Raw genomic sequence first — 57,671 nt, forward strand, 5'->3', positions numbered from 1 at the left:
GTCGGGATGACGTAGGCGATGTAGAGGCCGATGACGGCGATGGAGGTCACGGCGGCGTACGCGGTGACGTTGATGAGGTAGGGCAGGCCGAGGACGAGGGCGCCGGCGGCGGCGAGCCAGACGGCGGCGACGGGCGTGCGGGTGCGGGGGCTGACCGTGTGCCAGACGCGGGAGAAGGGCAGGGCGCCGTCGCGCGAGAACGCGTAGATCATGCGGGAGTTGGCGGTCACCGAGGCCATGCCGCAGAACAGCTGGGCGCCGATGACCACCAGGAGGAGGAGTTTGCCGCTGGTGGCGCCGAGGGCGTCGAGGAGGATCTGGGCGGGCGGCGCGCCGGTCGCGGAGTCACGGGCACCGTCGTAGGACTGGATGGCGAAGGTGAAGCCGAGGAGCAGGACGAACCCGGCGATCCACGAGGTCCAGATGGAGCGGACGATGCCGCGCGGGCCCGCGGTGGACGCGTCGTGGGTCTCCTCGGTCATGTGCGCGGAGGCGTCGTACCCGGTGAAGGTGTACTGGGCCATGAGCAGCCCCAGCAGGACGACGTACGGGCCGCTGCCCCACCCGGTGTTGTTGACGAACTCGCCGAAGACGAAGGACGCCGACTGGTGGTGGTCGGGGACGAAGGCGAGCGCGCCGACGATGACGGCGACGCCGAGGACGTGCCACCACACGCTGACGCTGTTGAGGAAGGCGACGATGCGCACGCCGAAGGTGTTGAGCAGGCCGTGCAGGAGCAGGATCGCCGCGAAGAGGAGGATGGTGCGGCCGGGCGTCACCCGGAAGCCGAACTGGAGGTTCAGATACGCCCCGAGGAAGGACGCCGCGCCGAAGTCGATGCCGGCGGTGACGGCGACCTGCCCGAGGACGTTGAACCAGCCCGTGAACCACGCCCACGCGGCGGCGCTGCGCTCCGGGGCGAGCCGGTGGGCCCAGAAGTACAGGCCCGCCGACGTCGGGTACGCGGAGCAGATCTCGGCCATCGCCAGGCCGACGAAGAGGGTCATGAGGCCGACGCCGACCCAGCCCCAGGTGATGACGGCGGGCCCGCCGGTGTTCATGCCGAACAGATAGAGCGTGAGGCAGCCGGAGAGGACGGAGATGATCGTGAAGGAGACCGCGTAGTTGGAGAACGCCGACATGCGGCGGGCGAGGACCTGCGTGTAGCCGAGCTGCGCGAGCCGTTCCTCGTCGGAGCCGGGCGCCGCCCCGGCGGTGGGGGGCCGGGACGGCGGTTTCCGGTCGGTCGCTTCGTTCGCTTCACTTGTCATGCCCCCGGTGATGCCCAGGCCGGGGGCGCGGCAAGCTCCTGATCAAGCTCGGGCCGCCGCCGGTTTCACGACAGGCCGCCCGCGTAGTTCGGGTAGCCCTCCCAGAGCTGCTTGCGGGCGCCGAACGCGCCCCTGCCGTCACCCGCGTACCGCCACACCCGCCCCGACTTGTCGTACGCGAGCAGGTCGTTCTCGCCGTCGCCGGTCAGGTCGCCGATCCCGACGACCACGCGGTACGACGCGCCCCAGTTCGCGGCGATCTTCTTGCGGGCCTTGAGCGTGCCGTTCCCGGCGCCGTCGTAGCGGAACAGCGTGCCGTCCGTGCGGCGCGCGAGCACGTCCCCGACACCGTCCCCGGTGAGGTCGCCCGCGCCGACGATCTGGTCGTACGTCTTCCAGGCCGACCCGATCTTCTTGCCCGCGGCCAGCTTGCCCGCCGCCGTGCCGGCGAAGACGTACAGGTCACCGGTGCTCTTCTTGCGGGCGATCAGGTCGGGGCGCCCGTCCTTGTTCAGGTCGCCGGGCCAGGACAGATGGTCGTACGCCTTCCAGCCGGTGCCGAGCGAGATGTGCGGGGACGTCTTCGTGACCGTGCCCGTGCAGGCCCCGGCGTAGCGGGAGAGCGTGTCGGAGGCGGTGCGCACGAGGACGTCGTTGCAGCGGTCGCCGGTCAGGTCGCCGAAGGGGACGAAGCGGTAGCCGGTGGGCCAGCCCTTGGAGGACGTCTCGCTCACGCTGCCCCCGCCCTGGAACTGGGAGGCGCGCAGGGTGCCTTGCGAGGTGAAGCCGAACAGCTCGCCGCCGCCGTCACCGTCGTAGTCGCGGTACGGGGTCTTCGCGCCGGCCAGCAGGGTCGTCCCCGACTTCACGCTCCGGTAGCCCTCGCCCGCGTCCACGCTGAGCGTCCACGCGTACCGGCCGCCGAGGACGACCTTGCCGTCGTCGCCCTTGCCGTCCCAGGTGAGGGAGAGGCGCGCGCCCTCGGCGGTGCCGGAGGTGAGGGTGCGCGCGGTGCGTCCGGTGACGTCCTTGAAGACGGCCTTCCAGCGCAGCGGCAGGCGGTTGAGCTGGAAGGCGGCGCGCCAGCGGTTGGACCCCTCGGAGTCCGTCCAGGAGAGGTTGACGTACGGCTCGGACGAGGACTCCAGGCTCGTGACGGCCGAGCGCGGGACGTCCGTGGGCCGCAGATGGACGCGCTGTTGGGCATCCACGTAGGCGACCGTGCCCGTGAACCGGTCGACGTCCCAGGTGAGGTGCCGCCCGTCCGGCCTGCCCCCGGCGGGCAGCGGCGCGAGGTCGCGGGTGGTGGCCGCCGTCCCGGCGCCCCGGTGGACGTCGGTGAGCAGCAGCGTGCCCGCGGCGCGGTCGTGCCGGACGACGAAGCCGTCGCCGAGGAGCGCGTCGCCGCCGGAGGGCACGGGGACGTTCTTGCCCGCGGTGAGGTCGAGGACGCCGGCCTTGCCGGTGGGGCCGCAGTTCCAGTACAGCCAACGGCCCACGTTCTGCAGCTCCTTGGGCACGCAGCCCGAGCCGAGCTTCACATCGGCGGAGGTCTTCTTCGACTTCAGGTCGTACGCGTTGACACTGCCGGCCGTCGCCGCCGGCTTCCACACCTTGGTGCCCCACAGGGCGGCGGCCGAGCGGGCGCGCTGGTACACGACGTCGTTCACCGTGCGGTTCTCGACGTCGCCGACGTACAGCTTGCCGCGCGCGGCCGACTCGAACAGCACGTAGCGGCCCGACGCCTCCCGCACCCGCACGTCGTCGGCGCCCGCCGCCTGACCGACCGCGTAGTGCGTGTCGGCGGTGTGCGGCAGGTCCACGGCGCTGCCCGAGGAGAACGCGGTGAGCCCGTTCCCGGTGCCGAACAGGCCCCCGCAGGCCCCGGAGGAGCAGGAGTCGTACAGCCCGCCGAGGTGGAACCGCTGCGTACGCGGCCCCGGCCGGCCCTGGGCGTCCAGGCTGTACGTGGACATGGCCTGTCCGCCCCAGGGGCTGGAGGTGTCCACCACCGCGAGCCGCCCGGCGGCGAGCGCGAGCCCCTCGACGGGCGCGGGCACCGGCGGCACGCTCTCCACGACGGACCGGCCGCCGTCCGGCGCGAAGCGGTGCACGGCCCAGTCGCCGGCGCCGGTGCCGCCGGCCGCGAGGACACTGCCGTCGGGCGCAGTGGTCACCTGCTCGGAGGCGTGCGCGAGCAGTTCGGTCGCGGCGGACGTGCCGATCCGTACGGCGTACAGCTTCTGGCCGATGCCGCCGCCGGTGCCGCCGGCCTCCCTGTGGACGGAGATGATCCGGTCGCCCGCGAGCGCCATCCGTACGTTCGCCGACACCGTGCCGCCATCGGGGCCCGGCACGTCCGTCCTGGTCGGCGGGGCGTCCTCGGCGGCGCGGTCGACGGTCCAGGCGGCGGTGGAGCCCGACGACCAGCCGAGCACCTTGTCCGTGGACAGGGCGATCAGCGCGGGGGACGTGCTCAGGGAGGCGAAGAGGCGGTGGGCGGCGGCCGTGGCGTAGTCCACCGCGTACAGGCGCCGCGCCCCGTCGGCGTCCGCGACCTGGAGGACGGCACCGGCGCGGTCCTGGGCGACGACGCGGCCGAGCTTGAGCCCGGCGGGCAGGCCATCGACGCGGCGGGCGGCGGCGGTGGCGGTGGTGGTGGTGGTGGCGTCCGTGCCGGTCGCGGGGTCGGGGGCGGGGTCGCCGGGGCCGGTCGGGTCGGTCGGACCGGTCGGGTCGGTCGGACCGGTCGGGTCGGTCGGACCGGTCGGGTCGGTCGGACCGGTCGGGTCCGTCGGGGCGGGGTCGGGGGCGGGGGCGCCGTCGAGGTAGAGGTCCCCGATCGTGCCGTCCCCGGCCGCCGCCACCGTGAGCAGCGTGTCCGCGCCGAACCCGCGCGTCCAGCGCCGGCCGGCGGGCACGGCGATCGCCTTCGCGCTGCCGGACTCCAGGTCGGTCACGGTGACCAGGGCGCCGTTCTGCGCGGCCCGCAGGCCCGTGTTGTACGTGCCGGAGGACTCCGCGCGGTCGCTGCCGGTCGCCGGGTCGGTCCAGCGCAGGCCGCCCGCGCCCTCACGCTGGTGCAGATAGCCGTGGACGCCCGCGGTCAGCAGCGCCTCGGAACGCGGGACGAAGCGGGCCGGGGCGGGGAGCACCGACTCGGCGGGCGGTTCGGCGGCGCTCACGGCGGGCGCGGCCGGAAGCAGTCCGGCGGCGACGGCGAACGCGGCCCCCACCGCCCCCGCGGCAAACGTGGCGGAACGTCTGTGCACAGCCCCCATGGGCCCTCCCCGGAACGGCGCGCGGCGACGACGGCGGCGCGCTGGTACGCAACGGAGGGTGTGGGGCCCCTCGGCATGTCCATGCCCCGCGCAGGCGGAGCCTCAGGAGATTAGCAGGGCGTCCCCCCTGGTCCGAGCCCGGCCGGACACCGCCAGGACACCCGCACGACGAAGCGGGCCCTCTCCCGTGGGGAGAGGGCCCGCTTCACTCAACTGCGGTGCCTGCGGCAGCCGTTGGGTCAGCCGCCGGATCAGCCGTCGGATCAGCCGTTGCGCTTCCAGCGCGGCTTCTCGTCGCGGCGGCCGAAGGACGAACCCGAACCGGAGCCGGCGCCCCGGTGGTCGTCACGGCGGCCGTACGGGCGGTGGCCCGTGGCCGGACGGTCGTCGCGGCGGTCACGGTTGAAGGGGCGGTCGCTGCCCCGGTGGCCGCCCGCGGGACGGTCGTCGCGGCGGAACCCGCCACGGTCGTTGTCACGGCGCTCGAAGGGACGCCCGCCACGGTCGTTGTCCCGGCGGAAGCCACCCCGGTCGTTGTCACGGCGCTCGAAAGAACGCCCGCCACGGTCACCACCCCGGTCGTTGTCACGACGGTCGTCCCGGCGGAAGCCGCCACGGTCGTTGTCACGGCGCTCGAAGCCGCCCCGGTCGTTGTCGCGGCGCTCGAAGGAACGGCCACCGCGGTCGCCACCACGGTCGTTGTCACGACGGTCGTCGCGGCGGAACCCGCCACGGTCGTTGTCCCGGCGCTCGAAGGAACGCCCGCCACGGTCACCGCCACGGTCGTTGTCCCGGCGGAAGCCACCCCGGTCGTTGTCACGGCGCTCGAAAGAACGGCCGCCACGGTCACCGCGGTCGCCGTCACGGCGGTCGCGGCGCTCGTAGTTGCCCCGCTCGTCACGGCGCTGACGCGGCTCGTACGAGGACGAACGCTCGGCCCGCTCGTGCTGCTCCGGCACCTCGGCGACGACGGCGGCGGCCTCGGCGGCAGCCTCCGCGGCGGCGGCGACAGCGGCGGCCACGCCCTCCTCGTCCTCGCCGCGCTCACGGGCGGCACGGGCGGTGAGGCGGTCGGCCTCCTCGCGCAGCTCGGCGGCGCGGCGCGTGGCCCGCTCCAGCTGCTTGCTGAGCTGGGTGACCTCACGCTCGGCCTGCTGTGCCGCGTTGCCCGCGGACTCGGCCTGGACCTCGGTCATCGAGCGGGCGCCGGTGATCTCCGCGACCTCGGGGTCGAACGCGGCACCGCCCTGGATCATGTGACGGCCTGCGTCGACGCCCGCGTCCTCCATGAGCCGGAAGATCTGGCGGCGCTGGTGCGGCAGGGAGAGCGAGACGACCGTGCCGGTGCGGCCGGCACGGGCGGTGCGGCCCGCGCGGTGCAGGTAGTCCTTGTGGTCGCCGGCCGGGTCCACGTTCAGGACGAGGTCGATGCCGTCGACGTGGATGCCGCGGGCGGCGACGTCGGTGGCGACCAGGACGTTGACGTAGCCGTCCTTGAAGTCGGCCAGCGTGCGGGTACGCGCGCCCTGGGTCATGCCGCCGTGCAGCGCGTCGGCCTTCACCCCGGCGTCACGCAGCTGCTCGGCGACGCGGTCGGCGCCGAGCTGGGTGCGCACGAAGATGATCGTGCGGCCCTTGCGGGAGGCGATGGCCGCGGTGACCGGCGCCTTGTCCTTGGGCTTCACGATGAGGATGTGGTGCGACATGGTCGTCACGGCGCCCTGCGCGGCGTCCACCTCGTGCAGGACCGGGTCCTTGAGGTAGCGGTCCACGAGGGTCTTGATCTCGTTCTCCATGGTGGCGGAGAACAGCATCCGCTGGCCGCCGGCCGGGACCTGGTCGAGCAGCTCGGTGACCTCGGGCAGGAAGCCCAGGTCGGACATCTGGTCGGCCTCGTCGAGGACGGCGACCTCGACGTGCTCCAGGGAGCAGGCGCCGCGATTGATGATGTCGCGCAGCCGGCCCGGGGTGGCGACGAGGATGTCGACGCCGCGCTCCAGGGCGTAGATCTGGTTGCCCATCGACGTACCGCCGCAGACGACCTTCATCTTGAGGCCGAGCTGGTCGCCGTACGGCTGGAGGGCGTCCGCGACCTGCATGGCCAGCTCACGGGTCGGGGTGAGGATGACCGCGCGCGGCTTGTGCTTCTCCGTACGGCCACCGGACAGGCGGGCCATCGTCGGCAGGCCGAAGGAGAGGGTCTTGCCGGAGCCGGTACGGCCGCGGCCCAGGATGTCCTTGCCGGCCAGGGCGTCCGGGATGGTCGCGGCCTGGATCGGGAAGGGGGTGGTCACACCGTTCTGCGCGAGCTTGCGCACGATGCCCTCGGGCAGACCGAGGTCACCGAAGGTCTGCGTGGGCTCGTCGTCCTCGAGGATCTCTACGGCCTCGACGGTGTCGACGGCGGCATCGATGTTCTCGGCGCTCTCGGCGTTCTCGATGTTCTCGATGGTGTCGGTGTTCTCGACGAGCTCGTCGTTGGCGACGGCAGCCTGGTGTTCAGCAGAAATGGACATGCGAAATGCGAAACCTTCCGGAGTCTCGGCACGCGCCCGTCAACTCCGTGTAATTGCGCTTTCGCAAGTCGACCGCCTCAATGCGGTCCGGCCACGGCAAGGGAGAGTACGCGCCACGCGGCGCTCTCTGACGGCGCCGGGCAAATGGGATCAAACGATCTACCACCATACGCACCTGCCACCCCCCATGGCAAACCCGCTCACTGAGACGCCCCTCACACGGGCTGACCCGCGTGCGGCTGCGGCTGCGGCTGGGCCATCGTCTGCGCCGACGTCTGCTGCTCGTGCGCCGACGAGGACGGCTCCGCGACTGTCGGCGCGGGCGGGTCCGGCGTCGGCGGGTCGGGCGTCGGCACGGTCGGCGCCGGCGGGTCCGGCTGCGTGGGACGCGGGGTGCCCACCCGGGTGGACGGGGTGGGGCGCGCGGGCCCGGCGGTCGCGCCCCGGCCCGCGCTCGGCGCGCCGGAGGAGGGCGCGGCGGCGGAACCGGAGGCGGGCGCGGAGGCTTCCGGCCCCGCCGAGCCGCCCCGCTCCCGCGCCTCGCCGGAGGCCCGGGCGCCGCCGGAAGCGCCGGAGTACACCGTGCCGCCGTCGGGGTCGGCGCCGCCCCGGCCGCGGTGCGTGGCGGACGGCGACGAGGGCGCGGGCCGGTGCCCGTCGTCGGCCACGCTCATGCAGCCGGCGGCCGCGGCGACGGCCAGGGTGGCGGCGGCGAGCCGGGCCAGGCGCGGGGCACGGAGCGGGGGCGGTACGGGAAGCTGGCGCACGGGTGGGCACCTCCGGGCACGTGAGGGGGTCACCGTCCCCAACTCCCGCGCCCCGCGCGAGGACACGCGCCACACAAACCCCGCACAAACCCGCGCCCCGCCGCGCCGCACCCGACTCCCCACACGCCAGAGCGGCGCGAGCCCCTGTCCCGCGTACGCGAGAGCACTGCTCGCACGCGAGAACAGTGCTCGTATGCGAGAGCGCCGCTCCCACACGAGAGCAATGCCCGTATGCGAGAGCGCCGCTCCCACCCGAGGGCAATGCCCGTGCGTGCGAGCACCGCTCCTACGCGAGAGCACGCACCGCACACGAGCACACCGCTCACGCCCGAAAGCACGCGCCGCACGCGAGAGCAGTGCTCACGCCTGAGAGCCCGCGCCGCACACGAGAGCAGTGCTCACGCCTGAGAACACCGCTCCCACCCGAGAGCACCCGCCGTACGCAAGAGCACCGCTCACACCCAAGAGCACCCGCCGTACGCAAGAGCACCGCTCACACCCAAGAGCACCCGTCGTACGCAAGAGCAGCGCTCACGCCCAAGAGCACCCGCCGCACGCAAGAGCAGCGCTCACACCCAAGCGCACCCGCCGCGCCGACTCACCCGTACCCGAGCGCGTGCAGCCGCTCGTCGTCGATGCCGAAGTGGTGGGCGATCTCATGGACGACGGTGATCTCCGCCTCCGCGACGACCTCCTCGCGCGTCTCGCACATGCGCAGCGTCGGCCCGCGGTAGACGGTGATGCGGTCGGGCAGGACGCCCGCGTACCACTCGCCGCGGTCGGTCAGGGGCGTGCCCTCGTACAGGCCGAGCAGGTCGGGGTCGTCGGAGGGGGGCTCGTCCTCCACGAACACCGCGACGTTGTCCATCAGCCGCGTCAACTCGGGCGGAATCCGGTCGAGCGCCTCGGCGACCAGTTCCTCGAACTCCTCACGCGTCATCTCCAGCACCCCGCCATTGTCCGGTACACCGCCGCATATCCACCCGTCCACATGGGCATACGGGAGCAATGGCTCGCTCGCCCGCCGCCGCCATACGCCGGATCCCGCGCCGCATACGGGGGACGCGCGCCGCCCCTTCGGCGCTGCGCAGGCACCTCCGTTCCCGGCGCCAGGGGCCCGTCCTGGAGCTGGTGCAGCCGCCGCACCCCTATGCCCGCGCCCTCGGCATGGGCGCGGTCGTGCTGCTCGGGGCGTGGCTCGGGCTGCTGATCGTGGGCAGCGTGCGGGCGCCGGTCGGGCCGGTGGACACGAAGATGACGCTGCGGCCGTCCCTGACGGGCGGTACGAAGATCAACGTGTCGCCGCTGGGCGCCCTGGAGCTGCGCTCGCACACCGCGCCGGTCCGGCTCGACGTGGACGTGGACCGGCTCGACCCGGTCCGCTCCCAGGCCCTCGTCGACCACCCGGAGCGGCTGTCGGGCCTCCAGGACGAGGTCGCCCAGGACGTCGAGCACGGCACCGCCGACCTCGCGCTGCGCTCGTGCGTGGCGGTGGTCTCGGGGGCGACCGCGCTGGGGCTCGCGGTGTATCGGCGGCCGGGGCGCGCGCTGGCGGCCGGGGGGCTCGCGCTGACGCTGCTGGTGGCGTCGGGCGCGACCGCGTACGCCACCTGGAACCCGAAGTCGGTCCTGGAGCCGAAGTTCTCCGGACTGCTCAGCTCGGCGCCGGCGGTCGTCGGCAACGCGCGCTCGATCGTCACCGAGTTCAACGTCTACCAGCAGGAGTTGGCGCGGCTCGTCACCAACGTCACCAAGCTCTACGACGTGACGTCCACGCTGCCCACGTACCAGCCGGACCCGTCCACGATCCGCGTGCTGCACGTCTCGGACATCCACCTCAACCCGGCGTCCTGGAAGATCATCTCCTCGCTGGTGGACCAGTACAAGATCTCCGTGATCGTGGACACCGGCGACACGATGGACCACGGCTCGGCCGCCGAGAACGCCTTCCTCGACCCGGTCAAGGACCTCGGCGCGCCCTACGTGTGGATCCGCGGCAACCACGACTCCAGGGCGCAGACCCAGAAGTACCTCGCCGACCGGAAGCGGTTCCCGAACGTGCGGGTCCTCGACGACGGGCGGGCCGTGTCGGTCGCCGGGCTGCGCTTCGCCGGCACGGGCGACCCGCAGTACACGCCCGACCGGGCCACGAAGACGCTGGGCGACCCGGCGGAGCGGATGGCGGGCATGCGGCTCGCGTCCGCGCTGCGCGACCAGAAGGCGGCCGGCACCCCGGTGGACATCGCGCTCGCGCACGAGCCGGTCGCCGCGAAGGAGGTCGACGGCACGGTCCCGCTGGTCCTCGCCGGGCACATCCACCACGAGCAGACGCAGGTGCTGCCGCTCGGCACGCGGCTGCGGGTGGAGGGCTCCACGGGCGGCAGCGGGCTGCGCGCGGTCGACAACAAGAACGGCCACCCCGACCCGGTCGAGGCGTCCGTCCTCTACGTGGACCGCGAGACCAAGCGGCTCCAGGCGTGGGACGAGATCAGGCTCGGCGGGCTCGGCCTGACGACGGCCGAGGTCAGCCGCCATCTGCCGAAGGAGAACCAGCCCGGCGCGACCCGCTCCCCCAGCGCCCCGGCGAGCTCCCCGTAAACCGTTTTGGCGATACCTCCCCGCATCCCATATGCTTCTCACGTCCCCGACGCGCTGCGAAGCGCCCAGGCGGGCCGATAGCCCTCATCGTCTAGCGGCCTAGGACGCCGCCCTTTCAAGGCGGTAGCACGGGTTCGAATCCCGTTGGGGGCACGCAAGTCCGTGTGCGACACTGTTGCACACAACAGCTTGGTCCTGTGGAGCAGTTTGGAGTGCTCGCCACCCTGTCAAGGTGGAGGCCGCGGGTTCAAATCCCGTCAGGACCGCTGAAGTTCCTCGTGAACTTCGTGGCTGGGTAGCTCAGTTGGTACGAGCGATCGCCTGAAAAGCGATAGGTCGCCGGTTCGACCCCGGCCCCAGCCACCAGCCTCAGGGCCCCGTCCATCGGACGGGGCCCTGAGTCGTTTCCGGGCACCTCCCAGCGCAGGCCGGGCCCCCGCGCCCCCAGCCCCGCCGCCGCAGGCCGACCCCGCGCCGCTCAGACCGCCGCCGCGTGCAGCGGCTGCGTGCCCCGGCCGCCCGGGTGGCGGTGGCGCCAGAACCAGAAGAGGGCGCTGGAGACGAGGGCCCAGCCGGCGAGCACCAGGAACGGGAACGCGTGCTGGTGGCCCTGGAAGTAGACGGCCGTGTGCTGGGCGTTGACCGAGGCGCCCGGCGGCAGCCACTGCCCGACGCGGCCGATGACCGTGGGCAGCAGCGGCGGGGCGACCGCGCCGCCGGAGGCCGGGTTGCCGAGCAGGACGAGCAGACCCCAGGTCGGGATCATCGCCCAGCGGTGGAAGAACGTGTTGAACATCGTGAAGACCATCCCGCACGTGAACATCGTCAGCGCGAGGATCAGCCAGGACTCCACGAACGGCAGATCGACCGCCCCGAGCCACCAGTCGGCGACCGCCGCCACCGCGAAACCGCCGAGCAGCGCGTACGCGATCGTGAACGCGATCCGCTCCGCCGGGTTCAGGCCGCGCGCGTGCACGCTGAGCTGGATCGCGCCGACGAAGCCGATGATCACCGCCGCCAGCGAGATGTAGAACAGGGTCAGCCCGCGCGGGTCCCCGCTCTGCAGCGGCCGTACGTCGTGCACGGAGACGGGGATGCCGGTGGCCTTGCCGACCGCCGGGCCCGCCTCCGTGAAGACCTGGGCGACCGTGACCCCGGACGCGCCCGAGACATCGAGGTCGACGCGGGCGCCGCCGTCGCGGACGTCCAGCACCGCGTACACCTTCTGCGCGTCGATCGCCTCGCGTGCCGCCGCCCGGGTGTCGTACGCCTTCAGATCGAGCTGCGCGTCGAGCGCCTTCTCCATCGCGCCGACGAACTGCTTGCCGCGCGCCTGCTGGTACTGGCCGGTGACGGCGGTCGGGATGTGGTGGGGCGTCGGGTTGGCCATGGCGTACGTGTAGGAGGCCGCGAAGAGGGCCGCGGCCGCCGCCAGGATCAGCACCAGGACCGAGGCGGGGAAGAACGGCGACTTCTTGAAGTTCGCCCAGTGCTCGGCCCGGGTCGGGGGGCGCCCGTGCTCCCCGTGCGGCGGGTGCGGACGGGGCTGTTCCTCTTCGGGCAGATGCGACATACCTGCACGCTAAATCACACCTAAGCGCCATACATCCCGACGAGTGTCCCGCCCGCGCGCACGCGTGCCGCGACGCCGGCGCCGGGCGGTCGCGGGGCCGTGGCAAAACCGTTCGCCACGAATTTCCCCGAGGTGAGATCCTGGAGGACGTATGTCTACGCAGCCTGCCCCCGCCGCCGATCCGTTCGCCGCTGTCGCGCGACGGCTCACCGAGCTGTCCCTGCGCGACGCGCACCGCCTCGGGCGCAGGCTGGAGGGCGCCCGCAAGATCCGGAAGCCCGAGGCCCGCGCCGCCGTGATCGCCGAGATCGAGGCGGAGGCCGACAAGGTCGCCGTCCGCACCGACGCGCGCCGCGAGCGCCGCGCCGCGCTGCGGGTCACGTATCCCGAGCAGTTGCCGGTCAGCCAGAAGAAGGACGAGATCGCGGACGCGATCCGCGACCACCAGGTCGTGATCGTGGCCGGTGAGACCGGTTCCGGCAAGACCACGCAGATCCCCAAGATCTGTCTGGACCTCGGCCGGGGCGTGCGGGGCATGATCGGGCACACCCAGCCCCGCCGGATCGCGGCCCGCACGGTCGCCGAGCGCGTCGCGGACGAGCTGGGCACGCCGCTGGGCGACGCGGTGGGCTGGAAGGTCCGCTTCACCGACCAGGTGAACCAGGACGCGACGTTCGTGAAGCTGATGACGGACGGCATCCTGCTCGCGGAGATCCAGACCGACCGCGATCTGCGCGCCTACGACACGATCATCATCGACGAGGCGCACGAGCGGTCCCTGAACATCGACTTCCTGCTCGGGTATCTGGCGCAGCTCCTGCCGCGCCGCCCCGACCTCAAGGTCGTCATCACCTCCGCGACCATCGACCCCGAGCGCTTCTCGCGGCACTTCGGTGACGCGCCGATCGTCGAGGTCAGCGGCCGGACGTACCCGGTGGAGGTGCGCTACCGCCCGCTGCTCGAAGAGGACTCCGAGGACGCCGACCGCGACCAGATCACCGCGATCACGGACGCGTGCGAGGAGCTGATGGCCGAGGGGCCCGGCGACATCCTCGTGTTCCTCTCCGGCGAGCGCGAGATCCGCGACACGGCGGACGCGCTGGAGAAGAAGAAGTACCGCTCGACCGAGGTCCTGCCGCTGTACGCGCGCCTGAGCCACGCCGAGCAGCACCGCGTCTTCCAGCAGCACACGGGCCGCAGGATCGTGCTCGCCACGAACGTCGCGGAGACCTCGCTGACCGTCCCGGGCATCAAGTACGTCATCGACCCGGGCACCGCCCGCATCTCCCGCTACAGCCACCGTACGAAGGTGCAGCGGCTGCCCATCGAGCCGGTCAGCCAGGCCAGCGCCAACCAGCGCAAGGGCCGCTGCGGCCGCACCAGCGACGGCATCTGCGTACGGCTGTACTCCGAGGACGACTTCCTGTCCCGGCCGGAGTTCACGGACGCGGAGATCCTGCGGACCAACCTGGCGAGCGTCATCCTCCAGATGACGGCGGCCGGCCTCGGCGACATCGAGAAGTTCCCGTTCATCGACCCGCCGGACCACCGCAACATCCGCGACGGCGTGCAGCTGCTCCAGGAGCTGGGCGCGCTCGACCCCGGCGAGAAGGACCCGCGCAAGCGGCTCACGCAGCAGGGCCGCAAGCTCTCCCAGCTCCCCGTGGACCCGCGCCTCGCGCGCATGGTCCTGGAGGCCGACAAGAACGGCTGCGTGCGCGAGGTCATGGTGATCGCCGCCGCGCTGTCCATCCAGGACCCGCGCGAGCGCCCCTCCGACAAGCAGGCGCAGGCCGACCAGCAGCACGCCCGCTTCAAGGACGAGACCAGCGACTTCCTCGCGTTCCTCAACCTGTGGCGGTACGTACGGGAACAGCAGCGCGAGCTGGGCTCCTCCGCGTTCCGCCGGATGTGCAAGCGGGAATTCCTGAACTTCCTGCGCATCCGTGAATGGCAGGACATCTACACACAGCTCCGCACGGTCGCCAAGCAGCTCGGCATCCACCTCAACGACGAGGACGCGCCGGCCGACTCCATCCATATCTCCCTGCTGTCCGGACTGCTCTCGCACATCGGGCTCAAGGACGTGAAGGAGACCAAGGAGTCGCAGGCCAAGGACCCCAAGCAGGCCGGCCGCGACCGCGGACGTAATGAGTACGTGGGCGCGCGCAACGCCAAGTTCGCCATCTTCCCCGGCTCGGCCCTGTTCAAGAAGCCGCCGCGGTTCGTGATGTCGGCGGAGCTGGTGGAGACCAGCCGGCTGTGGGCGCGGGTCAACGCGAAGATCGAGCCGGAGTGGGTCGAGCCGCTCGCCGAGCACCTGATCAAGCGCACGTACAGCGAGCCGCACTGGGAGAAGGACCAGGCGGCCGTGATGGCGTACGAGAAGGTCACGCTGTACGGCGTCCCGCTCGTCGCCCAGCGCAAGGTGAACTACGGGCGGATCGACCCCGAGGTCTCCCGCGAGCTGTTCATCCGTAACGCGCTGGTGGAGGGCGACTGGCGCACGCACCACAAGTTCTTCGCGGACAACCGCAAGCTGCTGACCGAGGTCGAGGAGCTGGAGCACCGGGCGCGCCGCCGCGACATCGTGGTGGACGACGACACGCTCTACGACTTCTACGACCAGCGGGTGCCCGAGCACGTCGTGTCCGGCGCGCACTTCGACTCGTGGTGGAAGCACAAGAAGCGCGAGGAGCCCGAACTCCTCGACTTCGAGCGCTCCATGCTGATCCGGGAGTCGGCGGAGGCGGTCACCAAGGCCGACTACCCGGACTCCTGGCGGCAGGGGAACCTCAAGTTCCGGGTGACGTACCAGTTCGAGCCGGGCGCGGACGCCGACGGCGTGACCGTGCACATCCCGCTCCAGGTGCTCAACCAGGTCACCGACGAGGGCTTCGACTGGCAGATCCCGGGGCTGCGCGAGGACGTGGTCGTCGAGCTGATCCGCTCGCTGCCCAAGCCGATCCGGCGCAACTACGTGCCCGCACCGAACTTCGCCAAGGCGTTCCTGGAGCGGGCGGTGCCGTTGCAGGAGCCGCTGCCGGTGACGCTGGCGCGCGAGTTGCAGCAGATGGTCGGCGTGCCGGTGCGCGCGGAGGACTTCGACCTGAGCCGCGTCCTCGACCACCTGAAGATCACCTTCCGGATCGTCGACGAGCGGCGCCGCAAGCTGGCCGAGGACAAGGACCTCGAAGCGCTCAAGCTGCGGCTGCGGCCCAAGGCGCGCCAGGCCATCTCCAAGGCCGCCGCCGCCACCGCCGAGCGCTCGGGCGGCGAGTCCGTCGAGCGGTCAGGCCTGACGGACTGGACGATCGGCGCGCTCGCCAAGGTCTTCGAGACGCGCCGCGCCGGCCAGCCGGTCAAGGCGTACCCGGCGCTCGTCGACGACGGCGACACCGTGTCCGTACGCCTCTTCGACACCGAGGCGGAGCAGGCGCAGGCGATGTGGAAGGGCACGCGGCGGCTCATCCTGCGCACGATCCCGGTCAACCCGGCGAAGTTCGCGTCCGACAAGCTGACCAACGCGGCGAAGCTGGCCCTCTCCGCGAACCCGCACGGCTCGATCCAGGCCCTCTTCGAGGACTGCGCGACGGCGGCGGCCGACCAGCTCATCGCGGACTTCGGCGGCCCGGTCTGGGACGAGCAGGCGTACCGGGCGCTGTACGAGAAGGTGCGCGCGGAGATCGTCGACACCACGGTGCGCACGGTCGGGCAGGTGCAGCAGGTGCTCGCCGCGTGGCAGGCGTGCGAGCGGCGCCTGAAGTCCACGCACAGCCCGGCCCTGCTGCCCAACCTCCAGGACGTGCGGGCCCAGTTGGACGCCCTGGTGAAGCCCGGGTTCGTGACCGCGACCGGGCTGCGCAGGCTCGGCGACCTGATGCGCTACCTCGTCGCCGCCGACCGGCGCTTGCAGCAGATGCCGACCAACGTCCAGCGGGACACCACCCGGATGGCGAAGGTCCACGAGATGCAGGACGAGTACGCGTGGCTGCTGGAGCAGATGCCCCAGGGACGGCCCGTGCCGCAGGCGGTCCTGGACATCCGCTGGATGATCGAGGAGCTGCGCGTCAGCTACTTCGCGCACGCGCTCGGCACCGCCCACCCGGTCTCCGACAAGCGGATCGTGAAGGCGATCGACGCGCTGGTCCCGTGACGTACGGGCCCGCCGCGCGCGTGCGTACGGAGCCGCCGCGCGCGTGCGTACGGAGCCGCCGCGCGCGTGCGTGCGGAGCCGTCCCGTACGTGACATGTGCGTGACGGGACGGACGCGTTCGGTGAGTTCGACCGCACGGCCCGCGCTGCTGTAGAGTCCTTCTCGCAGCGCAGGAAGAACATCAGCCCGGCGCCGCAGCTCCTGGTCCTGTGGAGCAGTTTGGAGTGCTCGCCACCCTGTCAAGGTGGAGGCCGCGGGTTCAAATCCCGTCAGGACCGCAGCGAGAAGGGCCCGCACCGATCGGTGCGGGCCCTTCTGCGTGTGCGCGGCGCGTGTTCCCGTACGGGCGCGCCCTTCTGACGGGGCGTCGGGCGCCCGGCTCCGCGCCTCACGGGCCCACGGGGCGCCCGGGAGCCGTCCCGTGGCCGGGGCGGGCGCTCAGGGCGCCCTGGGCGGCCGCGAGAGCACCCCCGGGGCGCGGGAGGACGAAAGTCCCTTCAAGGCATGACCAAAGGCGGCCCGCGCGCCCCTCGTCCAGTGGGAGCCTGGAAGGGACCGGCCGGACGAAGGGCGGAGCCCCGGAGGCCGCCGGCCATGGGTACGGACGGGCCCCGAGGCGCGGCCGGCCCCATTAGCGCAAGGGTGTCACCGGCAACAAGCGCCCCGCCGTGTGACGGGTGTCACCGAACTAGTTTTGGAAACACCGTTTCTTACGCCCTTCCTACAACCGCTCAATTTAATATGTGCAATTGCACTGCCCGCGCAGGCGTCCCCCTCGTACCCCCGGGGACCCACCAATGTCCGACACGGACGCGCACGGCCGACCGCCAGGAGCCGCCGGCAGGGCCCACACGCGCACAAAAAAGATCGCGCTGGACCCGGCGGAGTCCAGCGCGATCTGACGACGCACCACGTGCTGCTGTGGAGATGACGCTTCGGTGGGACCTTCACGAGAAGGCTGTCCTGTTGGGGCAGGACCCACGTCGTGTGGAGCTATGGGGTGGGCGCGATACGGGTTGGGGGACCCGGAACGCCCGGTATTGCTGCGCTATGCGGCGCCTCAGGCCTCGCTGCGCTGCTGGGGGATGCCCGCCAGCAGAGCGCGGACCTCGGCCTCGCGGTAACGGCGGTGTCCGCCGAGCGTGCGGATCGACGTGAGCTTGCCAGCCTTCGCCCAGCGCGTGACCGTCTTGGGGTCGACGCGGAACATCGTGGCGACCTCAGCCGGGGTCAGCAGCGGCTCGGCATCAGGGGTGCGAGCGGTCATGAGCGGCCTCCTCGGGAGAACCGAACCTTCTCGGTTCTTTCCTCTAAATTCTGCACCTTGACCCGCGTTGCCCGAAATGGCTGACGCGAGTCGAGTCGGTTATAGGACGAACGGCTTGTCCTCGGCACTACAACTACACCATCTGTCCAGCCGCGTCGGCCAAACCGATGGAATTGCCCTCCCAGGTGTTCATCACCGACGGAAGCCGATGGACCGTGCCATAGCGGACAGTCACGCCGCCGTGACGATCAGTCACAGAGCGATCAGGAGCCACCAGACCCCTCAGAGGCAGTGCGATGCCGAGTAATCCGTCCATGGTTGGACTTAGTTGGACGGACAGAGCCCTCCCCGGACTCCTTGTCCTATTTTGGCACGAGGAGGGGTGATGGACGCAAGGGCGAAGTTAGTGCGGTCCGTCACGCTTCGACACTCTTGAGCCAAACGTCCAGATCAGGACGTAGGTCCCTAAGAACCGGATCAAGTCCGTCAGTTGGCGAACGTCCGTCAGTTGGCGAACTGACGGTCGCGCACCGCACGCCAGCGTGCCACGAGTCGCGCGTACGCCTCCCCCGCGCGGTCCTCGTCCCCGGCCCGCAGCGCGGCGATCCCGTCCGCGACGTCCGACGCCGAGCGGTCCGCCTCCAGCAGCTCGGCCGGCAGGACGTGCACCAGCCCGCCGTAGTCCAGCTCGACGTACGCGCGCGGGTGGAACTCCTCCAGCCACCGCCCCACATCTACCAGGCCCTCGATCAGCGGCGCCTCGTCGACCGCCTCCCGCAGCGCCTTCAGGGCACGCGCCACCCGGCGCCTGGCCTGCACCATTGGCGTGCGGTACCGCAGGTAGGGGCCGCCGTCCGCGCTCTTGCCGCGCACGTATTCGCGTTCCTCGTCCGAGACCAGCACGAACCAGGCGAGCGGCACCTGCCAGGTCGAGGTGCGGATCCAGGGGCGGGCGTCCGGGTTGCGCGCGCGCCAGCGCTCGTGGTCGGCGACGGCCTGGCGGCGCACCACCGGCGGCAGGAGCGCGTCGAGGACCGGCGCCGGGAACCGCTCGGGCAGCTCCTCCAGCGCCTGCCAGCCGCGCAGCCGCGTACGCCACGGGCACACGCACACCACCCCGTCCACCTGCACGACGAACGCGTCGTCGCTCTCGTGGACCGGCACCGGCACCGGCGGTGTGGGCAGCAGATCGGTCAGCGAGCGGCGCAGTTCGTCCTGGCAGGACGGGCGCGAGGGGCGCTTCGCGTAGCGCTCCCAGTGCGCGCGCTCGGGCTGCGGGAAGGCCGCGAGCGGCTCGTACACCCGCAGATAGGAGGCGTAGGGAACAGTCACCGACGAGACCTTGGGCACCGCTGTTCCCTTTCCGCCCGCCGACCGGAGAACACCACCGTACGGCGACGGCGGCATGACGCGGGAGAGTGATCCTGCGCACTGCGCCCGTGGCGGACCCGCCCACGCTCTAATCTCTTGCCACGAACCACCGGACCACCGGCGCGGCCCGCCACCCCTACGGACCCGCCGGCCAACCGCCGCTACGTACTTGGGAGTCACCACCGTGACCGATGTGACCGGCGACGCTGTCACCACCTCCGACACCGCACTCTCCGCCGCCCCCACCGGCGGCGCCGCCCTCTCTGGCGCCTCGACCGCCCCGGCGGACGTCCTGCACACCCTCTTCCACTCCGCCCAGGGCGGCCACGAGCAGGTCGTGCTCTGCCAGGACCGCGCCAGCGGCCTCAAGGCCGTCATCGCCCTGCACAGCACCGCGCTCGGCCCGGCCCTCGGCGGCACCCGCTTCTACCCGTACGCGACGGAGGCCGAGGCCGTCGCCGACGCGCTGAACCTCGCGCGCGGCATGTCCTACAAGAACGCGCTGGCCGGGCTCGACCACGGCGGCGGCAAGGCCGTCATCATCGGCGACCCGGACGTCGTCAAGAGCGAGGAACTCCTGCTCGCCTACGGCCGGTTCGTCGCCTCGCTCGGCGGGCGCTACGTCACCGCCTGCGACGTCGGCACGTACGTGGCGGACATGGACGTCGTCGCGCGCGAGTGCCGCTGGACCACCGGCCGCTCCCCGGAGCAGGGGGGCGCGGGCGACTCCTCGGTCCTCACCGCGTACGGCGTCTTCCAGGGCATGCGGGCCAGCGCCCAGCACCTGTGGGGCGACCCGACGCTGCGCGGGCGCAAGGTCGGTGTCGCCGGCGTCGGCAAGGTCGGCCACCACCTCGTCGAGCACCTGCTCGCGGACGGCGCCGAGGTCGTCGTCACCGATGTGCGCGAGGAGTCGGTGCGCCGGATCACCGAGCGGCACCCCGAGGTCGCGGTCGTCACGGACACCGAGGCGCTGATCCGCGTCGAGGGCCTGGACGTCTACGCGCCCTGCGCGCTCGGCGGCGCGCTCGACGACCACAGCGTGCCGGTGCTGACCGCGAAGGTGGTGTGCGGCGCGGCCAACAACCAGCTCGCGCACCCCGGCGTCGAGAAGGACCTCGCGGACCGGGGCATCCTCTACGCCCCGGACTACGTGGTGAACGCGGGCGGCGTGATCCAGGTCGCCGACGAGCTGCACGGGTTCGACTTCGACCGCTGCAAGGCGAAGGCGGCGAAGATCTTCGACACCACGCTTTCCATCTTCGCTCGTGCAAAGAGTGACGGCATTCCGCCGGCCGCCGCGGCCGACCGGATCGCCGAGCAGCGCATGGCGGAGGCCCGCGGCGGGGCCTGATCGGACGGCCGGCCCACGGCGACGTAACGAGAGTCACCCTCCCGGGCGGGTCGTGGGCCAAGAAGAGGTTAAAATCGCATCTGACCAGCGAGGACAGGGCTCCTTGCTGGTTCTGCGCCCTGGCGCGTCCTGCGGGCGACGTACCGTATGGGCGTGGGCTCAGGTACCGTGGAAGCCCTACGGACCGGTCTCTCCGCGGAGAGTCCGTTCCAGATCATGAACGCGTGTCAAGACTCTGGGGCCGTCGAGCCCCGTCACCGAGGGGGTCGAGCCATGGGGCGCGGCCGGGCCAAGGCCAAGCAGACGAAGGTCGCCCGCCAGCTGAAGTACAACAGCGGCGGGACTGACCTGTCGCGTCTGGCCAGCGAGCTGGGCGCATCGACGTCGAGTCCGGTATCGAACCAGCCGCCGAACGGCGAACCGTTCGACGACGACGAGGAAGACGACCCGTACGCCCGCTACGCGGATCTGTACAACGGCGACGAGGACGAGGACGAAGAGTCCGGTCCCTCGTCCCGCCGTCGCGGCGCTTGACCTCGCAGCAGTTCGATATACATCGAGTCACATCGAGAACATCGGGCACACCGACACATCGAGCACCACGCATCGATCGCATGGAGCACTTCTTCACCGCTTGACCCGCTTCTGATCCTTGCCGCACCTCACCCGGTCCGGGTGGCTACCACGCCGGACCGGGTTTTGTGCTGCCCTGCGGGCGGTCACCGCCATCCTTACGCCGCGTAGTCGCCCGTCAGCTCGGCGCCCGTGGTGTGCGCGCCGCGGTCGGTGATCTCACCGGCGACCCAGGAGTCGACTCCCCGGTCGGCGAGGGTGGCGAGCGCGACGTCCACGGACTCCGTCGGCACGATCGCCATCATGCCGACGCCCATGTTCAGCGTCTTCTCCAGCTCCAGGCGCTCGACCCGGCCGGCCTTGCCGACGAGGTCGAAGATCGCGCCGGGGGCCCAGGTGGAGCGGTCCACGGTGGCGTGCAGGCCGTCGGGGATGACCCGCGCGAGGTTCGCCGCGAGGCCGCCGCCGGTGATGTGGCTGTAGGCGTGCACGGGGGTGGTGCTGGTCAGCGAGAGGCAGTCCAGCGAGTAGATCTTGGTGGGTTCGAGCAGTTCCTCGCCGAGCGTGCGGCCCAGCTCGTCCACGCGCTGCTCCAGGGTCATCCCGGCGCGGTCGAACAGGACGTGCCGTACGAGCGAGTACCCGTTCGAGTGAAGCCCGGAGGACGCCATCGCGATCACGGCGTCACCCTTGCGGATGCGATCGGGGCCCAGCAGGTTCTCGTACTCGACGACGCCCGTGCCGGCGCCCGCGACGTCGAAGTCGTCGGGGCCGAGCAGCCCGGGGTGCTCGGCGGTCTCGCCGCCGACGAGGGAGCAGCCGGCGAGGACGCAGCCCTCGGCGATGCCCTTGACGATGGCGGCGACCCGCTCGGGGTGGACCTTGCCGACGCAGATGTAGTCGGTCATGAACAGCGGTTCGGCGCCGCACACGACGATGTCGTCCATGACCATGGCGACCAGGTCGTGACCGATCGTGTCGTACACGCCGAGGCGGCGCGCGATGTCGACCTTGGTGCCGACGCCGTCGGTGGCGGAGGCGAGCAGCGGGCGCTCGTACTTCTTGAGCGCGGAGGCGTCGAAGAGGCCGGCGAAGCCGCCGAGACCGCCCAGGACCTCGGGGCGCCGCGTCTTCTTCACCCACTCCTTCATCAGCTCGACGGCGTGGTCGCCGGCTTCGATGTCGACGCCGGCGGAGGCGTAGGACGCGCCGCCGGTGCCCGTCGGAGGAGTCGATTGATCGGACGCAGCAGACATTGCCTGGGATCTTTCGGGTTGGTGAACACGGATACGAGGACGCCGGGGCGCCCGGTCGGCTACGGGCGGCGGATCGCGTCCGACGCGGCCGTGGACGCGGGACCCGCGGCCAGTTCCGTCTCAAGGAGCTGCTTGCCGAGGAGCTCCGGGTCGGGGAGGTCCATCGGGTACTCGCCGTCGAAGCAGGCGCGGCACAGGTCGGGCTTGGCGATGGTGGTGGCCTCGATCATCCCGTCCAAGGAGATGTACGAGAGCGAGTCCGCCCCGAGCGAGGTGCCGATCTCCTCGACGGACATGCCGTTGGCGATCAGCTCGGCGCGGGTGGCGAAGTCGATGCCGAAGAAGCAGGGCCACTTCACGGGCGGCGAGGAGATCCGGATGTGGACCTCGGCGGCGCCGGCCTCGCGGAGCATACGGACCAGGGCGCGCTGGGTGTTGCCGCGCACGATGGAGTCGTCGACGACGACCAGGCGCTTGCCCTTGATGACTTCCTTCAGCGGGTTCAGCTTGAGACGGATGCCGAGCTGGCGGATCGTCTGCGAGGGCTGGATGAAGGTGCGGCCCACGTAGGCGTTCTTCACCAGGCCGTTGCCGAAGGGGATGCCGGAGGCTTCCGCGTAGCCGATCGCGGCGGGCGTGCCGGATTCCGGGGTGGCTATGACGAGGTCCGCCTCGACGGGGGCCTCCTTCGCCAGCCGGCGGCCCATCTCCACGCGGGAGAGGTACACGTTCCGGCCCGCGATGTCGGTGTCGGGGCGGGCCAGGTAGACGTACTCGAAGACACAGCCCTTGGGCTTCGCATCCGCGAATCGGGACGTTCGCAGTCCGTTCTCGTCGATGGCGACGAACTCGCCCGGCTCGATCTCGCGGACGTAAGCGGCGCCGCAGATGTCGAGGGCGGCGGACTCGGAGGCGACGACCCAGCCGCGCTCCAGGCGGCCGAGGACCAGCGGGCGGATGCCCTGCGGGTCGCGGGCCGCGTACAGCGTGCCCTCGTCCATGAAGACCAGGGAGAAAGCGCCCTGCACCTGGGGCAGGATCCGGTTCGCCGCCTCTTCGATGGTCAGGGGCTTGCCGTCGTCGTCGACCTGGCCGGCGAGCAGCGCGGTCACGAGGTCGGTGTCGTTGGTGGCCGCCACCTGGGTCGCGCGGCCGTTCTCCTTGGGGAGGGCGGCGACCATCTCGGCGAGCTGCGCCGTGTTGACCAGGTTGCCGTTGTGGCCGAGCGCGATCGAGCCGTGCGCGGTCGCGCGGAACGTCGGCTGGGCGTTCTCCCACACGGAGGCTCCGGTGGTCGAGTAGCGGGCGTGTCCGACCGCGATGTGACCCTGGAGGGAACCGAGAGAGGTTTCGTCGAAGACCTGGGAAACGAGGCCCATGTCCTTGAAGACGAGGATCTGGGAGCCGTTGCTGACCGCGATTCCCGCGGATTCCTGGCCCCGATGCTGGAGGGCGTAGAGCCCGAAGTAAGTGAGCTTTGCGACCTCTTCGCCCGGAGCCCAGACACCGAAGACGCCACACGCGTCCTGGGGGCCTTTCTCGCCGGGGAGCAGATCGTGATTGAGTCGACCGTCACCACGTGGCACGGCACCGAGTGTAGACGGGATCGACCACTGGTCCGAATTGGGGACGGATGCTACGCGCGTTGACCTGGGTTCTCGGTGTGGGGGGTTTGGGGCGGGGCCCCGGCGTTCTCCCAGCTCAGCGGGGTCTGGCGGAGCCGGCCTCCCCCAAATGTGACCTACCTCGCCTCAGAGTGCGGGTACGTCGTGGCCGCTCGCGCAGTTCCCCGCGCCCCTTACGGGGCTGCAACCCCGGGTGCCTTTTAGGCGCCGCCCGCCGCCGCCTTGGGCAGTCTGCCGCCTGGGGCGGCACGGGTGGGCAAGGCGGCACCCCAGCGCCGGGTGCGTGACTGTTGTGCCTCGGGTGCAGCCCCGGTGGGGCTTCTCGCGCAGTTCCCCGCGCCCCTGACGGGGCTTGTCTGAGCGCAGACTTCCAGCCCCTCCGGCGATTGAGGAGTGGGGGTGGCCTGAGCTGAGACCCCGTTGACACGGAGAAGGAGCGCGGGCATTGTCGCGGGCATGCAGCCCCTTTTTGAGCGCGCCGTGGCCCTCGTGGCCCGCCGCCACATCGACCTGGCCCGCGCGGCCAGCGCGATCTGTCGCTGCGTCTGACTGAAACCCCCGCCGCCCCGGGCTGACCGCACCGCACCCGCACCACCCCCCGGTCCCCCGGCCCGCGCGCCTCCTCGCCGTACCCCACCCCCGCCCGCGCCGGGCCCCCGCACGCCCCCGCGCCGAGGCGGTACACACCCCTGGAGCGTTTCATGTCCCCTTTGTCTCGTCGCGCCCTCGCCGGCGCCGCAGCCGCCGCCGCTCTCGGCACGGCGGCACTGCCGTCGCCGGCCGGAGCCGCGGTACGGGAGAGACCCTTCCGCGCCGCCCCGGCCCGCCGCTCCCCGCGCCCCAACATCCTGTTCATCCTCGGTGACGACCTGGGCTGGGCGGACCTGTCCTCGTACGGCGCACCGCACATCGAGACCCCGCACCTGGACCGGCTGGCACGGGAGGGCGTGCGGTTCACGGACGCGTACAGCGGGTCCGCGACCTGCTCCCCGACCCGGTTCAGCCTCTACACCGGCCGCTATCCGGGCCGTACGAGGGGCGGGCTCGCCGAGCCGATCGCGGACCGGTCCGCGGGACTGGACCCGCGCCACCCCACGCTCGCCTCGCTGCTGCGCGACGCCGGGTACGCCACCGCGCTCATCGGCAAGTGGCACTGCGGCTATCTGCCCGACTACTCCCCCACGCGGTCCGGCTGGGACGAGTTCTTCGGCAACTTCGGCGGGGCCCTGGAGTACTACTCGAAGCTCGGCCTCGGCGGCGAGTACGACCTGTACGAGGGCGACGCCACGTACAAGGACCTGCGGTACTACACGCGCGTACTGACCGAGCGGGCGAGCGCGTACGTGAAGCGGGACCACGGGGGCCGTCCCTGGCTGCTCAACCTGAACTTCACCACCCCGCACTGGCCGTGGATAGCCGACGGCGACACCGAGGCGAGCGCCGAGGTCGTGCGGCGGATCAAGGCCGGTGACAGACGGGCGCTGTTCCATGACGACGGCGGCTCGGTGGCGAAGTACACGCAGATGGTCGAGGACCTGGACCGGTCGGTGGGGCAGGTGCTGCGGGCGCTGAAGGAGTCCGGGCGGGAGCGCGACACGCTCGTCTTCTTCGCCTCGGACAACGGCGGTGAGCGCTTCTCGTACAACTGGCCGCTGTCCGGCAACAAGGCGTCCCTCCAGGAGGGCGGCATCCGGGTGCCGACGATCGTGCGCTGGCCCGCGCGGATCGACGGCGGCCAGGTCAGCCGCGAACCGGTGTTCACGCCCGACTGGACGGCGACGCTCCTGGAGGTCGGCGGGGCGCGGCCGGACCCCGCGTACCCGCTGGACGGCACGAGCCTCGCCGGATACCTGCTGCGCGGCGAGGAGTTGGCGGAGCGGGACCTGTTCTGGCGGGTGCGCGGGGAGCGGGCCGTGCGGCGCGGCGACTGGAAGTACTACCGGGGCAAGGACGGTACGGACCGCCTGTTCGACCTGGCGGCGGACCAGCGCGAGCAGGCCGACCGAGCGGCCGACGAGCCCGCGCGGCTCGCCGAGCTGAGGGCCGTGTGGGAGCGCGTCGACAAGGAGCTGCTGCCGTACGGGTCCTGAGGCCGGCGCCCGCCCGTACGGGTCCTGATCCCGCCCGTACGGGCCGCGGCCGCGGCGCCGGCCTTACGCCATGACGGGCAACAGGGCGGACAGGTCGGCCCGTTCGCCGCTGGCGCTGACCTGTGCGGCGTCGAGCGCGTCCTGCCAGGTGGTGCGGCCCGTGGCGAGCCGCAGCCAGGTCAGCGGGTCGGTCTCGACGACGTTCGGCGGGGTGCCGCGGGTGTGCCGGGGCCCCTCGACGCACTGCACGACGGCGTACGGCGGCACGCGGACCTCCGTCGAGCCGCCCGGCGCCTTCGCGGCGAGCGCGTCCGCGAGGAACCGGCTGGAGGCGGCCAGCAGATACCGCTCGACGGGCAGGCCGAGGGCGGGCAGCGCGGCGTTCAGGTCGTCGGTGTGCACGGCGAGTTCGACGGCCCGGGTGACGAGGACGTCCGTCAGGGTCATCGCGCCGATCCGGTGCGCGACGGGCCGGGCGCCGTCCTGGCCGGCGGTGAGCAGCGCGTCGAGGTCGGCGCCGGTGCGGGCGTACAGCTCGCCGAGCGGGGCGCTGCGGGACAGTTCCTTCACGCGCGCGTCCACGCCGGCGGCGCCGGGGGCGACCAGCGCGGGGTAGTCGAGCAGGGCGAGGTCGGCGCGGGCGGGCGCGGGCTGCGCGAGGCCCTGCGTGATCATGCCGAGGAACATCGGGAAGTGCGCGGCCAGTTCGCCCACGCTCCAGTCCCCGAGCCGGGTCGGCGCGGCCAGTTCGTCGGGCGTCAGCTTCTCGACGGCGGCGCGGACGGCGGCGAACTGCGCGAGGACGGCGCCGCGCAGCTTGGCGACGTCGTAGGAACGCGGGCGCTTCTTCGGGGACCTGGACGACGAGACCATGACCCGACCTTACGTGCGACGGGCGCGTGCGGTCAGTCGCCTGGAACTCTCGGCGGGCGCGTGCGGTCAGTCGCCTTGGGCGCGCGGTCAGCCGTCCTGGGGCTCTCGGCGGCCGTAGTCGCGCAGGCCGTCCGCCGCCAGGGCGAACGCGCGGGCCGCCTGGGCGGGCGCGTCCGCGGCGACCGCGTCGGCCGGCTCGCCCGCGAGGACACGGCGATGGTTCTGTGACATGAGCGCGGCGATCACCCCGGAGAGCTGAGCCGCCGCGACCGCCGCGAGCAGCGGATCGGCGCCCTCCTCGGTCAGCGCGTCGGCGGCGAGCCGCTCGCTGCGCACCGACCAGTGCAGGGCGCGGCGGGCGAGGGCGGGCGTGGCGTTGACGAGCTGGACGAGCCGCAGGTCGTTGCCGTCGCGGCTCAGGCCGATCGACGGGTCGCGGTCGGCGGCCTTGCGCAGATACATCGCGTGGGCCGCGTCGAGCGCGGACTCGCCGGGCGCGCGCTCGCGCAGGGCCCGCGCGAGGTCCCCGACATGCTCCTCCATGGGGCCCATGAGGAGGTCTTCCTTGGTCTTGAAGTAGTTGAAGACCGTCATCTTGGAGACCTCGGCGGCCTCGGCGATCTGGGCGACGGAGACCTCGTCGTACCCGTGCTCGAGGAACAGGTCGACGGCCGTGCGCCACACCTTGATCGCCGTCTGCCGCTTCTTGCGCTCGCGCAGCCCGAGTCCGTCGTCAGCCATGCCGTCACTGTACCAAGCCGAAATTTAATCCTGGATAAAACATTGACCCGGTATAAGTTCTGCCTCATGGTGAACCCATGGCTGCTTCCACGACCGTCCCTCCCGCCCCCGGCTCCGGCCCGGGCCCCGCCGCCGCCGGGGCCCTGAGCCCCGCCCGGCGCACGATCGGCATGTTCGTCTGCCTCTTCACGATCGTCCTGGCCGTCCTCGACCTCCAGATCGTCTCGGCCGCCGCCGTGCCGATCGTGCGGGACCTCGACCCCGCCCACGGCATCGACCGCTTTCCCTGGCTGGTCAGCGCGTTCGCCCTCGCGGCGGCGGCGATGCTCCCGCTGTACGGCAAGCTCTGCGACACCCTCGGCGCGACCCGCGTCTTCCTCGGCGCGGTCGCCACCTTCCTCGCCGGTTCCGCGCTGTGCGGCCTCGCCCCGTCCATGACCTGGCTCATCGCGGCGCGCGCCGTGCAGGGCCTGGGCGGCGGCGGCCTGATGAGCGTCACGATGGTCGTCATGGCCCACCTCAAGGGTCCCGGGGACGCGGCAGGACCCGGCGGCAAGGGCGGGCGCGGCGGCCCGGGCGGCGGTCTCGGCGGGATCGTCGCGGGCGGCGGCATGGCGCTCGGGCCCTGGCTCGGCGGCCTGCTCACCGACCACGCGAGCTGGCGCTGGATCTTCTACGTGAACCTGCCGCTCGGCATCGCCGTCCTCATCGCCGGCGCGCTCGTCCTGCGCCTGCCCGACAAGCCCGTACGCCGGCCGATCGACTGGGCCGGCGCCGCGCTCGCCGCCGCGTTCTCCACCGCCCTGCTCCTCGCCACCGACTGGGGCGGCAAGACGTACGGGTGGACGTCACCGCAGATCATCGGCCTGTTCTGCGCGGCGGCCTGCGCCCTCACCCTCTTCCTGCACCGCCAGCGCCGGGCCGCCGAACCGATCCTGCCGCTCTCCCTGTTCCGCGTCCCCGAACTGCGCTGGGGCTTCGTCATCCAGGGCATCACCGGCGCCGCGATGATGGGCGCGATCTACTACGTCCTCGTCTACCTCCAGATCGCACGCGGCCTGACCAGCTCGGACGCCGGGCTCTATCTGCTGCCCATGGCGGTCGGCATGACCGGCTCCGGCATCGTCACCGGCCGCATCGGCGCCTGTGCCCGCACCTTCACCCTCAGCGGCACGCTCACCATGGCGGCCACGTTCGCCCTGCTGGCGGCGACCCTCGCGCCCGATACGTCCCTGTGGCTGATCCGCGCCGAACTCCTCCTCGCCGGCATCGCGTTCGGCCAGCTCATCGGGCAGCTCATCCAGCTCGTGCAGGACGCGGCGCCGCCCGCCCTGCTCGGGGTCGCCACGACCGGCGTCCGCTTCTTCCAGACCCTCGGCAACGCCCTGGGCGCGGCGGCCTTCGGCGCGATCCTCTTCCGGCGCCTCGACACGGACGTCGACGCGATCCCGGCGCTGCGCGGCGCCCGGCACGCGGCCGCCGTCCACGACTTCGTCCAGGCGACGACGACCGTCTTCTGGTGCGGAGCGGCCCTGATGCTCCTCGGCGCCCTCCTCGCCACACGCCTCCCGCGCCGCGCTCCGGAGCCGGCCACGGTCCCGGCGCCGGCGCGCGCATGACACGTACGGCGAGCGCATGACGCGTACGGCGGACGCAGGACCGTACGTACGACAAGGCCCCCACCCGGTGCGTACCAGGTGGGGGCTTCTTCGTCTCAGCGGAGTGTGTCAGCCGAACAGGCGCGGGAGTGTCGCGTCGTGCGCCTCGCGCAGCTCGGTCAGGGAGAGCGCGAACTCGCCCTGTACGTCCACGCTGTCGCCGTCGACGACACCGATGCGGGTGACGGGCAGGCCCCGCGCGCCGCACATGTCGTTGAACCGCAGTTCCTCGCTGCGCGGGACCGACACGACCGCGCGGCCCGCCGACTCCGAGAACAGGAAGGTGAACGCGTCCAGGCCGTCCGGGACGATCAGCCGCGCGCCCTTCCCGCCGAGCAGCGCCGACTCGACCACGGCCTGGATCAGACCGCCGTCGGACAGGTCGTGCGCGGCGTCGATCATGCCGTCGCGGGAGGCGGAGATCAGGATCTCGCCGAGCAGCCGCTCACGCTCCAGGTCGACCTCGGGCGGCAGCCCGCCCAGGTGGTCGTGGACCACCTGCGACCAGGCCGAACCGCCGAACTCCTCCTTGGTGTCGCCGAGCAGGTAGAGGAGTTGGCCCTCTTCCTGGAAGGCGACCGGGGTGCGCCGGGCCACGTCGTCGATGACGCCGAGGACCGCGACGACCGGCGTCGGGTGGATGGCGGCCTCGCCGGTCTGGTTGTACAGCGAGACGTTGCCGCCGGTCACCGGGGTGCCGAGCTGGAGGCAGCCGTCGGCGAGACCGCGCACGGCCTCCGCGAACTGCCACATGACGGCCGGGTCCTCGGGCGAGCCGAAGTTCAGGCAGTCGGAGACGGCGAGCGGCTTCGCGCCGGTCGTCGCCACGTTGCGGTACGCCTCCGCGAGCGCGAGCTGCGCGCCCTTGTACGGGTCGAGCTTCGCGTAGCGGCCGTTGCCGTCGGTGGCGAGGGCGACGCCGAGGCCGGACTCCTCGTCGATGCGGATCATGCCGGAGTCCTCGGGCTGCGCGAGGACCGTGTTGCCCTGGACGAAGTGGTCGTACTGCTGGGTGATCCACTTCTTCGACGCCTGGTTCGGCGACGCGACCAGCTTGAGGACCTGGTCCTTCAGCTCCGCCGAAGTCGCCGGGCGCGGCAGCTTGTTCGCGTCGTCCGCCTGGAGCGCGTCCTGCCACTCGGGGCGCGCGTAGGGGCGCTCGTAGACCGGGCCGTCGTGCGCGACCGTGCGCGGGTCGACGTCCACGATCTTCTCGCCGTGCCAGAAGATCTCCAGGCGGTCGCCGTCGGTCACCTCACCGATGACGGTGGCGATGACGTCCCACTTCTCGCAGATCTCCAGGAACCGGCCGACCTTCTCCGGCTCCACGACCGCGCACATGCGCTCCTGCGACTCGCTCATGAGGATCTCCTCGGGCGAGAGCGTGGAGTCGCGCAGCGGTACGTCGTCCAGGTCGACCCGCATGCCGCCCGAGCCGTTCGACGCCAGCTCGGAGGTGGCGCAGGAGATGCCGGCGGCGCCCAGGTCCTGGATGCCGACGACGAGCTTCTCCGCGAACGCCTCCAGGGTGCACTCGATGAGCAGCTTCTCCTGGAAGGGGTCGCCGACCTGCACGGCGGGCCGCTTCGAGGGCTTCGCGTCGTCGAAGGTCTCGGAGGCGAGGATGGAGGCGCCGCCGATGCCGTCGCCGCCGGTGCGGGCGCCGTACATGATGACCTTGTTGCCCGCGCCTGACGCCTTGGCGAGGTGGATGTCCTCGTGCCGCATGACGCCGATCGCACCGGCGTTGACCAGCGGGTTGCCCTGGTAGCAGGCGTCGAAGACGACCTCGCCGCCGATGTTGGGCAGGCCGAGGCAGTTGCCGTAGCCGCCGATGCCGGCGACGACTCCGGGCAGCACGCGCTTGGTGTCGGGGTGGTCGGCGGCGCCGAAGCGCAGCGGGTCCACGACGGCGACCGGGCGGGCACCCATGGCGATGATGTCGCGCACGATGCCGCCGACGCCCGTGGCCGCGCCCTGGTAGGGCTCCACGTACGAGGGGTGGTTGTGCGACTCGACCTTGAAGGTGACGGCGTAGCCCTGGCCGACGTCCACCACGCCCGCGTTCTCGCCGATGCCGACGAGCATCGCGTCGGAGTGGGGGGCCTTCTCGCCGAACTGGCGCAGGTGCACCTTGGACGACTTGTACGAGCAGTGCTCGGACCACATGACGGAGTACATGGCGAGTTCGGCGCCGGTCGGGCGGCGGCCGAGGATCTCCACGACCCGCTCGTACTCGTCCTTCTTCAGGCCGAGTTCGGCCCAGGGCAGCTCGACGTCGGGGGTCTGTGCGGCGTTGTCGACGGTGTCGAGGCTCATGAGGCGGCGACCAGCTTCTTGAGGATCGAGGTGAAGAACGGGAGACCGTCGGTGCGGCCGGAGCCGACCAGCGGCTCGACGGCGTGCTCCGGGTGGGGCATCAGGCCGACGACGTTGCCGGCCTCGTTGGTGACGCCGGCGATGTCGCGCAGCGAACCGTTCGGGTTGACGTCCAGGTAGCGGAAGACGACCCGGCCCTCGGCCTCCAGCTTGTCGAGCGTGTACGAGTCGGCGACGTACCGCCCGTCCATGTTCTTGAGCGGGATGTGGATCTCCTGGCCGGCCTCGTAGTCGGCGGTCCAGGCGGTGTCCGCGCTCTCCACCCGCAGCTTCTGGTCGCGGCAGATGAAGTGCAGGTGGTCGTTGCCGAGCATGGCGCCGGGCAGCAGGTGGGCCTCGGTGAGCACCTGGAAGCCGTTGCAGATGCCGAGGACGGGCAGGCCCGCCTTCGCCTGCTCGATCAGCGTCTCCATGACCGGCGAGAACCGCGAGATCGCGCCCGCGCGCAGGTAGTCGCCGTAGGAGAAGCCGCCGGGCAGGACGACCGCGTCGACCTGCTTCAGGTCCTTGTCCTTGTGCCACAGGGCGACCGGCTCGGCACCGGCCAGCCGGATCGCGCGCTGGGTGTCCCGGTCGTCGAGCGAGCCCGGAAAGGTGACGACGCCAATACGAGCGGTCACTTTTCGGCTCCCACGGCCTCGGCGTCTTCCTCGACCTTCACCGTGAAGTTCTCGATCACGGTGTTGGCGAGGAAGCTTTCGGCCAGCTCGTGGATACGGGCGAGGGCGGCGTCATCCACCGGCCCGTCCACTTCGAGCTCGAAACGCTTTCCCTGACGGACGTCGGAGATGCCGTCGAAACCGAGGCGCGGCAGCGCACGCTGCACCGCCTGGCCCTGGGGGTCGAGGATCTCCGGCTTGAGCATGACGTCGACTACGACGCGTGCCACTGGCACTCCCGGTGTGTGGTGCTGAGCAGGTCCGTTCAGCGTACCCGCCCAAATCTTCTACTCGCGTAGACAGTAGGAAGCTACGAGATCCGCGTCACGTTCCGGCAACGACATGAGATCACCACGGAAAATCGAGGGAAAAAGTCCGAATAACCGGAGCGGAGGACACGCGGAAATATTTGACTGGTCTTCCCAGCACAATGCCATGCAGGGTAAAAAGGAATGGACAAGAGCTGGACTGTCGACATCACCGCACGTCAAAGCGGGGGTGCCGGACGAAGGGACCGATATTCGTGGCGCAGCGTGTCGTGGTCACTCTCTTTGACGACATCGACGGCGGAGAAGCGGCGGAAACGGTCGCCTTCGGTCTCGACGGCACGTCGTACGAGATCGACCTCAATCAAGCCAATGCGGAAAAGCTCCGTGCGGCCCTCGCGCCGTACCTGGAGGCCGGCCGCAAGCACTCCGCGCGCACCGGCAAGGTGTACAAACGCACGGACCTGACCCCGGACCCGGCGGCGGTCCGCGCCTGGGCCCGCTCCCACCACTTCGACCTGCCGCCACGGGGCCGCATCCCGAAGCGGGTGTACGAGGCGTTCGCGGAGGCGGAGTAGACGGAGTAGATCGCGGGGCCGGCTGATGGAGGTAGCGCACGGAGTGCGCACCGAAGGGGCGCGGGGAACTGCGCGACCAGCCACGACGCACCCGGCACTCTGGGGCTCCGCCCCAGCCCCCGCTCCTCAATCGCCGGAGGGGCTGGGAGTTTGAGGCTGAGGCCAGCCCCCCCGGGGACTCCGAGCCGGAGCGGCTGGGAGCCGGCGCTGAGACCAGCGCCCTCAGGGGCGCGGGCGCGCCGCCGCTGGGGACGGGCGCTCAGGTCAGCCCCCTAAGGGGCGCGGGCGCGCTGCCGCTGAGGACGGGCGCTCAGGTCAGCCCCCTAAGGGGCGCGGGGAACTGCGCGACCAGCCACAGCGCACGCTGTAGACGAAGACCCACCAGCCGGGGCTGCCACCTCAGGGGCACGGGGAAAACTGCGCGCACCCCCAACCCCGGCCCCCGAGCGGAGCAGACGGCACCCCGTCAGAACGCCCCCCAGACCGCCGACTTGCATTGCACCCCCAGCCGTCCGCTAGAGTCTGGAGCACGCCAAGGGGCAAGGCCGAAAGGCCGGACCCGAGGAGTACATGCGGGTGTAGTTCAGTAGTAGAACATCCCCCTTCCAGGGGGAAGGCGCAGTGTGCAATTCCTGTCACCCGCTCCGCATCGCGTACCGACCACCCATCCGGGTGAGGTAGGCTGGTGCTCGCGCCGATCGGTGAGAGCCGGTCGGAGGCAGTGCGAACGTAGCTCAGTTGGTAGAGCGCAACCTTGCCAAGGTTGAGGTCGCGAGTTCGAACCTCGTCGTTCGCTCCAGTTCCGGAGGCCCGAATCCCTTGTGGATTCGGGCCTCCGGCGTTTTCACGCACATGGCCTTCGGACGATCCCTGCCCCCCGCCCCCCCCCCGGAGGGCCCCGCGTCTGACATTTGTCATGCGGGTCGATGACAGGACGCACTGCCGAGGGGCGGGGCGAGGCGGAACGCTGGAGACATGACCAGCAATGAGCGCGTGATCGACGTCACGGATCTGCGCCGCGTGTACGGGGACAAGAAGCGCGGGCCCTTCGAGGCCGTGCGCGGAGTCAGCTTCCACGTCGCCCGCGGCGAACTGTTCGCCCTCCTCGGGACGAACGGCGCGGGCAAGACCTCCACCGTCGAACTGGTGGAGGGACTCGCCGCCCCCGCCGGCGGCGAGGTCCGCGTCCTCGGCCACGACCCGTACCGCGCCCGCGACCGCGTCCGCCCCCGCATCGGCGTCATGCTCCAGGAAGGCGGCTTCCCCGCCGAGCTGAGCGTCGCCGAGACCGTCCGCATGTGGGCCGGCACGACCAGCGGCGCCCGGCCCGTCGACGACGCGCTCGCCATGGTCGGCCTCGGCCGCCGCGCCGACGTCCGCGTCAAGCAGCTCTCCGGCGGCGAGAAGCGCCGCCTCGACCTCGCGCTCGCCCTCATCGGCCGCCCCGAGGTCCTCTTCCTCGACGAACCCACGACCGGACTCGACGCCGAGGGCCGACAGGAGACCTGGGAGCTGGTCCGCGCGCTGCGCGCCGAAGGCACGACCGTGCTGCTCACCACGCACTACCTCGAAGAGGCCGAGGAGCTGGCGGACCGGCTCGCCATCCTCCACGAGGGCCGCATCGCCGCCGAGGGCACCGTCGCCGAGGTCGTCGCCGCCCAGCCCGCCCGCATCTCCTTCGACCTGCCCGACGGCCACCACCTCGGCGACCTCCCGCCCCTGCCCGCGCTCGGCGTCACCGCGCACGAGACCCAGGGGCGTACGGTCCGGCTCCGCACCCGCGACCTCCAGCACACCGCGACCGGCCTGCTGCTCTGGGCCCGCGACAGCCGCGTCGAGCTGCGCCGCCTGGACATGCGCGCCGCGTCCCTCGAAGAGGCGTTCCTCCGGATAGCGCGCGAGGCGAAGGGCGCGGAGCACGCCAAGGGCCCGGAGCACGCCAAGGGCACGGCAGGCACGGAAGGAGCGGACGGCACGGCCGACGCCGGGCACGCGAAGGAGATGGCGGCATGAGCGACACCCTGAAGGCAGGCACCTCGACCGCACCGGCCTCCCGGGACACCGGCGCGGGCAGCGGCACGGCCCCCGGGGCGGGCGCGGGCACCACCACTGCCCCGCGCCGGCTCGCCGCGCTGGCCCGGGCCGAGATGACGCTCATCGGGCGCAGCAAGGGCGTGCTGTTCAGTGCCCTGTTCGTGCCGCTCGTGCTGCCGTTCAGCGTCAGTGCCTCGCTCAGCGAGGACCGGCTGAAGGAGGCCGGCCTCAGCGTCGGCTCCGTCGTCCTCTCCTCCGCGATGGGATTCTCGCTGCTGTTCGCCGTCTACTCGGCCCTGGTCAGTGTCTACGCCTCCCGCCGGGAAGAACTCGTCCTCAAGCGGCTGCGCACCGGCGAACTGCGGGACCCGGAGATCCTCGCCGGGGCCGCCCTGCCGTCCGTGCTGATCGGGCTCGTGCAGTGCCTGGTGCTGGCCGTGACCTGCGTGGTGACGTTCCGCATGGGCGTGCCCGGGAGCCTGCCGCTGGCCGTGCTGGGCCTCGCGCTCGGCGTGCCGCTGTGCGTGGCGCTGGCCGCGCTGACCACCGTGTTCAGCCGCAGCGTGGAGAGCGCCCAGGTCGCGGCGATGCCGTTGCTGCTGCTCAGCATGCTCGGCTCCGGCACGGTGATCCCGCTGGAGACGCTGCCGGACGCCCTGGCCCGGGTCTGCGACCTGCTCCCGCTGTCCCCCGCGCTCACCCTGATACGGGGAGGCTGGTCCGGCGCGCTGAGCGGCGGCGAGACGGTCCGCGCGCTGGTCGTGGGGCTGGTCTGGCTGGCGTTCGCGGGATACGCCGTCCGTCGCTGGTTCCGCTGGGAGCCCCGCCGCTGACGGCACCCGGGGCGACCGGAGCCCGCCCCCGTCCGCGCCCCGGCTGCGGGTGCGGCAGGGGCAGCGGGCAGGATCTCGGGGAGAGTGACCGTGCGGGTGCGGAGTACGGCCGCGCGGGTGAGACGGGGAGGGACGGCGGGGGGGACCGATGCGAAGGCAGAACGAGGCGCGCGGCGGGCAGAAGGCGCCGCGTGTGCGATGGCGGCAGCGCTGGCGGGCGCGGAGCAAGGTGGAGCGGGTCGAGTGGCAGAGCCGCATGTCGATCCGCCTGGTCAACTGGCTGTTCTTTCTCGCCTGGTCCGGCACGGGCCTCGCCGGCAGCCTGCGCCACCACCCGGCCGCGCTCGTCGCCGGCGGCGCGCTCATCGCGGTGAACGTCGCCCAGTGCGTGGTCGGCGACCGTTACTGCGGCGCCGCCCTCGACTCCTATCTGGGCCGGGGCCCGGTCCCGCGCGCGCTGAGCGTCACCGCCGCGGTGCTCGCCTGCATCGCCGCCGGCCTGATCGCCGTGCTCGCGTTCGGTGATCTCGTCTCGGACGGCATGATCGTCATGCCGCTGCTGTTCGCACCGCTCCCCTTCGCCAGCGGATACGCGCTGACGGTGCCCGTGCGCACCTTCGTACGGCAGTCCGCGGCCGTCATCGGCGCCGCCACCGTGATGACCGCCCTCGTACAGCGGGCCACCAGCGGCCCCCTCGCCGTCCTGTGCCTGCTGACCGTCAGCGCGGGCATCGCGCTCCTCTGCTTCCGTTGCAGCGCGTGGAACCTGTCCGTGATGTGGGAGTCCGAGCGGGCCCGCGAGATCGAGGCCCGGCTCGCCGTCGCCGAGGAACGCCTGCGGTTCGGCCGCGACCTGCACGACGTCATGGGCCGCGACCTGTCCGTCATCGCCCTCAAGAGCGAACTGGCCGTGCAACTGGCGAGACGCGGGCGCACCGAGGACGCCGTCGCCCAGATGACCGAGGTACAGCGCATAGCGCGGGAATCGCAGAAGGAGGTGCGGGAAGTCGTCCGCGGCTACCGCGAGGCGGACCTCGGCACGGAACTGCTGGGCGCGCAGGGCGTGTTGGACGCCGCCGGCATCGCCTGCACCGTCACGGGCGACGCCGCCGCGGTGCCGTCCGCCGTGCAGTCGGCGCTCGGCTGGGTCGTCCGGGAGGCCACGACCAACGTGCTGCGCCACGGCGACGCCCGTACCTGCCGCATCGGCCTGGAGTCCGGCTCCGGCACGGTCGTCCTCACCGTCGAGAACGACGGCGCCGCCCCGTCCGCCGCGCCGGGACCGGAAGGCACCGGCGGCTCGGGCATCGCCGGCCTGCGGGAACGCCTCGCCGCGCTGGACGGCACCCTGGAGGCGGGCCCGGTCGGCCCGGACCGCTTCCGCGTCGTGGCAACGGTCCCCACGAAGACCCTCGACGGGTCCGCCCCGCACCTCGATGCCAGCCCCCTCACCGAGACCCTGGCCGCCCCCGGACTGCCAGGCCCCGGACAACCAGGCCCCGGACTGCCAGGTCCCGGGCCGGCCGAGCCGTCCGAGGCGCCCCGGATATCCGCCGCACCCGGCGACCCCGTGGCGGCCCCCGCCCTGACCGCACGTAAGGAGACGGCCCGGTGACCCTGCGGGTGCTGCTCGCCGACGACGAACACCTCATCCGGGGCGCGCTCGCGGCCCTGCTCGCCCTGGAGGACGACCTCGTCGTCGTCGCGGAGGCGGCGGACGGGCCCGAGGCGCTGGCCATGGCCCGCGCGCACTGCCCCGACGTCGCCGTCCTCGACCTCCAGATGCCCGGCGCCGACGGTGTGAGTGTCGCCACAGCGCTCCGCACCGAACTCCCTGCCTGCCGCACCATGATCGTCACCAGTCACGGCCGGCCGGGGCATCTCAAGCGGGCGCTCGCCGCCGGGGTGCGCGGGTTCGTGCCGAAGACGGTGAGCGCCCAGCGGCTCGCGGAGATCATCCGTACCGTGCACGCGGGAAACCGTTATGTGGACCCTGAGTTGGCCGCCGACGCGATCTCCGCCGGGGACTCCCCGCTGACCGCGCGCGAGGCCGAGGTGCTGGAGTTCGCCGCAGACGGGGCGCCCGTCGCCGAGATCGCGGACCGCGCCGCGCTCTCCCAGGGGACCGTGCGGAACTACCTCTCGTCGGCCGTGTCCAAGCTCGGCGCGGAGAACCGGCACGCGGCGGTGCGGATCGCGCGCGAGCGAGGTTGGGTATAGTAGGCGTCGCACTTCGGGCCACGCGCCCGGGGAGCAAGCCTGCGAACGTAGCTCAGTTGGTAGAGCGCAACCTTGCCAAGGTTGAGGTCGCGAGTTCGAACCTCGTCGTTCGCTCCACGAAGAAGGCCCCCGGTCACCGACCGGGGGCCTTCTCTCATGCGCGCTCCGCGCTCCGGCGCTGTGCGCGCTCCCGCGTTACGCCGCGTCCCAGCTCGTGCCGGTCAGCAGCTCGTACGCCTCGATGTACTTGGCGCGCGTCGCCTCGATCACCTCGTCCGGGAGGGCCGGCGGCGGCTGCTCGCTCGTACGGTCCCAGCCGGAGGCCGGCGAGGTCAGCCAGTCACGCACGTACTGCTTGTCGTACGAGGGCTGCGCGCGGCCCGGCTGCCACTGGTCGGCCGGCCAGAAGCGGGAGGAGTCCGGGGTGAGCACCTCGTCGGCGAGGATCAGCGTCCCGTCCTTGTCATGGCCGAACTCGAACTTCGTGTCGGCGAGGATGATGCCCCGCTCGCGCGCGATGTCCCGGGCCCGGCTGTAGACGGCGAGGGTCGTCTGCCGCAGTTCGGCGGCGGTGTCGGCGCCGACCCGGCGGGCGACCTCCTCGTAACTGACGTTCTCGTCGTGCTCGCCGACCTCGGCCTTCGTCGCGGGCGTGAACAGCGGCGCGGGCAGCTCGGAGCCGTCCTCCAGGCCCTCCGGCAGCGCGAGCCCGCACACCGTACGGGACTGCTTGTACTCGGCGAGGCCAGAACCGGTGAGGTAGCCGCGGGCCACCGCCTCCACCGGAACCATGTCGAGGGAGCGGCAGATCAGGGTGCGGCCCGCCCAGTCGGCGGGGGCGCCCGCGGGCAGCTCCGTGGACAGGACATGGTTCGGCACGATGTCGCTGAGCCGGTCGAACCACCACAGGGACAGCCGCGTCAGGACCCGGCCCTTGTCGGGGATGAGCGAGGGCAGCACCCAGTCGTAGGCCGACATCCGGTCGGTGGCGACCATCACGAGGTCGCCCGCCTCGCTGCGGTAGAGGTCCCGCACCTTGCCGGTGTGGAGGTGGACCAGGCCCGGCACCTGTACTGGCTCGGGCTTTTCGACGAATCCGGACACGGTTCCTCCCCGTGGTTCTGTACGAATGCCTCCGATTCTCCCGTACGCCACGCCGCGCCCCGCCCGCGGGGCGGTGCCGTCAGTCCCTTTTGCAGATGCGATCGAGGAGATTGGCCGTCGCCCGCTGGATCCTGGCGTCGACGTGCCCGGGCCGGTCCAGCGCGGGCGACCAGGCGAACGTCCCGGACGCGAACACCAGCGCTCCCGACGGCGCCCGGTACAGCGAGGTCTCCTGGTGGCGCCGGGCCCGCTCGCCGTCCCGGTAGGGCGAGTGCGCGAGCAGGATGCGGTCGTCGTGCTCGGGCAGCGCGGTGCGCGGGAAGTAGCGGTCGGCCTCACCGGCGACCATGCCCTCTATCTCGTCACCGTCATGGGCGCCGGTCGCCTCCCACAGCCAGTGGTCCGCGTTCCGCACGACGAGGGGGTGGGGCTCGGGGACGCGGCCCGCGTACTGGATGCCGAGGAGCTGCTGCTCGGGCCGGTCCACCTCCCGCCACAGCGCGGGCTTGCCGGGGCCGCGCCGCTTGCGGCAGGTCAGCAGCCGGTCGGGGACGCCGGACGCCGAGGGCGCCAACTCCACCTGCCAGTACATGGTGTTCGCCGACAGGAACACCAGCGAGGTGCCGTGCTCGCGGGCCAGTTCGGTCGTGCGCCGCATGTTCGCCGACCAGTACTCGTCGTGGCCGGGGAAGACGAGGCCCCGGTAGCGGGTGGGGTCGACGCGGCCGGCGTGCAGGTCGCGGGCGTCGGCGTACGCGAGGTCGTAGCCGTAGCGCTCGGCCCAGCGGATGAAGTCGTAGGCGTGCCCGACGTGCAGCGGCAGGCCCGCGCCCGCGTACGGCCGGTCGAACGACACGGTCGTCGCCGCCTCGTCCTCCCCGAGCAGCCGCCCCTCCTCGTCCCACGCGTGATAGAGGCTCGCGCCGGTGCGGCCGTCCTCCGGGTAGAGGTTGTACGCCTGCCAGGTGATGTCCGGCAGCAGCAGAAGCAGATCGGCGGGCTGGGAGTCGCGCACGGTGAACGGGACGTGCGAGCGGTACCCGTCCGCCGTCGTCAGCACCGCCACATACGCGCCGACGCTCCAGTACGAGGGGATCTGCAACCGCCACGACAGCCACCAGTGGTGGCAGGAGACCGTGCGGTCGGCGGTGAGCGGCGGGGGCTGCACGATCCCGGACAGCCGGGGGCTCGTGGTGATCTTCCGGGCGCCGTCGCCCGCATAGTGGCCGATGCGATAGACGTCGACCGTGAACTCCTGCGGGGGGTCCACCGTGACATGGAAGTCGATCGACTCCCCGGGGGCCGCCGCGCCCGTCGACGTGAAGCCCTTGATCTGGCGGTGCACGTCGTCGGCGGTACGGGGGCCGGGTGTGCGCGGCGCGGGGATCGCGGCGCCGCCCGCGGCGCCGGACTGCGGGACGTGCTCGACGTACCAGGGCACGACGTGGCCCGTGTCGTCGAAGTAGTGCTCACTGCCGCGCAGCCAGGGCAACGGGCCCTGCCCGAACGGGTCGTTCACCGCGTGCGCCATCGCGCCGGACTCCCAGCGGGGGGTGCGGGCGCGCGCCGGCTCCGGCTCGTGCCGCGCCGCGTCCTGTGCCGCTCGCTCCGGGTGCCCCGCCCTCTCCGGCCCCATCGCCGCTCCCCTCCCTCGCTCCCCCGAGCCCGATGCGCGGATGGTGTGTCCGCGACCGGTCCCAGCACATCACATTACGCACGCACTCCGTCACCGTTCGTCTCGAATTGACGTGAGGGGAACGTTTCCCTCCGGGTGCCGGGGCGGGCCGCCCGCGCGTGGTAGCCCCTGCGGTCACACCAGGCGTACGGGCTTCTCGGGCCGGATGCCGAGGCGGGCGAGCCAGGATCTGAGTGGCCCGGGGTCGCCGTCCTCGACGAGGCTCAGGACGCGGGGGGAGAGGTCGGCCGCGCGCTCCCCGTCGACGAGCAGCGAGGGCCCGTCGAGCCAGTCCAGGCCGGGGGCCGCGCCTGCGGTGTCCACGGCGGCGCAGCAGACCATCGCGGTGACGTGGTCGGCGAGCAGCTCGCGTCCGCTGCGGGGCGGCTGGAGCGGGAAGAGGGGCAGCGCGCCCTCGTCCCACAGCGCGCCGTCCGGGCCCCCGCTCTGGCCGGCGCCGGCCGGGGGCGCGGGGCGGGCGGTCTCCTCCCTGGCCAGTTCGGCGCTGATGCCGGCGGCCAGGGCGTCCACCTCGGGTCTGGGGGTGCGTTCGTCGTCGTCCTCGGCGTCGAGCCGCAGGTCGAGCTCGGCGAGGTCGGGGTCGGCGCCACCGCCCTGCCCGGCCACCGCCTCGCCGAACTCCGCGCCGGAAGCGGTGAGGTCAGGAGTGTCTGCGGTGAGGTCAGGGGCGCCGACGGTGAGGTCAGGGCTGTCGGCGGTGAGGTCCGGGGCGTCGGTGGTTCGGCCGGGGACGGTGAGGTCCGGGGCGTCTGCGGTGAGGCCGGCGTCGGTGAGGTCAGGGGCGCCCGTGGTGCCGCCGGGGGCGGGGGCGCCGGCGTGGGGCGGCACAGGGAACGGGGTGCCTTCGGTGGGCGCCGGGGCCGGGTGGGGGTCGGCCGGTGCGGTCAGGTGGGCCAGGATGCGGGAGAGCGTGGGGCCCTCCGGTCCGGCCGGCGTCGCGGCTTCCCTTATCCCCAGCGTGTCCAGCACCCGGTGCAGCCGTGCCGCGTCCGTGCGCCACTTGCGGTCGACGACCTCGTCCGGGTACTCCTGCCAGTCGACCGGCGCCCAGTCAGGACCGGATTCGGCGGGGCCGCCGTGGAAGAGGCGGGCGGCGAGCAGCGAGGCCGCCTCGTCCACCACGCCGGGCTCATCCAGCAGATCGCAGGCCGGGCGCTCCCCGAGCCGCGAGGCGAACGACCCGCTCTGCGCGGCGAGCCGGTCGCGCCGGGACAGCTCGGTCAGCGCGGAGACCACGCCCGCGTCCAGCCGGGACGGCCAGCGGCCCATGCGCCAGGCGGGCAGGGCGACCCGGGTCAGCAGCCGGTCCCAGCCCGCGTAGGCGAGGCCGACCTGCTCCTGGGCGACGATCCGCAGTCCGTAGTCCACGCTCTGGGCGCGCTCGGCGGCGGCGGCCGCGACCCCGCGCTCCATCTCCGCCGCGTGCACCCGGCAGCCGCCGAGCATGATCCGGGCGACCCGGCCGATCCCGGCGAGCGCCAGCCGGGACACGGGCCCGCGCCCGGGGGCCGAGGCGACCGCGACGGCCGCGTCCAGACCTCGTACGAAACGGCGGGCCGCCGCTATGTCGGGGTGCGCCGACGGTCCCGTACCGGCGACGACCGGGGCGAGCACCGCGCGCAGCTCGCCCACCCGCATCCACCACAGGAACGGGGAGCCGATGACCAGGACGGGCGCGACCGGCGCCTTGGCCTCCTCGCCGGCCGGGGCGCGGCGGGCGGTGGCCGGCGGGCCGTGCGCGGGGTGCGTGCGGTCCTCCAGCCAGCTGTCGCAGTCGGGCGTGAGGGCTATCGCCGAGGGCGCCGGCACGTCCAGCCGGTCGGCCAGGTCACGGACCAGCCGGTACAGGTCGGGGGCCGTCTCCTCGGCGATCGGCACGGTCGGGCTGACGGCCGGGCGGGCGCGGGCCACGACCAGCGCGACCGCGGCCGCGGCCAGCAGGACGACCACGGCGGCCACCGTCACGACGAGCCGCGCGAGGTCCCAGCCGCCGCCCACCAGATGCCCGGTGGCGCCGCCCGCGAGCAGGATCACCGAGGCGGCGGCGGGCAGCAGGGCCAGTGCCGTCGCCCTGCCGCGGATGCGCAGCACGGCGAGGGCCCGGGCACGCGCTGCCTGCGCACCCGCTTCCGCTCCCATACCGGACACGACCGATGTCACCCCCTGCTGCCTGTGCCTTCTGTCCCGCCCCGGGCTCGGGCCCGCGGCAGGACACTGGTGGCTTTGCTCACTCCCCCACTGTGGCACCCGCCACTGACATCGCAATGCCGGTGGTCCGTCTGGTTCTGTCCCGATCCGACGCGTCGGGCGACGGCTCCAGGGCGGTACCTGACAGGCGACGGTTCGGTTTCACGGGTGCCTGAACTCCGTGCGCCGCACCCTAGTTGGGCTCCCGGGCGCCGTCAGCCGGATGGGGCACCGGTCACTCGATGGAATGGCTTTGGGCAGAGGTGGATGACAGACGGGGCCGCGCGGGAGAGGGTGTCCCGAACGGCCCCGGTGATCGCGTGCTGCTGACGCGCGCTTCGCCTGATGTCTGGCGGTCGTGCGCCGGCGGTCGTCCGCTGGCAGTCGTGCGCTGGCGTGCACGCCGGTCGGGTGATTCCCGTCCGGCGTCGCCGGTCAGCTCTCGGCGGCGGCCTTCGCCGCGATGTCCGCGCGGTACTGGGAGCCGTCCAGGCCGATGCGGGCGACGGCGGTGTAGGCGCGGTCGCGGGCTTCGGCGAGGTCGGAGCCGGTCGCGGTCACGGACAGCACCCGGCCGCCCGCGCTGACGACCGCGTCGCCGTCCCGCTTGGTGCCGGCGTGCAGGACGTACGCGTGCGGGGCGTCCAGCGCGGTCACGTCGTCGAGCCCGCTGATGGGGTCGCCGGTGCGCGGGGTGTCCGGGTAGTTGTGCGAGGCGACGACCACGGTGACGGCCGCGTCGTCGCTCCAGCGCAGCGGCTCCAGGTCGGCGAGCGTGCCGGTGGCGGCGGCGAGCAGCACGCCGGCGAGCGGGGTGCGCAGCCGGGCGAGGACGACCTGGGTCTCGGGGTCGCCGAAGCGCGCGTTGAACTCGATGACGCGTACGCCACGGCTGGTGAGCGCGAGCCCCGCGTACAGCAGCCCGGAGAACGGGGTGCCGCGGCGGCGCAGCTCGTCCACCGTCGGCTGGAGCACCGTGTCCAGGACCTCCTGGACCAGCTTGGGGTCGGCCCATGGGAGCGGCGAGTACGCGCCCATGCCGCCGGTGTTGGGGCCGTTGTCGCCGTCGAGCGCGCGCTTGAAGTCCTGCGCGGGCTGGAGCGGGACGACGGTCGTGCCGTCGGTGATGGCGAAGAGGGAGACCTCGGGGCCGTCGAGGAACTCCTCGATGACGACGCGTTCGCAGGCGTTCGCGTGGGCGCGGGCCTGCTCGACGTCCTCGGTGACGACGACGCCCTTGCCGGCGGCCAGCCCGTCGTCCTTCACGACGTACGGGGCTCCGAACGCGGCCAGCGCCTCGTCCACCTCGGCGGGTGTCGTGCACACGTAGGAACGGGCGGTGGGGACGCCCGCGCCGGCCATGACCTCCTTGGCGAACGCCTTGGAGCCCTCAAGACGGGCCGCCTGCGCGGACGGGCCGAAGACGGGGATGCCGACGGCGCGTACGGCGTCGGCGACGCCCGCGACGAGCGGTGCCTCCGGGCCTACGATCACGAGGTCGGCCGCCAGCTCCTGGGCCAGCGCCGCGACCGCCGCGCCGTCGAGGGCGTCGACCGCGTGCGGTTCGGCGATCTCGGCGGTGCCGGCGTTGCCGGGGGCGCAGTGCAGGGCGGAGACGGCGGGGTCGAGGGACAGGGAGCGGCACAGGGCGTGTTCGCGGGCGCCGTTTCCGATGACGAGGGCCTTCACGGGGCCAGGGTATCGGGCGGGGGGTGCGGGTATTTGTGTGGGCCGCTAATTCCGGCGGGGGTTGGGGTTGTGGGTTCCTCTAAGGGGGTGGGGGAGGTTGGGGGTCGGGGCGGCGGGGTCGGGGGTGGGGGTGTTTATGGGTGCGGGGGGTTGTAGGCGTTTTGCGCAGTTCCCCGCGCCCCTGAGAGGGGTGGTGGGTGCTGCTGGGTATTACGCGCGGGAGCGCCGTGGTTGCTCGCGCAGTTCCTCGCGCCCCTTAGGGAGCGGGGGTGGAGGGGGTTGGGTGCGTGCGGGAGCGTTGGGGTTGCTCGCGCCGTTCCTCGCGCCCCTTAGGGAGTGGGGGTGGAGGGCGGTCCGATCCCTCCAGTCCCCCCGGTCAGTCGTTGGTGAACTCTTCTACTACCGTCGCGCCGAGTTCTCTGACGATGAGGTCGTGGCCCGACAGGGCGTTCTCGTCGAGGTCCGGGTCGTCGTCCTCCGGGGTGTCGTCCTCCACGGAGACCGGGCGGCGGGCCGGGGCCGGGGGCGGGGACGCCGGGGCGGGTGACGCGGGCGCGGACGAGGGGGCCGGGGCGGGGGCGGGCGCCGGGGCGGCCGGGGCCGGGGCCTGCTGGACGGGCTGCGGGTAGGAGTAACCGGCGCCGGGGCCCGAGGGGGGCGTGGGGGCGCCGCCGCCCGCGTCGACCACCGCGTCGATCTTCCAGTTGACGCCGAACTGCTCGGACAGGGCCGCCTTCAGTACGTCCTCGCTGCCGCTGCTCGCGAAGTTGTCCCGGGCGCCGGCGTTGACGAAGCCGAGTTGCAGCGTGGTGCCGTCGAAGCCGGTGACCTGCGCGTTCTGGCTGAGGAGGATCCAGGTGAAGCGGCGCTTGTTCTTGACCGCCTCCAGGATGTTCGGCCAGAGCGTGCGCGGGTCGGGGCTGCCCGGCGGCGGGGCCATGGGCGTGCCGCCCGGCGCGGACTGGCCCGGGGCCGAGGGTGCCGGGGGCGTGGGCGTGGGTGCGGGGGCCGCCGGGGCGGGTGCGGGGGCCTGGCCGGAACCGGCGGCGGCTGCCGTGGGCCAGCCTCCGGGGCGCCGGGTGCCGCCGGCCGGGGCGGCGGTGGGCCAGGCGCCGGGGGCGGCCGGAGCCGGGGCGGACGGCTGCGGCTGGGGTGCGGGCTGCGCCGGGGGTTGCGCGGGCTGAGGGGCGGGGGCGGTGGGCGCCGGTGTCTCCTGCGCGGGGGCCGGGGCGGGAGGTGCCGGGGCCTGGGCGGCGGGCGCGGGCGCTGAACCTCGTACCGCCGCACGGGCCGCCGCCGGGCCGCCGCCGGGCGGAACCGGGGGGCCCGCAGGGGGCTGAGCCTGGGGCTGGGTCTGGGTCTGGGCTTGGGCTTGGGCAGGCGCCGGGGGCATCGGCGCGTGGGCGTCGGGCCCGGGGACGTACGCCATGGAGGGGCCGGGGCCCTGCGCGCCCGGGGTGAAGACGCCGCCGCGCTCCAGCCGCTCCAGGCGGGCCATGACGGAGCGCTCGTCGTCGTACGCGGCCGGGAGCAGGACGCGGGCGCAGATCAGCTCCAACTGGAGGCGCGGCGAATTGGCACCGCGCATCTCGGTCAGGCCCTCGTTGACGATGTCGGCGGCGCGGCTCAGCTCGGCGGCACCGAACGTGCTCGCCTGCGCCTGCATCCGCTCGATGACGTCGGCGGGCGCGTCGATCAGGCCCTTGTCGGCCGCGTCGGGCACGGCGGCGAGGATGACGAGGTCGCGCAGCCGCTCCAGGAGGTCGGTGACGAACCTGCGCGGGTCGTTGCCCCCCTCGATGACGCGGTCGACGACCTCGAAGGCGGCGGCGCCGTCCCCGGTGGCGAACGCCTCGACGACCGAGTCGAGCAGCGAACCGTCCGTATAACCGAGCAGACCGGTCGCCATGGCATAGGTCACACCGTCCTCGGCCGCGCCGGCGAGGAGCTGGTCCATGACGGACATCGAGTCACGTACGGAACCGCCGCCCGCGCGCACGACCAGCGGCAGCACGCCGTCCTCTACGGGGATCTGCTCCTTGCCGCACACCTCGCCCAGGTACTCGCGGAGCGTGCCGGGCGGCACGAGGCGGAACGGGTAGTGGTGCGTACGCGAGCGGATCGTGCCGATGACCTTCTCGGGCTCGGTCGTGGCGAAGATGAACTTGAGGTGCTCCGGGGGCTCCTCGACGACCTTCAGCAGCGCGTTGAACCCCGCCGACGTGACCATGTGGGCCTCGTCGATGATGTAGATCTTGTAGCGGCTGCTCGCCGGGCCGAAGAACGCCTTCTCGCGCAGGTCACGAGCGTCGTCCACACCACCGTGCGACGCGGCGTCGATCTCGATGACGTCGATCGAGCCCGGCCCGTTGCGCGCGAGGTCCTGGCAGCTCTGGCACTCGCCGCAGGGGGTCGGCGTGGAGCCCTGCTCGCAGTTGAGACAGCGGGCGAGGATGCGCGCGCTGGTGGTCTTGCCGCAGCCGCGCGGGCCCGAGAACAGGTACGCGTGATTGACCCGGTTGTTCCGCAGGGCCTGCTGCAGCGGGTCAGTGACATGCTCCTGACCGATGACCTCGGCGAACGACTCCGGGCGATAGCGGCGGTACAACGCGAGAGACGACACATCTACGAGGTTATAGGCGCCCACTGACAACCTGCCCCGCCCCCGAACGCAAGCGCCCCCCACGCACCCGCCAGAGCCAACCTACCCTTGCTGCCTTCCGGCCCTGGGGGAGTTCAGTCAGATAGCGCCGCGTGAGGGGCTGCGCACAGCGTACACGCTCCGGGCCGGGGGGAACGAGTTCGCGAGCACTCCCTCCGGTCATGTAATGTCTCCAGCGGAGGATTCGCCTAGAGGCCTAGGGCGCACGCTTGGAAAGCGTGTTGGGGGCAACCCCTCACGAGTTCGAATCTCGTATCCTCCGCCAGTGCCTCACCGGGCACTAACGTCGAAGGGCCCCACTGCTCGCAGTGGGGCCCTTCGACGTTTCCATCGCCGCGTCCCCACCGCGCCTCCGCCGCGCCCCCTCAACCGGTCTTGAGGAGAACTTTGATCTCTCTTTGTCGGGATCACGACAGCAAACCGGCCGGGGCGACTAGCGTCTTCAGGCCGGCCAGCCGACTCAGGGGGAAGCAGACGACGCCATGGGCGACAACAGCGACGGCAAGATACTCGACATCAAGATCGCCGACCTGAAGGCGACCGCCCCGCATTTCCATACGCACAGCGCCGACCTGGCGAAGGCGTTGACCAAGCTCCGGGCCGGACTCGCGGCGGCCGGCTCACCCTGGGGTGACGACGAGCAGGGCCAGAAGTTCCACGAGCACTACGGCCCGCACGTGAAGAAGATGGAGGCCGCCGCCGGGATCCTCGCGCTCGGCCTGGCCAGCATCGAAGCGGCCATGACCGACATGGCCGACGGCCACATCGACAACGAGAAGCTCGTCCGGTCGATGTTCGGCAAGATCCATCCCGCCCCTCACGACGGCAACGGGACTGCCCAGTGAGCGCAGCCGACAAGGCCAAGAAGATCGTCCAGGACATGACCGGCATGTGGTGGCCGGACGCCGACGAGGACGGTCTGCGCGACGCGGCCAAGGTCTGGCGGGACTTCGCCGACGATCTGGAGAAGGTCACCGCCGCCGCGAACAAGTCGGCGCGCGGCATCATCGAGCACAACAAGGGCGAAGCGATATCCGCCTTCGACGACCCGTTCTGGCGCCGCTACTACTACGACGGCCACGGCTGGCTCCAGGACATGATCGACGGCGCCCGCGACATGGCCAAGGCCCTCGACCAGTACGCCGACGTCGTCCACAAGGCCGTCAAGCACCTCGAACACGAACTGGAGATCGTCGGCGCCACCATCGTCGCCGGCACCGCCCTCGCCGTCTTCACCCTCGGCATCTCCGAAGGCGCCGCGGCCGCCGCCACCGCCACCATCGTCGAACTGTCGGCCACCCTGGGCGTCACCGTCTCCACCGAGATCGCCACCATCGCCGGCACCACCCTGGCCACCGCCGCCATCGGCGGCCTCGAGTCGATCACCGTCGACCTGGCGGTCACTCAGCCCGTCGCCATGGGCACGGGCGAGAGCAAGGGACTGAGCCTCGACGAAGTCCAGAACGCCGGCCTGGCGGGCGCGCTCACCGGCGGCCTGCTCGGCGGCGGAGGGGCCACCTACAAAGCCATCAACGACGCGGGCGGCCTGAGCGAGCTCCTCGGCGGCGTACGCATCCCCGGGTTCGAACCCAACTTCGCGCTGCCGGGTGGCGGAAGTACGAGCCTCGATGATCTCGGCGCTCTGATGCGCACAGGGCAGGGCGGCGGAGGCGCGATGCGGCCGCCACCGCCGTACGCGGAGCCCCTCGATGCGCTGGGCAGAGCGCAGGGCGTCGACACGACGATCACGCCGTCCATGCTCAACACGGGGCAGAAGGCCAGCAGGCGCATCAAGCCGCCGGGCTGGCTGGGGGACACGGCCGAGCACACCCGCGGGCATCTGCTTGCGAGATCTCTGGGCGGAGACGGGCGTGCACCGGAGAACATCGTGATCATGTACGCGAAGGCCAACAACGAGGTCATGGAAAAGCTCGAAGAGCGGATCTATAACGTTGTGGATGCTGGCCATCCCGTGCAGTACACGGCACGCCCGGTCTATGCGAACCCGAATGACCTGATCCCCTCCGGTGTGCATGTCACCGCCAAGGGCGGGGGCCTCGACATCGACCAGACCATCATCAACAAGAAGTAGGCGCCCCCGTGACTGACCTGGAACTCCTGGCGGCTCTCCCCTCGACGGGCGAGGCCGGCATGGTGATCAATGACTGGGAGCGGACCGAAGCGAACCTCGGCGTCGAGTTCCCCTCCACTTTCATGCGCTTCCTCGACGTCTTCGGCGGCGCGAAGTTCGACGACTTCCTGCGCGTCTACCGTGCAGGAGCCGACAACGAGAACATCGACCTCGTGGCGAAGACGAAGCAGGGCCGCGCCGCGCTGGCCGAGACGCGCCCGCACATCAAGGCCCTGCTCGCTGAGCGCGGCCTGACGACGGACGAACTGATCTGCTGGGGTGGCACCGAGAACGCGGACATGTGCTTCCTCGTCCCCGCAGCAGATCCACGCGCGTGGGCTGTCCTTACGGTCATCGGCCGCGGGCGGGAGTACGACCTGTTCGAGGGCCCCGTGGAGTCCTACCTTCTGCGTGTTCTCCGCGGCGACTTGGTCAGCGAGGTCTTCCCCGAAGACTTCCCCGACGAGGAGCCCTCCTACGAGCGGCACCCGATGATCTGACGTGGCCGCGCAGGAACGTCGAGGGCAGACAGAGCAGTTCAGGGCCCTCCGTCAGACCAATTTCTGGTTGCAGTTCCGGTTGCATTCACCGTCGTACAGCACCGTTCACGAGGATCACGGGCCACAGCTGCACCGCAAGCTGCACCGCAGGTCAGAACGGCCTCGCACACCCCCGTACCCTCAGACGAACATTTGGAAAGCGTGTTGGGGGCAACCCCTCACGAGTTCGAATCTCGTATCCTCCGCCAGTGCCTCACCGGGCACTAACGTCGAAGGGCCCCACTGCTCGCAGTGGGGCCCTTCGACGTTGTCTCTGCGGCTCGCTGTCCGGGTTGTTGCGGGCGTAGATCAGGTTGCCGGTCCGCGCAGGGAGAGCTCGGTGACGGGGGGGAACGGGCTGCTGCCGTCCTTGGGGACGACGACGGACGCGCCGAGCATCGGTGTCGCCGGGAAGCCCGTTTGGGGCAGGGGGCGGCAAGAGAACAGCCGGCGGTGGCGGTCTCGTACACCGGGTGGGGGTACGGGAGTTCGACCAGCCCCCGGTACGTGGCATTCAGCCAGGCCGCCGCTCGCTGAGCAGGACTCGTCACAACTACTACTCCTTGGGCGGCCAGTTACCCGTGGCGCGTCGGTTCATGTAGTCCTCCACCGGAAACGCACTGGGAGGGAAGTGGGCCTTGCTGCCGTCGTGCGGAACGATGACGACGCTGGTGATCGGCGACTGCAACCAGTCGCCCGTCTGGATGTGCTCACTGAAGTCGAAACGAATCGCCCACCCATAGGGGTAGTCGACGCTCTCTTCCGGCAACATGACGAGAGAATCCGCCTTGTCCGGATAAACAAGCCGCAGAAGTGCTGCCGCGGCGTCCACCGCCGCATTCCTGTCGGTCATCTACGCAGCTCCGTTCCTGTATGGGACATGCATGATTTGCCTGGCAGTGAGTGGGCCCAGTCCAGTCGGGCGACAATCCGAATGGGGCGGTGAGAGAATCATCATCGACGACGCCGACGCCTCCGAGAGCCCCCGAGGAGCGCGAGGTCCTCTTCCGCTCCCTGCGCGACGCCGCCGCCACGTTCCGGGCCGATGAACCCGAGCTGCCCGGCCAGGAAAAGGTCACCATCCAGGCTGTACTCCCTGCCCCGGCTATCGTGCTGAAGTCGACAACGGGAGCCCGCTGATGATCTACAACTTTCTGGCAGACCGGTCGTTCAGCCACCGCTCCGTCGCGCAGGTCCTCGCCACGTGTCTCGGGATGGACGAGCAGTCCGTGGACGTCGGTGACGACGCCACTGACCCGGACCTGCGGAACTGGGACGCCCCGGTTCTGTGCGAAGTGGCCCGCACACAAGGGGACGTGGTGGTGAGCCTGGACATCTACGTTCAGGCATTCGTGGCCTCTCCGCCCTCCGAAGCCGTTCTCGCCCGCGCCTTCGCCCAGGCCACCGGCGCCCTCGTCCTCTTCCCCGCGCAGGAGGCACCGCCCAGCGCGTACTGGCTCGCCGACGACGAAGGCACCGTGACCCGCGCCCGACTCGAACCCTCCGACGACGAGGTTCCCGTGTACGCCATCACCGCCGTCGAGGCGCCGGTGAACCGGCTGCCCGACACCCCCGTCACCCGGTTCGAGGAGATCGTCCGCGAGCAGAACGCGGCGCGGGTGCCCACTCCCCTCAACGAACGCTTCGCCGAGCATCTGGGCGAGCCTCACCCCGACGCGTCCTGGGCCACGGGCAACTCGTACTGACAGTGACATGCCCGCACTCGACTGGGGCGGCCGACCGGGGTGGTTTCCTGGTTGGGGCTGGCGACTGGCGGTCGGGGCGTGGAGGGGGCTGCGTGGTGGCGCAGGGTGGGTTTTATTGGGAGTTGGGGGGAGTGGGGCGGGGGGCGCCCCTTCTTCGGGACGCCGCGCGTAGTTCCGGGGAGTGGGATGAGGGGCGGCTGCTCGGCTACCTCGACGCGGGGCATGAGATCTTCACGGCCATGGGCGCCGCGCGCGATGTCATCGCCGGTGATGTCTGGATCACCGGAGCCGGTTCCCTCGTCACCGACGGCACCTACGTGTGGCCCGTCGAACTCGCCCACTATGTACGGCGCCACCATGTCGCGCTGCTCCCCGAGTTCGCCGCGCACATCCGCGCGCTCGGCTACGTCAGTCCCGACATCTCCCGGGAGCGGGCTCTGGCGATCTTCCGGGAGTGTGTGGGTGAGAACAGTGGGGCGGACAGCGGGGCGGGGGGCGGTGGCGTGTTCGTCGTGCGGTGCCGGGGTGCCCTCACCCGCGCGGCCGCCCGGAGTCTGATCGAGCGGCTGGCCGCTTCGGGGTTCTTCGTACGGCACCCGCTCACGGAGCACGTCTTCGGGTTCCGCGACACCGTGCGGGGCGCGCGGGAGCCGCTGTTGGGCGGGGTCGAGGCACTGGTGTCGGCGCTGGCCTCGGACTCGTACCGGAGTGTCGAGTTCCGGGGGTGGGCGGGGAGCGACGAGTCGCTTGCGGTGACCGTGCGGCGGCTGGACGGCGCCGTGCAGGAACTGGCCTTCCGCGTCGGCGACATCTCGGCGCCGTACCGGGACGACGCCGTCGCCGCGCTGGTGCGTGCGCTCGACCAGGACGCGGAGGACAGCGGTCCTCGGACGGGAGGGTGAGGGCGTGGGGGTGAGGGCGTGGGGGTGAAGTGATGGGTGGTGGGTGGGGTGAATGTGGGGCTCGGGGTGCCCGGGGTTGTGCCCGTGCTGTTGCTGTTCGGGGCCGTATGGGGCGTCGTCGATGTGGCGCTGCGGCGGTGGGGCCGGCCGGCGTCGTCGCGGGCGTACTGGGGCGTGGGGGCCTTCGCCACCGCACTGCCCACGCTCCTGCTCCTCGTCCTCAGCCCGTGAGACTCCCCGCCCGAGAGGTCCCTCAGCCCGTCAGGGCCTCAGCCCGTCAGGGCCTCAGCCCGGGAGGCGGTGGGTGGCTTCGAGGAGCGTGGTCAGGATCGTTTCGCGGGACGCCCGGGGCGGGAGGGTCCAGACGCGGCGGGCGCCGGGGCGGGCCGCCCGTTGCGGGGTGATGCGCAGGAGTTCGGGGCTCGGTACGACGGCTCGGCGCAGCCATTCGATGAACAGGGCGGCCTCGGCCGGGGTGCTGTCGATGAGGAGGACGGTGTCCGGGCCCTCCGCGCTGACCACGCCGTCGTACTCCTCGCCGCCCTTGGCCACCGCGTAGAACTCCGCGCGCCGCGCGTCGGAAGCGGGGTCGCAGCGGGCCTCCAGGAAGCCGTTCTTCAAGGCCTGGGCGAAGGCCGGCAGTTCGAGGTTCCAGCCGCGCGGGGTCTCGGCGGGGGTGTGCAGGAGGAACGACGTCCGGTACTCGTCGAGGTCCATGGCTCTCGGTCCCTTCCGGGCGGACAGGCAGCGCTGACCTTGCACATCTTTGCCCCGCGCGGCGTTCCCGTACAGACTCCGGCGCGGATGCGCTCCTCAGGCAAAGTTTTCTGGCGAGGCCGGGGAGAAAATGGCTGCTCAGAGGCGTGCGCGGGGGTCTGAGGGGAAGAAGGTGTGCCCGCGGCCACAGCCTGACGCCCTTCCATGGGCGCATACTGAGACATGACAAAGCCTTCCGCACCGAAGCGCCATCTGCCCACCAGCCCTTTCAAGGCGCCGGTCGTACCGGCTCCGAAGCACTTCGCCACGGGTGATCAGGTCACCCACGACATGTACGGGCTCGGCCGGGTGGTCGGTGTCGAGGACGGTGTCGCGGCGCTGGTCGACTTCGGCTCGTCGCAGATGCGGATCCTGAGCCCGTACGGCAAGATGACCAAGCTGTAGCTCCGCGTCACCGCGGAGCACCTCTGTGCCGCCGTACGGCACGCCAGGCCCTCCCGCGGGCGGGCCTGTACCGAAAGGCAGAACCCTCTCATCGACTCGACGTCGCTGTTCTCCGCTGCCCTGGAAGGGCAGAACCGCCTGACCACGGCGCCCTCGCCGACCCCGTCGACGACGCCGTTCCAGGCTCCGGCCTTCTCCGGCCTCGACTCCGACGCGGATTACGCGGACTACGCGGATGACGCGGACTTCGCGGGTGACCTGGACGAGGCGGGCTACGCGGACTTCGCGGACGACTTCCAGGACCAGGAATCCCCGTACCGGTCCCCGGGCTCCCAGGGCTCGCAGGGCCAGGGCTCGCAGGCCCAGGGGTCGCGGGGCTCCAAGGGCGGGCGCCGGCGCCGCGGGCGTCCCGCGTCCCGGTCCGCCGCCTGAGCCACTCCGTCCCCGTACGTCACTTCCGTCCCACCACGCACCCCCCGAACCACCGCTCCACGGGGTCGGGCCGCACGCCGGTCCGGCCCCGTACGCATGCCCGCACCCGGGCGGGCGGGGGGTTGTCCCTACCCCGAAGACGCCTCCGCGCCCCATGTCGGCGGGGCGTCCGCGCGGCGAAGCTGGTGGCATGACCTCGACGACCGCCACCCAGTCCTTCACCACCGCCCCACGAACACCGGCCAGAGGCACCGAAGCCGCCGGTTTCTGGCGCGGGCCCTTCGCCGCCTCCTCGTACCGCGCGCTCGGCTACACGCTGACCGCGCTGCCGGTCGCCGTCGCGTCCTTCGCGTTCACCGTGACGCTGTTCGTGCTCGGCGCCGGCACGCTCGTCGTCTGGCTCGGACTGCCGGTGTACGCGGCTCTGCTGGGCGGCGCGCGCGGCCTCGGGGCGCTGGAGCGGGCGCGGGCGCGGACCGCGTTCGGCATGGAGGTGGCGGCGCCCGACGCGCCCGCGCCGGGGCTGCGGGGACGGCTGGCGGACGCGGCGGGGTGGAAGGCGGTGCTGTTCCACGCGGTGATGTTCCCGTGGCGGGTGCTGACGTTCTCGGTGTCGCTGACGTTCTGGGTGACGGGGTGGGTCGTGGCGCTGTTCCCCACGTACTCCTGGGTGTTCCACCGCTACCTGGACTGGCCCGGCTACCGCGTGTACGACTTCACGACCGACGCCGGTGTGCACCACGCCTACTACATCGAGTCGCCCGCGCAGATCGCCGCCGTCTCCGCGCTCGGCCTGCTGTTCGTCTTCGTCACCCCGCAGGTGGTGCGGGCGCTGACCGCCGTCGACCGGGCCGCCGTCCGCTCACTCCTCGGCCGGCGCTGAACCCGGGGCCGCGCCCGCCGCACCGCGCCGCAGCACCGGTCGCAGCGCGTCGATGACCGAGGCGTCGTCCACCGTCGAGGGGACCGGCTCGTCGAGGCCGTCGGCGATGCCCCGCATGGTGCGGCGCAGGATCTTGCCGGAGCGGGTCTTGGGCAGGGCCGCGACCACGGCCACGTCCTTGAGCGCGGCGACGGCGCCGATCCGGTCCCGTACGAGCTGGACGAGTTCCGCCTCGATGGCCGCCGGATCGCGCTCCACGCCCGCCTTGAGCACCGCGAAACCTCGCGGCACCTGGCCCTTGAGCGCGTCGGCGATGCCGATGACCGCGCACTCGGCGACGTCCGGATGCGCGGCGATGACCTCCTCCATGGAGCCGGTGGACAGGCGGTGGCCCGCGACGTTGATGACGTCGTCCGTGCGGCCCATGACGAAGACGTAGCCGTCCTCGTCGATGTGCCCGCCGTCGCCGGTCAGGTAGTAACCGTCGTACGCGGACAGGTACGAGGCGACGAACCGCTCGTCGTCGCCCCACAGCGTGGTCAGCGCGCCGGGCGGCATCGGCAGCCGGACCACGATCGCGCCGTCCTCGCCGGGCGGTACGGGCTTGCCGGCCGGGTCGAGGACCTGGACGTCCCAGCCGGGCAGGGGGCGGGTCGGGGAGCCGGGCTTGACGGGGGCGCGTTCGATGCCGACCGGGTTGGCGACGATGGGCCAGCCCGTCTCGGTCTGCCACCAGTGGTCGACGACGGGGACGCCCAGCAGGTCGCTCGCCCACTGGTAGGTCTCCGGGTCGAGCCGTTCGCCCGCGAGGAACAGGTACCGCAGGGCGCTCAGGTCGTGGCCGGGGACGAGCGTGCCGCGCGGGTCGGCCTTCTTGATCGCGCGGAGCGCGGTCGGCGCCGTGAACAGCGTCTTCACCCGGTGCCTGGCCGCCACCCGCCAGAACTCCGCCGCGTCCGGGGTGCCGACGGGCTTGCCCTCGTACAGGACGGTCGTCGCGCCGGCGAGCAGCGGCCCGTAGACGATGTACGAGTGGCCGACGACCCAGCCGACGTCGGAGGCGGTGAACATGGTCTCGCCGGGGCCCACGTCGTACACCGCCCGCATCGACCAGGCGAGGGCGACCGCGTAGCCGCCGCAGTCGCGGACGACGCCCTTGGGCCTGCCGGTGGTGCCGGAGGTGTAGAGGACGTACAGCGGGTCGGTCGCGGCGACGGGCACGCAGGGCGCGGGCTCCGTCCCGGCGACGGCCTGCTCCCAGCTCAGGTCCCGCTCCCCCAACTCCGCCTCGCATTGCGGGCGTTGCAGCACCACGCAGGTCTGCGGCGGGTGCGCGGCGCGGGCGACGGCCCGGTCCAGGAGCGGCTTGTACGGGATCACGCGCGTGCCCTCGATGCCGCAGGACGCGGAGACGACGACCTTGGGGCGGGCGTCGTCGATGCGCACCGCCAGCTCGTCGGCGGCGAACCCGCCGAACACCACGGAGTGCACCGCGCCGAGCCGCGCGCAGGCCAGCATCGCCACGACCGCCTCCGGCACCATCGGCATGTAGACGACGACCCGGTCGCCCCGGCCGACGCCGAGCCGCGCGAGGGCGCCCGCGAACACGGCGACGCGCTCACGCAGCTCCTCGTACGTCCAGCTTCGGCGGGTGCCGGTCACCGGCGACTCGTGGACGAGGGCGGGCTGCCCGCCGCGTCCGGCGTCGATGTGCCGGTCGAGGGCGTTGTGGCAGACGTTCAACTCGCCGTCGGGGAACCAGCGGTGGAAGGGCGCGCGGGAGGAGTCGAGCGCCCGGCGCGGCGGCACGGCCCAGTCGATCCCCTCGGCGGCGGCCAGCCAGAACCCCTCCGGGTCCTCGGTGCTCGCGCGGAAGACTTCCTCGTACGACGTCCCGTACGGCTGCATGACACGCCCTCTCCTGTCGGCACCGCCCGCCCCTGGACCGAGCCTGCCAACGATCACCGCCCGCGCCGCCCAGGACCCCGACCTTCACGAGACCCCCACAAGCGGGGCGCGGGAGCGCTACGGTGCGGCTTATGCCCGCGCTCCGGCGCGTCGGCGGCACGTGAGGGGGAGATGTGTACGAGATGTCCAAAGGGGCCAACGTCGGCCTGGCGTCCTTGGGGGAGGACACCGGTTCGGTCACGGTGAGCCTGAGCTGGAGCAGTACGAGCGGCGACGGTGACGCGGACGTGTCCGTGCTGCTGCTCGGGCCGGGCGACAAGGTGCGCGGCGACGACGACTTCTACTTCTACAACCATCCCTCGGCCGCCGACGGCACCGTGCATCTGCTGGGCAAGTCCCCGACGGGCGACGGCAACGAGGACCGCATCAGCCTGGATCTGACGGCGATGCCCGCCGACGTCACGCGGGTCGTCGTCGCGGCGAGCCAGTACGGCGGCGCCACCTTCGGCGACCTCGACGACCTGCGGCTGACGCTGTGCGACCGGTCCGGCGAGCCGCTGCTCGGGTTCTCCATCGCGGACGCGAGCGTCGAGACGGCGTTCGTCTTCGGCGAGCTGTACCGGCGGGGCGAGGAGTGGAAGTTCCGGGCCGTCGGCCAGGGGTACGGGGCCGGACTCGCCGGTCTCGCCACGGACTTCGGCATCGACATCGTGGACGACACGGGCGCGGAGG

44 protein-coding genes, 8 tRNA genes and 1 other RNA gene (2 of these 53 cut by a window edge) are annotated in these 57,671 nt (G+C 72.0%); 29 read left to right on the plus strand and 24 right to left on the minus strand.

The features are described from left to right. The 5 genes from ACZ7LY_RS09270 to ACZ7LY_RS09290 all read right to left on the minus strand — a co-directional run. Window positions 1-1,271, minus strand: partial view of an amino acid permease gene (locus ACZ7LY_RS09270; protein WP_471623910.1) — the 5' portion only. It extends 247 nt beyond the left edge of the window; 1,271 of the gene's 1,518 nt are visible here — the first part of the coding sequence; the start codon lies at window positions 1,269-1,271; its stop codon lies off the left edge, out of view. Window positions 1,272-1,336: 65 nt separating this feature from the next. Beyond that, complete coding sequence (locus tag ACZ7LY_RS09275; RefSeq protein ID WP_471623911.1) at window positions 1,337-4,552, minus strand: FG-GAP-like repeat-containing protein; 3,216 nt, start codon at window positions 4,550-4,552, stop codon at window positions 1,337-1,339. A gap of 263 nt (window positions 4,553-4,815) precedes the next feature. Further along, on the minus strand, window positions 4,816-7,068 hold the full coding sequence (locus ACZ7LY_RS09280) for a DEAD/DEAH box helicase (RefSeq protein WP_471623912.1): 2,253 nt from the start codon (window positions 7,066-7,068) through the stop codon (window positions 4,816-4,818). 215 nt (window positions 7,069-7,283) lie between these two features. Then, window positions 7,284-7,835 (minus strand): hypothetical protein, encoded by a 552-nt coding sequence (locus ACZ7LY_RS09285; RefSeq protein ID WP_471623913.1) that lies wholly within the window; start codon window positions 7,833-7,835, stop codon window positions 7,284-7,286. Window positions 7,836-8,433: 598 nt separating this feature from the next. Further along, entirely contained in the window at window positions 8,434-8,784 is a 351-nt protein-coding gene (locus ACZ7LY_RS09290; RefSeq protein ID WP_471623914.1) for a metallopeptidase family protein, read from the minus strand. A 59-nt stretch (window positions 8,785-8,843) separates the two neighbouring features. Between ACZ7LY_RS09290 and ACZ7LY_RS09295 the strand changes: the two genes are divergently transcribed. The 4 genes from ACZ7LY_RS09295 to ACZ7LY_RS09310 all read left to right on the plus strand — a co-directional run bounded on the left by ACZ7LY_RS09295 (window position 8,844) and on the right by ACZ7LY_RS09310 (window position 10,799). Further along, window positions 8,844-10,433 (plus strand): metallophosphoesterase family protein, encoded by a 1,590-nt coding sequence (locus ACZ7LY_RS09295; protein ID WP_471623915.1) that lies wholly within the window; start codon window positions 8,844-8,846, stop codon window positions 10,431-10,433. Window positions 10,434-10,513: 80 nt separating this feature from the next. Further along, window positions 10,514-10,586, plus strand: a tRNA-Glu gene (locus ACZ7LY_RS09300). A gap of 38 nt (window positions 10,587-10,624) precedes the next feature. Beyond that, window positions 10,625-10,699, plus strand: a tRNA-Asp gene (locus ACZ7LY_RS09305). Between the two features lie 23 nt (window positions 10,700-10,722). Then, window positions 10,723-10,799: transfer RNA gene (locus ACZ7LY_RS09310), tRNA-Phe, on the plus strand. Between the two features lie 112 nt (window positions 10,800-10,911). Here ACZ7LY_RS09310 and ACZ7LY_RS09315 read toward each other — a convergent pair. Next, entirely contained in the window at window positions 10,912-12,006 is a 1,095-nt protein-coding gene (locus ACZ7LY_RS09315) for an ABC-2 transporter permease (RefSeq protein WP_471623916.1), read from the minus strand. Window positions 12,007-12,157: 151 nt separating this feature from the next. Between ACZ7LY_RS09315 and hrpA the strand changes: the two genes are divergently transcribed. Both hrpA and ACZ7LY_RS09325 read left to right on the plus strand, forming a co-directional pair. Next, window positions 12,158-16,162, plus strand: a complete 4,005-nt coding sequence (gene hrpA, locus ACZ7LY_RS09320; protein ID WP_471623917.1) for an ATP-dependent RNA helicase HrpA — start codon at window positions 12,158-12,160, stop codon at window positions 16,160-16,162. 203 nt (window positions 16,163-16,365) lie between these two features. Then, window positions 16,366-16,440, plus strand: a tRNA-Asp gene (locus tag ACZ7LY_RS09325). Window positions 16,441-17,222: 782 nt separating this feature from the next. On the opposite strand, the gene bldC is transcribed toward ACZ7LY_RS09325, so the two are convergent. After that, window positions 17,223-17,429, minus strand: coding sequence for a developmental transcriptional regulator BldC (bldC, locus tag ACZ7LY_RS09330; protein WP_003949541.1), 207 nt, complete (start codon window positions 17,427-17,429; stop codon window positions 17,223-17,225). A gap of 504 nt (window positions 17,430-17,933) precedes the next feature. Continuing rightward, a complete protein-coding gene (locus ACZ7LY_RS09335; protein ID WP_471623918.1) occupies window positions 17,934-18,779 on the minus strand; it encodes a DUF8083 family protein in 846 nt (281 codons plus the stop codon). 313 nt (window positions 18,780-19,092) lie between these two features. On the opposite strand from ACZ7LY_RS09335, the gene ACZ7LY_RS09340 reads away from it, so the two are divergent. Beyond that, on the plus strand, window positions 19,093-20,154 hold the full coding sequence (locus ACZ7LY_RS09340) for a Leu/Phe/Val dehydrogenase (RefSeq protein ID WP_471624155.1): 1,062 nt from the start codon (window positions 19,093-19,095) through the stop codon (window positions 20,152-20,154). 273 nt (window positions 20,155-20,427) lie between these two features. Further along, complete coding sequence (locus tag ACZ7LY_RS09345) at window positions 20,428-20,688, plus strand: DUF3073 domain-containing protein (RefSeq protein ID WP_471623919.1); 261 nt, start codon at window positions 20,428-20,430, stop codon at window positions 20,686-20,688. A 197-nt stretch (window positions 20,689-20,885) separates the two neighbouring features. Here ACZ7LY_RS09345 and purM read toward each other — a convergent pair whose 3' ends face one another. Next, window positions 20,886-21,983: a phosphoribosylformylglycinamidine cyclo-ligase gene (gene purM / locus ACZ7LY_RS09350; RefSeq protein ID WP_471623920.1), complete on the minus strand. Its 1,098-nt coding sequence runs from the start codon at window positions 21,981-21,983 to the stop codon at window positions 20,886-20,888. 59 nt (window positions 21,984-22,042) lie between these two features. After that, window positions 22,043-23,569 carry an amidophosphoribosyltransferase gene (purF, locus tag ACZ7LY_RS09355; RefSeq protein ID WP_471623921.1) on the minus strand — a complete coding sequence of 509 codons (1,527 nt, stop codon included), beginning with the start codon at window positions 23,567-23,569 and terminating at the stop codon, window positions 22,043-22,045. A gap of 495 nt (window positions 23,570-24,064) precedes the next feature. On the opposite strand from purF, the gene ACZ7LY_RS09360 reads away from it, so the two are divergent. Together ACZ7LY_RS09360 and ACZ7LY_RS09365 are read left to right on the plus strand one after the other, a co-directional pair. Beyond that, window positions 24,065-24,157: a putative leader peptide gene (locus ACZ7LY_RS09360; RefSeq protein WP_471623922.1), complete on the plus strand. Its 93-nt coding sequence runs from the start codon at window positions 24,065-24,067 to the stop codon at window positions 24,155-24,157. Between the two features lie 152 nt (window positions 24,158-24,309). Continuing rightward, the gene (locus ACZ7LY_RS09365) at window positions 24,310-25,698 is read left to right on the plus strand and encodes a sulfatase family protein (RefSeq protein WP_471623923.1); all 1,389 of its coding nucleotides are present in this window, start codon (window positions 24,310-24,312) and stop codon (window positions 25,696-25,698) included. Between the two features lie 63 nt (window positions 25,699-25,761). On the opposite strand, the gene ACZ7LY_RS09370 is transcribed toward ACZ7LY_RS09365, so the two are convergent. Together ACZ7LY_RS09370 and ACZ7LY_RS09375 are read right to left on the minus strand one after the other, a co-directional pair. After that, window positions 25,762-26,571, minus strand: coding sequence for a maleylpyruvate isomerase family mycothiol-dependent enzyme (locus ACZ7LY_RS09370; RefSeq protein WP_471623924.1), 810 nt, complete (start codon window positions 26,569-26,571; stop codon window positions 25,762-25,764). A gap of 87 nt (window positions 26,572-26,658) precedes the next feature. After that, window positions 26,659-27,312 carry a TetR/AcrR family transcriptional regulator gene (locus ACZ7LY_RS09375; protein ID WP_471623925.1) on the minus strand — a complete coding sequence of 218 codons (654 nt, stop codon included), beginning with the start codon at window positions 27,310-27,312 and terminating at the stop codon, window positions 26,659-26,661. A gap of 143 nt (window positions 27,313-27,455) precedes the next feature. Between ACZ7LY_RS09375 and ACZ7LY_RS09380 the strand changes: the two genes are divergently transcribed. Continuing rightward, entirely contained in the window at window positions 27,456-28,931 is a 1,476-nt protein-coding gene (locus tag ACZ7LY_RS09380; RefSeq protein WP_471624156.1) for an MFS transporter, read from the plus strand. Window positions 28,932-29,039: 108 nt separating this feature from the next. On the opposite strand, the gene purL is transcribed toward ACZ7LY_RS09380, so the two are convergent. The 3 genes from purL to purS are packed head-to-tail and all read right to left on the minus strand — an operon-like array spanning window position 29,040 to window position 32,238. Then, window positions 29,040-31,289: a phosphoribosylformylglycinamidine synthase subunit PurL gene (gene purL, locus ACZ7LY_RS09385; protein WP_471623926.1), complete on the minus strand. Its 2,250-nt coding sequence runs from the start codon at window positions 31,287-31,289 to the stop codon at window positions 29,040-29,042. After that, window positions 31,286-31,969: a phosphoribosylformylglycinamidine synthase subunit PurQ gene (purQ, locus tag ACZ7LY_RS09390; protein ID WP_471623927.1), complete on the minus strand. Its 684-nt coding sequence runs from the start codon at window positions 31,967-31,969 to the stop codon at window positions 31,286-31,288. The genes purL and purQ overlap by 4 nt, the downstream gene beginning before the upstream one ends. After that, on the minus strand, window positions 31,966-32,238 hold the full coding sequence (purS, locus tag ACZ7LY_RS09395) for a phosphoribosylformylglycinamidine synthase subunit PurS (RefSeq protein ID WP_471623928.1): 273 nt from the start codon (window positions 32,236-32,238) through the stop codon (window positions 31,966-31,968). Before purS ends, purQ begins: the two co-directional genes overlap by 4 nt. A 293-nt stretch (window positions 32,239-32,531) precedes the next feature. Here purS and ACZ7LY_RS09400 point away from each other — a divergent pair, with 293 nt between their 5' ends. From ACZ7LY_RS09400 to ACZ7LY_RS09435, 8 genes are all read left to right on the plus strand, one after another. Then, complete coding sequence (locus ACZ7LY_RS09400; protein WP_471623929.1) at window positions 32,532-32,852, plus strand: histone-like nucleoid-structuring protein Lsr2; 321 nt, start codon at window positions 32,532-32,534, stop codon at window positions 32,850-32,852. A 572-nt stretch (window positions 32,853-33,424) separates the two neighbouring features. Continuing rightward, window positions 33,425-33,496 (plus strand) — tRNA-Gly (locus ACZ7LY_RS09405). Between the two features lie 79 nt (window positions 33,497-33,575). Further along, window positions 33,576-33,651 (plus strand) — tRNA-Gly (locus ACZ7LY_RS09410). 176 nt (window positions 33,652-33,827) lie between these two features. After that, window positions 33,828-34,865, plus strand: coding sequence for an ABC transporter ATP-binding protein (locus ACZ7LY_RS09415; RefSeq protein WP_471623930.1), 1,038 nt, complete (start codon window positions 33,828-33,830; stop codon window positions 34,863-34,865). Beyond that, window positions 34,862-35,719 (plus strand): ABC transporter permease, encoded by an 858-nt coding sequence (locus tag ACZ7LY_RS09420; RefSeq protein WP_471623931.1) that lies wholly within the window; start codon window positions 34,862-34,864, stop codon window positions 35,717-35,719. The genes ACZ7LY_RS09415 and ACZ7LY_RS09420 overlap by 4 nt, the downstream gene beginning before the upstream one ends. 148 nt (window positions 35,720-35,867) lie before the next feature. Continuing rightward, complete coding sequence (locus ACZ7LY_RS09425) at window positions 35,868-37,334, plus strand: sensor histidine kinase (protein WP_471623932.1); 1,467 nt, start codon at window positions 35,868-35,870, stop codon at window positions 37,332-37,334. After that, window positions 37,331-37,939: a response regulator transcription factor gene (locus tag ACZ7LY_RS09430; RefSeq protein ID WP_471623933.1), complete on the plus strand. Its 609-nt coding sequence runs from the start codon at window positions 37,331-37,333 to the stop codon at window positions 37,937-37,939. The genes ACZ7LY_RS09425 and ACZ7LY_RS09430 overlap by 4 nt, the downstream gene beginning before the upstream one ends. Window positions 37,940-37,980: 41 nt before the next feature. Next, window positions 37,981-38,056, plus strand: a tRNA-Gly gene (locus ACZ7LY_RS09435). A gap of 78 nt (window positions 38,057-38,134) precedes the next feature. Here ACZ7LY_RS09435 and ACZ7LY_RS09440 read toward each other — a convergent pair. From ACZ7LY_RS09440 to ffs, 6 genes are all read right to left on the minus strand, one after another. Continuing rightward, complete coding sequence (locus ACZ7LY_RS09440; RefSeq protein WP_471623934.1) at window positions 38,135-39,043, minus strand: phosphoribosylaminoimidazolesuccinocarboxamide synthase; 909 nt, start codon at window positions 39,041-39,043, stop codon at window positions 38,135-38,137. A gap of 79 nt (window positions 39,044-39,122) precedes the next feature. Continuing rightward, window positions 39,123-40,574 carry a N,N-dimethylformamidase beta subunit family domain-containing protein gene (locus tag ACZ7LY_RS09445; RefSeq protein ID WP_471624157.1) on the minus strand — a complete coding sequence of 484 codons (1,452 nt, stop codon included), beginning with the start codon at window positions 40,572-40,574 and terminating at the stop codon, window positions 39,123-39,125. A 279-nt stretch (window positions 40,575-40,853) separates the two neighbouring features. Continuing rightward, window positions 40,854-42,878 carry a hypothetical protein gene (locus ACZ7LY_RS09450; RefSeq protein WP_471624158.1) on the minus strand — a complete coding sequence of 675 codons (2,025 nt, stop codon included), beginning with the start codon at window positions 42,876-42,878 and terminating at the stop codon, window positions 40,854-40,856. A 483-nt stretch (window positions 42,879-43,361) separates the two neighbouring features. Continuing rightward, the gene (gene purD / locus ACZ7LY_RS09455) at window positions 43,362-44,615 is read right to left on the minus strand and encodes a phosphoribosylamine--glycine ligase (RefSeq protein ID WP_471623935.1); all 1,254 of its coding nucleotides are present in this window, start codon (window positions 44,613-44,615) and stop codon (window positions 43,362-43,364) included. A 376-nt stretch (window positions 44,616-44,991) separates the two neighbouring features. After that, the gene (locus tag ACZ7LY_RS09460) at window positions 44,992-47,238 is read right to left on the minus strand and encodes a DNA polymerase III subunit gamma and tau (protein ID WP_471623936.1); all 2,247 of its coding nucleotides are present in this window, start codon (window positions 47,236-47,238) and stop codon (window positions 44,992-44,994) included. Window positions 47,239-47,283: 45 nt separating this feature from the next. After that, window positions 47,284-47,382, minus strand: an RNA gene (gene ffs / locus ACZ7LY_RS09465) — signal recognition particle sRNA small type. A gap of 72 nt (window positions 47,383-47,454) precedes the next feature. Here ffs and ACZ7LY_RS09470 point away from each other — a divergent pair. The 4 genes from ACZ7LY_RS09470 (at window position 47,455) to ACZ7LY_RS09485 (ending at window position 49,908) form a co-directional block, all read left to right on the plus strand. Further along, a tRNA-Ser gene (locus ACZ7LY_RS09470) sits at window positions 47,455-47,542 on the plus strand. A gap of 217 nt (window positions 47,543-47,759) precedes the next feature. Next, window positions 47,760-48,122 (plus strand): WXG100 family type VII secretion target, encoded by a 363-nt coding sequence (locus ACZ7LY_RS09475; RefSeq protein ID WP_471623937.1) that lies wholly within the window; start codon window positions 47,760-47,762, stop codon window positions 48,120-48,122. After that, complete coding sequence (locus tag ACZ7LY_RS09480; protein WP_471623938.1) at window positions 48,119-49,369, plus strand: DNA/RNA non-specific endonuclease; 1,251 nt, start codon at window positions 48,119-48,121, stop codon at window positions 49,367-49,369. The genes ACZ7LY_RS09475 and ACZ7LY_RS09480 overlap by 4 nt, the downstream gene beginning before the upstream one ends. A gap of 8 nt (window positions 49,370-49,377) precedes the next feature. Beyond that, on the plus strand, window positions 49,378-49,908 hold the full coding sequence (locus ACZ7LY_RS09485) for a hypothetical protein (RefSeq protein WP_471623939.1): 531 nt from the start codon (window positions 49,378-49,380) through the stop codon (window positions 49,906-49,908). 595 nt (window positions 49,909-50,503) lie between these two features. Here the strand turns inward: ACZ7LY_RS09485 and ACZ7LY_RS09490 are convergent. Then, window positions 50,504-50,800, minus strand: coding sequence for a YrhB domain-containing protein (locus ACZ7LY_RS09490; RefSeq protein ID WP_471623940.1), 297 nt, complete (start codon window positions 50,798-50,800; stop codon window positions 50,504-50,506). A 286-nt stretch (window positions 50,801-51,086) separates the two neighbouring features. Between ACZ7LY_RS09490 and ACZ7LY_RS09495 the strand changes: the two genes are divergently transcribed. From ACZ7LY_RS09495 to ACZ7LY_RS09505, 3 genes are all read left to right on the plus strand, one after another. After that, window positions 51,087-51,653 carry a hypothetical protein gene (locus ACZ7LY_RS09495; RefSeq protein ID WP_471623941.1) on the plus strand — a complete coding sequence of 189 codons (567 nt, stop codon included), beginning with the start codon at window positions 51,087-51,089 and terminating at the stop codon, window positions 51,651-51,653. A 131-nt stretch (window positions 51,654-51,784) separates the two neighbouring features. Then, window positions 51,785-52,555, plus strand: a complete 771-nt coding sequence (locus ACZ7LY_RS09500) for a hypothetical protein (RefSeq protein ID WP_471623942.1) — start codon at window positions 51,785-51,787, stop codon at window positions 52,553-52,555. A gap of 48 nt (window positions 52,556-52,603) precedes the next feature. After that, window positions 52,604-52,786: a hypothetical protein gene (locus ACZ7LY_RS09505; protein WP_471623943.1), complete on the plus strand. Its 183-nt coding sequence runs from the start codon at window positions 52,604-52,606 to the stop codon at window positions 52,784-52,786. Between the two features lie 54 nt (window positions 52,787-52,840). Here ACZ7LY_RS09505 and ACZ7LY_RS09510 read toward each other — a convergent pair whose 3' ends face one another. Then, window positions 52,841-53,272, minus strand: a complete 432-nt coding sequence (locus ACZ7LY_RS09510) for a hypothetical protein (RefSeq protein WP_471623944.1) — start codon at window positions 53,270-53,272, stop codon at window positions 52,841-52,843. A 222-nt stretch (window positions 53,273-53,494) separates the two neighbouring features. Between ACZ7LY_RS09510 and ACZ7LY_RS09515 the strand changes: the two genes are divergently transcribed. Next, window positions 53,495-53,716 (plus strand): hypothetical protein, encoded by a 222-nt coding sequence (locus ACZ7LY_RS09515; protein ID WP_471623945.1) that lies wholly within the window; start codon window positions 53,495-53,497, stop codon window positions 53,714-53,716. Window positions 53,717-54,338: 622 nt separating this feature from the next. Further along, window positions 54,339-55,031: a sensor domain-containing protein gene (locus ACZ7LY_RS09520; RefSeq protein ID WP_471623946.1), complete on the plus strand. Its 693-nt coding sequence runs from the start codon at window positions 54,339-54,341 to the stop codon at window positions 55,029-55,031. Here the strand turns inward: ACZ7LY_RS09520 and ACZ7LY_RS09525 are convergent. Beyond that, window positions 55,011-56,939 carry a propionyl-CoA synthetase gene (locus ACZ7LY_RS09525; RefSeq protein WP_471623947.1) on the minus strand — a complete coding sequence of 643 codons (1,929 nt, stop codon included), beginning with the start codon at window positions 56,937-56,939 and terminating at the stop codon, window positions 55,011-55,013. The genes ACZ7LY_RS09520 and ACZ7LY_RS09525 overlap by 21 nt on opposite strands. A gap of 182 nt (window positions 56,940-57,121) precedes the next feature. On the opposite strand from ACZ7LY_RS09525, the gene ACZ7LY_RS09530 reads away from it, so the two are divergent. After that, on the plus strand, window positions 57,122-57,671 hold the start of the coding sequence (locus ACZ7LY_RS09530; protein WP_471623948.1) for a TerD family protein. Its footprint extends 1,574 nt past the window's final position; 550 of the gene's 2,124 nt are visible here — the first part of the coding sequence; the start codon lies at window positions 57,122-57,124; its stop codon lies beyond the right edge, outside the window.

The organism is Streptomyces sp. NPDC107550 (genome assembly GCF_055639095.1).

Excerpts from the sequence above, each read along its gene's own strand:
- ACZ7LY_RS09425 (WP_471623932.1), top strand. The coding sequence starts at position 35,868 with ATGCGAAGGCAGAACGAGGCGCGCGGCGGGCAGAAGGCGCCGCGTGTG.
- ACZ7LY_RS09415 (WP_471623930.1), top strand. The coding sequence starts at position 33,828 with ATGACCAGCAATGAGCGCGTGATCGACGTCACGGATCTGCGCCGCGTG.
- ACZ7LY_RS09445 (WP_471624157.1), bottom strand. The coding sequence starts at position 40,574 with ATGGCGCACGCGGTGAACGACCCGTTCGGGCAGGGCCCGTTGCCCTGG.
- ACZ7LY_RS09475 (WP_471623937.1), top strand. The coding sequence starts at position 47,760 with ATGGGCGACAACAGCGACGGCAAGATACTCGACATCAAGATCGCCGAC.
- ACZ7LY_RS09280 (WP_471623912.1), bottom strand. The coding sequence starts at position 7,068 with ATGTCCATTTCTGCTGAACACCAGGCTGCCGTCGCCAACGACGAGCTC.
- ACZ7LY_RS09295 (WP_471623915.1), top strand. The coding sequence starts at position 8,844 with ATGGCTCGCTCGCCCGCCGCCGCCATACGCCGGATCCCGCGCCGCATA.
- ACZ7LY_RS09420 (WP_471623931.1), top strand. The coding sequence starts at position 34,862 with ATGAGCGACACCCTGAAGGCAGGCACCTCGACCGCACCGGCCTCCCGG.
- ACZ7LY_RS09370 (WP_471623924.1), bottom strand. The coding sequence starts at position 26,571 with ATGGTCTCGTCGTCCAGGTCCCCGAAGAAGCGCCCGCGTTCCTACGAC.
- bldC (WP_003949541.1), bottom strand. The coding sequence starts at position 17,429 with ATGACCGCTCGCACCCCTGATGCCGAGCCGCTGCTGACCCCGGCTGAG.
- ACZ7LY_RS09515 (WP_471623945.1), top strand. The coding sequence starts at position 53,495 with ATGACAAAGCCTTCCGCACCGAAGCGCCATCTGCCCACCAGCCCTTTC.
- ACZ7LY_RS09510 (WP_471623944.1), bottom strand. The coding sequence starts at position 53,272 with ATGGACCTCGACGAGTACCGGACGTCGTTCCTCCTGCACACCCCCGCC.
- purL (WP_471623926.1), bottom strand. The coding sequence starts at position 31,289 with ATGAGCCTCGACACCGTCGACAACGCCGCACAGACCCCCGACGTCGAG.
- ACZ7LY_RS09360 (WP_471623922.1), top strand. The coding sequence starts at position 24,065 with ATGCAGCCCCTTTTTGAGCGCGCCGTGGCCCTCGTGGCCCGCCGCCAC.
- purM (WP_471623920.1), bottom strand. The coding sequence starts at position 21,983 with ATGTCTGCTGCGTCCGATCAATCGACTCCTCCGACGGGCACCGGCGGC.
- ACZ7LY_RS09495 (WP_471623941.1), top strand. The coding sequence starts at position 51,087 with ATGATCTACAACTTTCTGGCAGACCGGTCGTTCAGCCACCGCTCCGTC.
- hrpA (WP_471623917.1), top strand. The coding sequence starts at position 12,158 with ATGTCTACGCAGCCTGCCCCCGCCGCCGATCCGTTCGCCGCTGTCGCG.
- ACZ7LY_RS09375 (WP_471623925.1), bottom strand. The coding sequence starts at position 27,312 with ATGGCTGACGACGGACTCGGGCTGCGCGAGCGCAAGAAGCGGCAGACG.
- ACZ7LY_RS09450 (WP_471624158.1), bottom strand. The coding sequence starts at position 42,878 with ATGGGAGCGGAAGCGGGTGCGCAGGCAGCGCGTGCCCGGGCCCTCGCC.
- ACZ7LY_RS09345 (WP_471623919.1), top strand. The coding sequence starts at position 20,428 with ATGGGGCGCGGCCGGGCCAAGGCCAAGCAGACGAAGGTCGCCCGCCAG.
- ACZ7LY_RS09365 (WP_471623923.1), top strand. The coding sequence starts at position 24,310 with ATGTCCCCTTTGTCTCGTCGCGCCCTCGCCGGCGCCGCAGCCGCCGCC.
- ACZ7LY_RS09525 (WP_471623947.1), bottom strand. The coding sequence starts at position 56,939 with ATGCAGCCGTACGGGACGTCGTACGAGGAAGTCTTCCGCGCGAGCACC.
- ACZ7LY_RS09315 (WP_471623916.1), bottom strand. The coding sequence starts at position 12,006 with ATGTCGCATCTGCCCGAAGAGGAACAGCCCCGTCCGCACCCGCCGCAC.
- ACZ7LY_RS09490 (WP_471623940.1), bottom strand. The coding sequence starts at position 50,800 with ATGACCGACAGGAATGCGGCGGTGGACGCCGCGGCAGCACTTCTGCGG.
- ACZ7LY_RS09520 (WP_471623946.1), top strand. The coding sequence starts at position 54,339 with ATGACCTCGACGACCGCCACCCAGTCCTTCACCACCGCCCCACGAACA.
- ACZ7LY_RS09275 (WP_471623911.1), bottom strand. The coding sequence starts at position 4,552 with ATGGGGGCTGTGCACAGACGTTCCGCCACGTTTGCCGCGGGGGCGGTG.